The following is a 56,232-nucleotide window of genomic DNA, read 5'->3' as shown; positions in this document are numbered from 1 at the left end:
AAGTCGCGGAACAACTCAGGTCGCCGTCGGCGGCCTGCGCGGGTGCCGCGGGCAGCACGGCGAGCGCCGCTGCGAGCGGCGCTGCCGCGGCCAGCATGGACATGGTTCGGATGCGTCGTCGTACCATTTCGTACTCCTACTGTGTGCTGTTGGCACGGTGTTTCAGGGACGATCCAGCCGCCCCGGCGGAATGCGCTCCACCGCGGGCAGATTCACGATACGATCCCCGCCGCCGCAGCACCCGAAACCGACTGCGCCCCAATGCCTGACGTGCACCGACGCGCAACTGGGGAGATCAGACCGGTACACCGCCGTAGGTCCTGCGGTACTTGGCCTCCAGGAAAGACAGCACACCGAACGCGATCAGGCCCAGCGAGATCAGGATGAGAAGCCATGGACCGAAGGGTTTTCCGACGAAATCACGCAGCACCGCGTCGATACCCTTGGCTTCGGCCGGGTCGTAGTTCAGCGCGGCCACCACCGCGGCGAGGCCGATACTGACGACGATCGCGCCCCGCGCGAGGTAGCCGATGCGGCCGAGCCAGACCGCCGCCTCGCGCGAACCGCGCGTCATCCAGCCCATGCGCAGGTCGTCCACGAACTCGAGGGTCAGGCCGCGGGCCGTCTGCCAGATGCCGAACGCGATGATGGCGAGGCCGATCAGCAGCACGACCACCGTGCCGCCGTCCCAGCTCAGGATGCGGGCGGTGAGATCGCGGGCGATGGCGTCGCTGGGCTTGGGCGTGCGGCCGTGCACCACGTAGCGGAAGGTGCCCAAAAACGCCAAGGCGTAGACGATTCCGGAGACCACGGCATAGAACCGGTGGCCGCCGGAGTACGTCCGCCGCGCACCGGCGACCTGGGTGATCCGCCAGACGACGAGAGCGGCGAAGCCGAACACCAGAACCCACAGCAGCAGATACCCGAACGGTTTGGTCGCGATGGCGGCGAGTGCCCCACCGCCGTCCGGCTCGTGCTCGGCCGTGCCGATCGCCAGCATGAAGCCGATGAGGCCGATGGTGATGTAGGCGATGCCGCGCGCGATGAAACCGAAGCGGGCCGCCGTTTCCAACCCGCCCGAACTCGTGGACCGGCTGCGCCGCCCGTTGCCGGAACGCCGACCCCAGTTCGATCGGCCCCACCTGGACCGCCGGCCGCTGCGCACCGTGCCGACTCGATCGCGGCGCCGGTACCTGTTCGCACTTCGGAAGAAGCTCATGGTTACCTCATTTCTTCACCGCCCGTAATGCCCACTTCGGCACGATTGACACGGCGCACGAGATTTCTTCGGGCGCCGAGATCCCCTGCGGCCCGTGCGAAGTCGGCGTGCCTGGTCGAACGGGGTTGGTGCGCAATGGAGTCCGGGGAGCAACCGGCGGCGCGCCGACCCGACTGGGGATGGCAGCGCGTCACCGCGCGGGCCTGGTCCGAACCGATTGTGACGCAGGACATAAGGCCCCCGACCGTCCCAGGGGGAAAATTGGTCCGACGAATCGCTTACCGTTTAGGGCGTTATGAACTTTTTCGCGACAGTCGTGCACCTGGTCGCCAGGTTGCATGTGGATCTGGGCCGGTTGGCCGCGCAGCTGTGTCGCTGACGCGTGCGCACACCTCACCAGATCCCCTGATTTGTCTTGGATGGTTCCCTTGTCTTCACCTAGTTCGCGCAGCCGTACCCTGAATCCGGTGCGCTGGTCGTTCGGCGTCCAGATCCTGCTCGGCCTGCTGGTCGGTATCGCCGCGGGCTTCATCGCCCGCGCGACCGGCTCCGCCTGGCTCACCAGCACGCTGACCCAGGTCGGCAGCATCTTCGTGCAGCTGCTCAAGCTCGCGGTGCCGCCGCTGGTGTTCACCGCGGTGCTGGTGAGCGTGGCCGGCTTGCGGCACGTCACCAATGCCGCCCGGCTCGCCGGTCGCACCCTGCTGTGGTTCCTGGGGACCGCGCTGATCGCCGTCGCGGTCGGCATCGTGCTCGGCCTCGTCACCAATCCCGGTCGTGGCGTCGACCTTTCGCTGGTCGGTGCGAAGGAGCCCACCTCGAAGGGTGGCTGGACCGACTTCCTCACCGGCATCATCCCGACGAACGTCGTCGGGGCCTTCACCAACGGCAATGTGCTGCAACTGGTGTTCCTGGGCGCGGTGCTCGGCTTCGCCGCGCTGAAACTCGGCGACGCCGCCAAACCCTTTCTGACACTGGCCGAGTCGGTGCTGGAGCTGGTGCAGAAGGCGCTGTGGTGGGTGATCCGGCTCGCGCCGATCGGTACCGCGGGACTGATCGGTAAGGCGATCGCCAGCTACGGCTGGGACCTGCTGCGGCCGCTGGCCACGTTCACCGTCGCGGTGTACGCGGGCTGCCTCATCGTGCTCGTCGTGGTGTACCCGATCCTGCTGCGCACCGTCGGCGGCGTCAGCCCGGTGCGTTTCTACGCCAAGGCTTGGCCCGCACTGGAACTGGCGTTCGTGTCGCGTTCGTCGATCGGCACGATGCCGCTGACCCAGCGGATGGTCACCGAACGGCTCGGTGTGCCCAACGAATACGCGTCGTTCGCGGTGCCGTTCGGCGCGACCACGAAGATGGACGGCTGCGCGGCGGTGTACCCGGCGCTGGCGGCCATCTTCGTCGCGCAGATCACCGGGACGCAGCTCGACCTGCGCGACTATCTGCTGATCGCGTTCGTCTCCGTGGTCGGTTCCGCGGCGACCGCCGGTCTCACCGGTGCCATCGTGATGCTCACCCTCACCCTGTCCACGCTCGGTCTGCCGCTGGCCGGTGCGGGCTTGCTGCTCGCGATCGACCCGATTCTGGACATGATCCGGACCGCGACGAATGTGGCCGGGCAGATGGTGGTGCCGGTGCTGGTGGCGAAGCGGGAGGGCATCCTCGATCAAGAGGTCTTCGATCAGCCGTCGGTGTCGTTGACCGCGCCCGAGACGAAACCGGAGCCCGTGCCCGCGGCGGCCTGATTGAACGAAGTCGCGGCGGGTAGTTCGCAGCGACGACGAAAGGGGTTTCTCATGACACGTGCGAAAGATACCGACGACGACGAGCGCGACGAGCCGAAGGGTGGCCGTCCGGGGCCGAGCGACCAGGGTGGCGAGGGTGGGATGGCGACCCGGGAGGTCGCTCCGGACCTGGCCACGCCCGACGACACGCAGGAACCACCGGACTGATCGGTGCGCTTATCACCGGACTGCCCCAACAATTGACGGCTGAGCGCGGAATGGGTGCTCGGATAATATTGGGGCAGTCCGGAACTTTGTTCCGGTATTCGATCTAGTTCGGTCTCCGGGGGTGATCAATTCATGCGTAGGGCGGTTTATCGAATCGGGGTGGGAGCGGTTGTCGTGGCATCGTTGTTCGGTGGCGCGATGCCGGCCTCGGCCGACGCCGGTCCGGCCGCGACACAGGTCGGCGGTAATCCGACGACCTGGTCGGCGGAGTGCGCGGCAGGCCTGCTCGCCGGGCTCGTCGCGGCGCTGACCACCGGTTCTTCGGCGGCGGTCGGCTGCCCTAGCTGATCGGTTACCAGCTCGGAGGCATGCGCACTCGATCGGTCGCGACGACCGGCCGACGCTCGGGGGAGCGCGCAGTTCAGCACTACAGATAAAACGGGGGGCGGCTGTCATGCGGACATTCGTCCGAAATCACTTTTCGAACCATTCGGAGGGTTCGCATGAAACAGCACGGTATTGACAGCTTCTTCGTGGTCGGCGAGGGAGTGCTCGAATTCGACTGGCAGGGACGCCCGGTCACCCGGCAGCCGTTGACCATCGAGGAACTGCGCCGATTCCGCTTCTCCCGGCTCGGACCGGTCGGTGCGCCGACCGACGAGCCCACCAGGGCGGCGTTGGCCGCCGCGATCACCGCCCGAGTGCCCCAACCGGATTCGGCCGAGCCGCCGATCCCGGCCGGGTTCACCTACCTCGGCCAGTTCGTCGACCACGACCTCACCATGGACCGGACCTCGGCCCAGCTCGGCGAGGACGTCACCGTCGACGAGCTGATGCAAGGGCGTTCTCCCGCACTGGATTTGGACTCCGTGTACGGCCGAGGGCCCGCGGACCCGAACGATCGCGTCTGCTACACCGAGGACGGCGTGACACTGAAGGTCGGCACGACCTCCCCGGCGGACTTTCCGGACGACCGGGTGAAAGTGGAGCTGACGGGCTTCGACCTGCCGCGGTTCGGCGGCGCGGGCGGGACGGCCGCGGACCGGCGCCGCCCGCTGATCCCGGACAACCGCAACGACGAGAACCTCGCGGTCGCGCAGACGCACCTGGCGTTCATCCGCTTTCACAACCGGGTGGTCGAGGAACTGGCCCTCAAGGGTCTGGCCAGGCGACGGTTGTTCAGCGCGGCCCGTGAGCTGGTCGTCCGGCACTACCAGTGGATGCTGGTGCACGACTTCCTGCCGCGGATCGTGGACTCGGCGATCGTCGCCGACGTGTTCCGGCAGGGCAGGCGGTTCTTCGAGGCGCCGGGCGACGGGTATGCGGGACGCGGCCTGCGCCCGACCATGCCGATCGAGTTCTCCGTTGCGGCATACCGCATCGGCCACAGCATGATTCGCGACACTTACCAGTGGAATCGGGTCTTCAACAGCACGGGTCCCGGCGAGATCGCCAGCCTGCTGCAGTTGTTCACGTTCAGCGGCGTCAGCGGTAATTTCCAGGCCGGTTCGCAGATTCCCGATCTCGACAATCCCAATTCGGGCACCGTGGACACCCTGCCGACCAACTGGATCGCGGATTTCCGCAGGCTTTTCGACTTCACCGAGGCGAACCGCCCCGACCTCGCGGCGCCCGCCGAGAGCGGCGGCGGCAACGTGACGAAGCGGGTGGACACGCTGCTGGTGGACCCGCTGGTCAACCTGCCCGCGGGCACGTTCGGCGGCCGCGGCAGCACGGTCCCGAATATCCACCGCAACTTGGCCTTTCGCAATCTCACCCGCGCGCACATGGTTCGCCTCGCCAGCGGGCAGCAGATGGCCGAGTTCTTCGGTGTCGAACCGCTCAGCGCCGAGCAGATCCTGCACGGCAATCAGGGCGCCACACTCGATGCGCTCACCTACGACCAGCGCGCTGCTGTCCTCGCCGCTACACCGCTGTGGTTCTACCTGTTGCGCGAGGCGGAGTTCGGCAACGGCCTGCTCGGGCCGGTCGGCGGCCGGATCGTCGCGGAGGTGTTCCACCGTGCGATCGAGGGCAGCCGCACCTCGATCGTGCGCGATCCGGCCTGGCGCCCCAAGTACGGGCCGGACTCGAATACCTTCCGGATGACCGACCTGCTGCTGTTCGCCTTCGAGGGAAAGGCGGACCTGCTCAACCCACTTGGCGACTAGCGGCGTCGGTGGGGTGGTACGAGCGCGCGATCAGCGCCGAGCGCAGGTACCACAGGCCGGAGGGCTGCGACGGATCGAAGCCGGTCAGCTGACCGATGCGCTTGAGCCGGTAGTCGACGGTGTTGGTGTGCACGTGCAGGGCGCGGGCGGTGCGTTGGCGATTGAGGTTGTTGGCGATGTGCAGCTGCAGCGTCTCCAGCAACTCCGTGTGCTCGTCCAAGGGGGTGAGCACCGCGCCGAGGTATTCGCGGCCGGGACCCGGTCGGGTGAGCTGGTATTCGAGTGCGAGCTCATCGAATCGGTACAGGCCGGTGACGCAGTGCAACCGGTGCACCATGTCGAGCAGTTCGTGGGCTTGATCGACGGCGCCAGGAATCTGGTCGGGCACGGATTCGACCAGGGCGGCGGTGATGCCGACCTGCGCCGCTCGGGACAGGCCCGCGACGAGCTCGTCGAGCTCCTCGTCGCTGTGCTGGCCGGCGGGCAACAGGATGGTTCCGCCATCGATACTGAGCAGTGACAGTGCGTTGCCGCCGCAGCGGGCGGCCAGCTCGGCCTGGGTGCGGCGCAGCTTGCGGCGGGCGACGACCTGGGTGTCCAGGGCCGGGTTGTGCTCGTCGCGGTGGCGTGGAATCGACACGGCCAGCACCACATACGACTCGGCGATGGCGACGCCGCACTCGCGCGCCATGGTCGACGTCGGCCGCCCGCCGAGCAGCGCGGAGGTCAGCGTGTGCACCGCCGTGTGGTGCTCGCTGACGACGGCGCGTAGTTCCCGGAAGTAGGCGCGGGAGATGGCCGAGGTGAGCGTGTGCAGGATCTCGATGTTCGTTTTGGAGCTGTCGACGAAGGTGTCGAAGTCCCTGGCCGTCAGCTTCGAGACGACCAGGTCTACGCCCATCTTGAAGCCGGCGTGGATGGCGTCGTGGATCGCGTCGATCGGAACACCCTCGCGCGCCCAACCGGCGGCGGCCTCCTCGAGCCTCTCCACCTTTTCCGGGATGTTCTGCCCGTCCAGCATGCTGGCGGCGAGCTCCAGACACACGCGGGTGATGGTGGTGATGTCGCCGTAGATCGCCTCGCCGGGCAGCGTCCCGCAGGGCACGACGTTCTCGACGAAGTGGCCGACCATCTGCCGGGACAGGGCTCTGACGTCGCGTAAGGGGGTGGACATGGGTTGCCCGGAGATCGTCAGATTCGGCCGTAGCGGACTGTCGATAGCCATGACAACTCCTTTGTCAGCAATAGCTATGTAGCTGGTTCACACTAACTACGCGGTGGTGGTCGGAGAAGGTTACCGGCGAACTTGTGAGAAGACGCGGGCGTGGCGTCGCGGTCGCTGTGATCGGTCACAGCGGGGCGGGGTGGCGGCAGCTCGGCGGTGCCGCTAATATAAGTCAAAACTTATAGAAGGAGGACGCTATGCCCCTGCTCACCGATCCCGCCGGCATCGCCGGGCTCATGGTTCGCGAGGTCCGCAATGGATCTCGGGACGGCGCGCCGACCAAGATCGCTGTGGCGCGCCGCACCTACGCCACCGATCAGAACGACCTGTGGGACGCGTTGACCAACGCTGAACGGCTGCCGCGCTGGTTCCTGCCGATCAGTGGTGACCTGAAAGTCGGTGGCCATTACCAGCTGGAGGGCAATGCGGGGGGAGTGATCGAGGAGTGCGAGGCGCCGCGTCGGCTCGCCCTGACCTGGGAGATGGGCCCGCAGGTGTCGTGGGTGACGGTCGATCTCGCGCCCGGCGACGAAGGCACGGTGCTGGAATTGGCGCACGAGGCGCCGGTCGATCCCGAGTTCTGGGGGCAGTACGGTCCGGGTGCGGTCGGCGTCGGCTGGGATCTGGCGTTGATGGCGCTGGGTCTGCATCTGTCTAGCGGGGCGGCGGTGGACCCGGCCGAGGGCCTGGCCTTTCCGACGACTCCCGAAGGGATCACGTTCGTGCGGGCGGCAGGCTCGGACTGGGCGAACGCGGCCATCGAGGCAGGCGACGACCCCGCCGCCGCGCGCGAGGCCGCCGAGCGGACGATCACCTTCTACACCGTCGAGCCCGAGGACAACGCGCAGTCCTGATGACCTCTGCTCCCGAAAAAATCTTCGAGGCACTCGGCGACCCCGTGCGCCGCTTCATCCTCGAGCTCGTAGCCACCGGCGAACAGCCGGCGGGCACGGTTGTCGCTGCCGTGCAAGGGTTTACCCGGATCTCGCAGCCCGGCGTCTCACAGCATCTCAAGGTGCTGCGCGACGCCGGGCTGGTGCGCGTCCGCGCGGAAGGTACCCGCCGGGTCTATGCCTTGGACGCCGCCGGTGTCGAGGTGGCCCAGTTGTGGCTGTCGGCATTGACGGATCATCTGGCACAGTTCGCGCAGCCGCTCGACGCCCTCGCCACCGAGGTCGCCCGCGGTCGGCGTGCCCGTCGGGCGGCCGAACCCGGCCGGGACGTCACCGAGCGGGACGCTCGCCAGGCCTGATCAGGCGCTCGACTCGAGCTGGTAGGCGGCGGCTTGCAGGCCGAACAGCTGAGCGTAGGTCCCGTCCTTCGCCATGAGTTCGGTGTGCGTGCCTTCCTCCACAATCCGGCCGTGGTCCAGCACGATGATGCGGTCGGCGTGCCGAATGTTGGCCAGCCGGTGGGTGATGAGGATGGTGGTGCGGTTGGCCGCGCTGCGGCCGTTGCCGCGGCTGAGATGTTGCAGGGACTGGAAGACCGCGTGCTCGGCGCGGGCGTCCATGGCGGCGGTCGGCTCGTCGGCCACCAGGATGGGTGCGTCCCGGTAGAGCCCGCGGGCCACGCTGATCCGCTGCCACTGGCCGCCGGAGAGATCGCGGCCCTTGCTGAATTGCCGGGACAGAACCGTGTGCTCGCCGTAGGGCAGCTCGTCGATGACGACGTCCGCGCCGGATTCCCGTGCCGCCGAGGCGAGTACGAGGCCGTCCGGGTCGGTGCGTTCGATGCGGCCGATGCGGATGTTGTCCCGCGCGGTCATCGGCCAGCGGGCCGGATCCTGCATGACCATCGAGACCTGCCGGTAGATCGACTGCTCGTCGACGGTGGCCAGGTCGATTCCGTCCCAGCAGATCTGGCCTTGTGTCGGCAGGTACAGGCCGGTGATCAGTTTGGCCATGGTGCTCTTGCCGGAGCCGTTCTCGCCGACCAGCGCGATGATCTGGCCGCGGCGGATGGTCAGGTCGACCTCGTGCAGCGCGGGCTCCTGCTGCCCGGGATAGGTGAAAGACGCCGAGCGCAAACTGATCTCGTGCGGGTCGGCAGGGGCGTGGAGCTCCGCCGGTGGGCGGGTGCGCCGCTCGGTCTGGTCGAGCAGGTTGCCGTAGAACTCGAGGTAGAGGGTGTTCTCGTAAAGGCTGTTGACCCCGATCATGGTCTGCGACAACGCGGCCGACGCCATCCGCATCGCCACGACCGCGGTGCCCGCCATGGCCAGAGGTAGCTCGCCGAGGTAGAGCAGCAGGCCGAGCGCGCCGAAGGCGATGCCGGTGCCGATCCCGGCGATCGTGCGCCCCACCAAACGCACCCGTGCCCTGGCCAACTCGACCCGGCTGGTCTCCTCGGTGATCTGCTGACTGATCCGCCGGTACTCGGCGAGCAGCGCCGGGCCCGCCGTACACGCGCGCAGCTCGGCCGCGGTGTCCCGGTCCGACAACAGGTCGCTGGCGATGGCCGTCCGCAGATGTCTGGTCATGATGCGGATATAGGACTGGTAGGACAGCTTCGCGGCCCGCGCCGATGCCCACATCTCCGGGATGACGGCGAACAGCACCAGCGGCGCGAGCAACGGATGCAGCACCGCCGCCGTGCCCACCGCGGCGCAGACGTGGATGAGCGAACCGGCCACGCCGGTGATCGCGTCGACGCAGTGGGCGATGCTGCCCATGCCGCGTTGCAAGCCCTGGCGGATCAGGTCGGCGTATTCGCTGTCCTCGAAGGCGATCAGCTCGACCCGCGCGATCGCGGTGTGCGCCTCGTCCCGCGCTCGCTGTTCGACCCGGGGCTTCAGCAGCGCTTCGGCTGTGGCGGAGCCGCTTTCGAGCAGGGCGCGCGCCGCGAGTGCGGCCACCACCGAGCCGACCGCGGGCAATGCCGCCACCACGCGCTGCGCGGTAGGTCCCTGCGCGAGCAGCATGGTCAGCACGTCGGCGGTGGCGAGCAAGCCGACTGCGGTCGCGAATCCGCCTGCTATGGCCAGGAGTGCGGTGAGCAGAGTCAGACGCCAGGAGGCCTGCCAGGCCAAGCCGGTCACCACTCGTGCGCCTGCGGGTAGCGCCCGTAATGTCCGCCAGATCCCGGCCTCGGCGACCTGCTTGTCCACCGTCATCCAGGTCGGTGTGGTCATCTCGTCGATGCCGACGAGGGGTGGTGCGGTGGTTTCTGCGGCCATCGGGTCCCCTCCTGTGCCTGCCGGCGTACGTCTACAGGCTTGCGCCGATACCGCGGAAATGCACGGGATTATTTGTGGCGGAACGCCGCCTGGCCGAGATAGCGGCTGCCGCAGATGTATTCGCGCGAGTACCAGCCCGGGCCGGTCGTCGGCGGGTCGATCGGTGCCGAAAGGCGTTCTGCGCGAGGCGGTGTGCCCAGTCTGATGTCCAGGTCGAAGTCGTCGAGTTTCATGGTTCCTCCGCTGTCCGGCACAGTCTCGTGCCACCGCTCCAGGCTGGGGGCGTGGCGTGCCCGGACGACAGAGACCGCGTTCCCGACGATGCGGGAAAACGTCCCGGTCGGTCGCGGCAACCTCCTCTAGTTCCCGGGCCTGGCCGTGCCGCACGGTGGGAGTCGTGTAATCCACGCGGCGACGAACGAGCCGATGGGGAAAGGATGAGATGACCACTCCGGTAGACGAATTCGATCTCGATATTCGTCTCGGCGCGGTGCGGGCGGAGGTCCTGACCGACCCGATGGTGCTGCGGACCAACGAGTCCGTCTGCCCCACTGACGACTGTAGTAGTTACCCGATGTGCAAGACCACCGAACGGACTTGCTGAAAGAAGGATGAAATGTCCGCACCTGTTGATGATTTCGACCTCGACATCCGGATCGGCGCGGCGAGCAGGCTGCTCGATCCCGCCATGGCGGCGAGGACCTCGGATTTCGAAACGTGCAACGACTCGCACTGCGCGACCTGCGGGTCGGCCTGCAACACCGAGCATCCGCCGCGGTGCACCAGGTACTGCACGGTCTAGGCGACGAGATGTCCGCTCCGGTAGATGAATTCGATCTGGATATTCGGGTCGGCGAACCACCTGTGCAGTTCGAGGTGGGCATGGGGGTGACCCAGCTCGAGCCGTGCACCGAGGTGGGCTGCCCTACCGCGGCCACCGGCTGTTGCACGCATCGCGTATGCACCGGCAGCCGATATTGCTGATGTGCCGTTGCACCGACTTTCAGAAAGGACACCATCGTCAGTGAAGACGGACCATGCGTCGACGAGCGTCGACCGATGCCGGCGGCCATGGGGCAGCGTGCTGCCCGCCGACCTGGCCATGTCGGCGATCGCCGTTGCCGTGACAGTCGGGGAACGGCTGCGCGACGCGGAATCGGCGCAGCGGCCGAACAACGCCGGGCGTGCCGTGTTGTTCGGCCAGCTGGATCGGTTTCTGCCGGAACAAGATTGGCCAGCCAGCTCACATGCTTGCCTGGCGGCTGCCGCACGGACCGTCGAGCAAGCCGAGCACGGATATCTCGGCTTGTTCGGCGGACTGTGCGAGGTGGCGTTCGCGGCCGATTTTCTGTCCCGCAACGGGACCCGATATCAACGCCTGCTCGCTGAGCTGGACGAGGCGATCGCCGGGTCTGCGGCCGCGCTGGGCGAAACCGTGGCGCACAGACCGGCCGGACTGCCGTTCGCGGCATTCGACGCCATCGCCGGTTTGGCGGGAACCGGTGCTTACCTGTTGTGCCGCAGTGCGGAACCGCGAGCCGAAGCTGCGCTGCGTGCCGTGCTGACCGGGCTGGTCGCGCTCTGCGGCGAGAACAACGGACTGCCCAACTGGCACACCCCGTTCGAGGCGATGATTCCGAACACTCCGATGTCGCGTTCGTTTCCGACCGGTGTGCTCAACTGCGGTCTCGCACATGGGATTCCAGGGCCGCTGGCGGTGCTTGCGCTCGCCGAGGACGCGGGTGTTTCGGTGGCCGGACAACGGGAAGCGATCGCGCGGGTCGCGCGCTGGCTGGTCGCGCACCGATGCGACGACGAGTGGGGACCGAACTGGCCCACCGGCGTAGCACTGCCGGACGCGACCGGATCCACGCCGCCCGCGTACGGACCGACCCACAACGCCTGGTGCTACGGCAGTCCCGGCGTGGCGCGGGCACTGTGGCTGGCCGGGCTTGCGCTGGGGGACGACGCATTGACCGAGATCGCGGTGGCGACCATGGCCGCCGTGTTCCGCCGTCCGGCAGCTGATCGGCGCATCGACGCCTCGTCCGGCCTGTGCCACGGGGTGGCCGGCTTGCTCCAGATCACCCTGCGGTTCGCGCACGACACCGGCGACGCCGTATTCAGCACCGCCGCCGCGGCGCTGACCACCCAGCTGTTGGCGATGTTCGAACCGGAGCGCCGGTTCGGATACCGGGCGCTGGCCGAAAGTGGTCCGGCCACCGACGATCCCAGCCTGCTCGATGGTGCGGCGGGGGTGGCACTCGCCCTGCTTGCCGCGGCGACGGATGTCCCGCCGTCGTGGGATCGCACGTTGCTGCTGGCCTGAGGAAAGGAGACGGCGATGCCGCTGTATCGCCCGTTGGAGTGGCTGGTGGTGCGTGCGCCGCTGTTGCCCATCGAGGAGTATCTGGCGCTCGACGCGACAGCCGACTGGCCGACCGGCACCGCGCCGGGCAGCCTCGTTCCCGCGGATCCCCGCGTGCAACGGGCGCTGGCGGTGGGTGGCGGGGACCTGATGCGCGCCTTGGAACGGCCGGTCGCCGACGCTCGTGCCCGCAAACGACTGGCGGGCAAACTTCAGCGATACCTGATCAGGATGTCGAGCAGGCCGACACCGTTCGGGCTGTTCGCCGGCGTTGGCCTGGCGCGCTGGGGCGAGCGGACCGACCTCGCTGTCGCCGACGTGCCCGCGACCGTGCGCACCAGGCCGGACATGGGTTGGCTGCTCGACTTCGTGCACACGATGGAGCAGCGCGCGGAAATCCGGGCGCGGCTGCGGGTTTTCACGAATCCGGCCGCCTTCTTTCAGGCCGATCGGGTGTTCCTCAGTGAGCGCACACCGATCGGCGACGCCGCCGAGCCCGGCCGGGCGGTGTCGTTGCGGGCCACCACGCCGGTGCGGTTTGCGCTGGAGCGTGCACGAATCCCGTTGCCCTACAGTGACTTGGTCGATGAGCTGACCGATGCGCTCGGCGCGACGACCGAACAGGTGACACGGCTGCTCGACCAGCTGTGCGAGCAGACCCTGTTGCTGACCGACCTGCGGCCACCGCTCACCGTCGCCGACCCGGCCCGGTATGTGGTGCGGCGCTTGGCCGACATCCCCGCGGCCGCTGCCGACGCCGCTGCCGTCGGCGACCTCCTCGAACAGCTCGAGGCCTGGGACGAGCTGGACCACGATCAAGCCGCGGCCGGATATCCGAAACTGGTGGCGCAGGCCCAGGCGGTGCATGCGGTGCCGACACCCAAAGGTCCATTCCAGACGGACCTGGGCTTATCGCTGTCCGGCGGGCTCAGCAGCGCCGTCGCCGCCGAAGCCGCGCATGCCGCGGAATTGATGCTACGGCTCACGTCCTGGCCGACCGGCCTGGCGCATCTGGATCGCTACCGCGACTCGTTCGTCGAACGCTACGGGTCCGAGCGCGAGGTGGGCCTGCTGGAGCTGCTCGACCCGGAGATCGGGCTCGGCCCGCCCGGTCAGTTCGACAACACCACGGCGGACGACAGCCGACGGCAACTGCGTCAGCGTACGCTCACCGACCTGGCACTCGAGGCGATCAGGGACGGTAGGCAGGTGGTCGAGCTCGACGCGGTGACCATCGGCAAGCTCGCATTGCAGCCGATGGATAGTGCGAAAGCGCCCACTTCGCTGGACATTTCGTTGTTCGTCGTCGCCGCGTCGCCCGCGGCCGTGGATGCGGGCGACTTCCAGGTGGTGGTGGGGCCCAACATGGGAGCGGCCGCGGCAGGCCGCGTGCTGGGGCGCTTCGCCGACCTGCTCGGGTGGGAAGCCGATGCCGCACTGCGATCCGCAGCAGCCGCGGAGGCGGCCTGCCGACCCGGCAGGTTGTCCGCCGAGATCACCTATCTGCCGCGACCGGGCCGGTTGGCGAATGTGGCGATCCGGCCGCTGGCGCGGGAATGGGAGCTGGCCTTCGATACGACGCCCGGTGCGCAGGCCGATCGGGTGGTTCCGCTGTCCGAACTGGTCGTCGGCCTGCACGGAAACCGATTCGTGGTGCGGTGGCCGCGCACCGGGCAGGAGATCGTCGCCTGTGCGGGGCACATGCTCAACGCGCAGCTGGCTCCGGCGGTGGTGCGGTTCCTGGACGAGATCAACCGCAACGGTCGTGCCATGCCGACGACCTTCGACTGGGGGACGGCGGCCGGATTTCCTTTCCTGCCGAGGGTTCAGGTCGGCCGAGTGGTGCTGGCCCCGGCCCGATGGCGAGTGAACGCCGACGAACTGGCCACCGACCCGGCGGCTTTCGCTGTCACCTTCGCGGCCTGGCGGAAGCGGTGGGAGCCGCCGCGCCACGTCTTTCTGGCAATGGCGGACCACCGTCTGCTGCTCGATCTCGACTCGCCCGAACAGGTCGAGCAGATCCGCCTCGAAGCCCGCCGAATGCCCGGTGGCAGGCTCTCGTTGGACGAAGCGTTGCCCGCGCCGGATCAGGCGTGGCTGCCCGGCCCCGACGGGCATTACGTCAGCGAGATCGTTGTGCCCGTCGTGCTCGATGGGGTAGAAGCGGCTGCCGAGCCGGTTGGACTGCGGGCCAGCACTATTCGGCCGGCGGTCACCGAACGCCTGCGCCCGCCGGGCAGCAACTGGCTGTTCGCCAAGCTTTACCATGTGCCGACCTTCGAGGAGGACCTGCTCGCGGATCAGCTCCGTACGTTCTGCGCTCAAACGATGGCGGATGGGTCGGCCGACAGCTGGTTCTTTCTGCGCTATGCCGATCCGGACCCGCACCTGCGCATCCGCTGGCACGGTGACCCCGATCGGCTGGCCGACCGGCTGGCGCCTGCACTTCTGCGGTGGGGAAATGGTCTGGTGGCCAAGGGTTTCTGCCGTCGGCTGTGCCTCGACACCTACGACCAGGAGGTGGAGCGCTACGGCGGTCCGACCGGAATGGCGGTCGCTGAAGAGGTGTTCGCCGCCGACAGCGTCGCCGTGCTGGACCTGCTGCAGCTGATCGACCAGCGAACGGTCGAACTGGACCGCACGTTGCTCGGCATCTACACGGTGCACGATCTGGTCGCCGCGCTCGGCCTGGACGCGGCCGAGCAGGCGGATTTCTACCGGCTCGGTGTTCTCGATCGCCGCGCCACCTCTGCGGAGTACCGCAGCCGGCAGCCAGTTCTCAGGTCGCTACTCGGTGATCCGCAATGGCTGTCGGCCCAGCTGGGAGGGGACGCGATCACCGAGGTACTCGCTCGGCGCCGAATCCTGCTACGGGAGTGCGCATCACGCTTCGACGTACTCGCACAGTGCGGTGAACTGAGCCGCTCGCGCCTCGAACTCGCCCGCAGCTTCGTTCACATGCACTGCAATCGGTTGCTCGGTTGCGGACACCCGCCCGAGCAGCAGGTCCTCGGGCTCCTGTGGCGAACCAGCGAGAGTCTGCGCCATGCGCCCGTGCACAACAAGGCAGGTCAGCGTAGTTCCGCCGAATAATGTTGCGGCTCTGCGGCTTACAGGGGTACTCACCGCTGATCCGAGGTAGCGTGATGGCAGTCACAACTGCATAACAGAATCGGACACTGCTATGAACAAGTTGCTGTCGTGGCCCGCCATGCTCTGCTGGCTGACCGTGCTGCTGGAGGGCTACGACCTCGTCGTACTCGGGGCCGTCATTCCCACCCTCATCGATCAACATCACCTCGGATTCACCGCCGCCAGTGCGACTTTCGCCGCGACGATGTCGCTGATTGGTGTGGCCATCGGGGCCACCGGGTCGGGGCCGGTGACCGATCGCTACGGGCGCCGGTGGATGCTGCTCGGCTCGATCGCGTTGTTCTCGCTGTTCACCGCGGTGATACCGCTGGCCGGGTCGGTCGGCGTGTTCGCGACGTTCCGGCTGATCGCCGGGATCGGGCTCGGTGCGTGCATGCCGACCGCGCTGACCTTGATGGCCGAGCATATGCCCGCGTCCCGCCGGGCCTTCGCGAGCACGATCACCATGACCGGATACCACGTCGGAGCGGTATTCGCCGCGCTGCTCGCGCTCCAGCTCGTTCCTCACTGGGAGCCGCTGTTCTACTTGGGCGGCGTGGCGGGGTTCGTGCTGGTGCCGGTGGTCTGGATCAAGCTGCCGGAGTCCGAGGCGTTCCTCGCGGCCAAGGACGCGCCGGTCCGGGTGCGGCCCGCGGTGTTGCTGAAGCCGTTGTATCTGCGTGCGACGCTGGGGGTTTGGGTCGGTTCGTTCATGGGGCTGCTGCTTGTGTACGGGTTGAACACTTGGCTGCCGAAGTTGATGCGTGATGCGGGGTACAACATGTCGACCTCGTTGACGGTGTTGTTGATGTTGAACATCGGCGCGGTGATCGGCCTGCTGACGGCCGGGACACTGGCTGATCGGCGTGGGATCAAACCGACGGTGCTGGTGTGGTTCGGTGCGGCGGCGGTCTTCCTGGCACTGCTCAGTATCAAGATCGCGAGCACGGTGCTGCTCAACGGATTGGTACTGGTCACGGGCGTCTTCGTCTTCTCCGCGCAGGTTCTCATCTACGCCTACGTGACTCAGGCCTATCCGGCCGAAATTCGGGCTACCGCGTTGGGCCTCGCTTCAGGGGTAGGCCGCCTCGGCGCGATCTTCGGGCCAACGATCACCGGCTGGCTAATCGTCGTCGGTTCCGCAAACCCTTGGGGCTTCTACCTTTTCGCGGCGGTCGCCGCGATCGGTCTGCTGGCCATGGCCGCGGTCCCGCGTACCTCCATCGATGGCCTGGGCCCCAGCGAACCCGTCGAACAGGCTCGCTCGGCCGAACGCACGGTGTGACAGCGACCCGAGTCCAGCGGCATCGGCTATTGGCCTGCGGCTATGAGCTCGTGTTTGGCTGTCGGGTGTGAAGTCGAAGAAGATCCGGATCGGTGTCCACCTGCTCGCCTGGAGTGCCACGCTGGCCGGGGTCGCCGGGATCGGATTGCACTTCAACCGGTCGGGGTTGGAGTTGCTGGTCCTGGCGGCTTCGGGTGCGCCCTACCTGATGGCGTGCGCGCTCCTCGGTGCGCTGGCGTTCGCCGCCACGCGGTACTGGATCGGTGCGGCAGTCGCGGCCGTGGTGGTGGCCGGGGCGCTGTGGACGCAGGCTCCGCTCTATGTCGGTGGCTCGGGCGAGGGCGGCGAGCACAATGTGTCGGCGATGCAGGCGAATCTGCTGTTCGACGGGGCGGATCCGCGGACACTGGTGGACGAGGTGCGGGCACGGAACATCACCGTGCTCACGGTCAACGAACTCACCCCTGCGGCGGTCGAGGAGCTGGGCCGGGCCGGGCTCGATCAGGTACTGCCGCACCGATATCTGTCACCGGGACGAACCGCGACCGGGACCGGAATCTGGAGCAGCTACCCGCTGACCGACACCGTCGAGTACGACGGATTCGTGCTGAACCAGATCTCGGCCACGGCAACCATTCCGGACGTCGGCCCGGTCTCGGTGTTCGCCTTCCATCCGGTGCCACCGGTGTACGGCACGCAGGTGTGGGCCGATGAGCTGTCCCGGCTGCGCGAGATTCTCGAGCGGGCACCGGCGAACCGGCCGGCCATCGTCGGCGGGGACTTCAACGCGACCTTCGACCATGCGCAGTACCGCTCGATGTTGTCGGGCCGGTTCAGTGACGCCGCGGAACAGGCGGGTGCAGGCCACTTGGTCACCTACCCGACCGACAAGCGCTTCCCGCCGCTGGTCGGCATCGACCACATCCTGGTCGCAGGCGGTCGCGCGGTCGCGGTGCAGACCGTGGGGTTGCCCGGTGCGGACCATCGCGCTCTGGTCGCGCGGGTTCAACTGCGCGGAGCGTCGTCGAGTACCTGACCCTCGGGGCTGAATTCGCCCACCGGTTAGGCGGTGGCATTCAGCTCGCCACGCCGGACGACCACCACGCCGACCAGAATCAGTGCGCCGCCGAGCAATTGGATGAGCCGCGGCGCCTCGCCGAGCAACGCCCAGGCAAAGATCAGCGCGGCGAGCACCTCGAAGAGGGCAACGAACGAGGCGAGGCGGGAGCCGAGCAGGCGGGTCGCGGCGATGCCGGAGACGTAGGCTAGCGCGGCGGTCACCGTGCCGAGCGCGAGCACCGGCGGCCACCAGGCGATGGTGAAGCTCTGGAACACAACAGGATTCGTGGTCGCATGCAGCGGGACGATGCCGACCGCGCCCGCGGCCAGCAGGCCGAGTCCGCCGATGAGGAGCCCGCCCGCGGCCAGCACGGTGCCCGGCAGCGTGCCGTCGCCCTGCGCGGAGAGCACGAAGTAGCCCGCCGCGCCGACCATGGCGGCCAGCGCCCACGCCAGGCCGACCCAGCTGGTGGTCATGCCGGAACGCAGGTCGATGACCAGGAACAAGCCGGTGATCCCGAGCGCGGCACCGGCGACCGTCGCGGCGCCAGGGCGTTGGCGGTGCCGCAGCCACAGCCAGCCGACCACGGCGATCGGGGCGGTGTATTCGATGAGCAGCGCCACCCCGACTTCCAGGTGCGCGACGGCGTTGAAATACGCGAGCTGGGTACCGGCGACGGCCACCAGGCCGTACGCGGTGATCAGGAATGCGTTGCGGCGCAACAGGTGCCACTCGCCGTGCAGCTGCGCCACTGCGATCGGCAAGAGGACGGCGGCGGCCACCAGTACCCGGATCGCCACCACGGAGGCGGCGCTCCAGCCCGCGTTCATCAAGCCGCGGGCCAGCGGGCCGGAGAGTCCGAACGACGAGGCGGACAGCACCGCGAGGATCAGTCCGGATTTCAGCCGCTGAGCGGCCTTGTCATGAGTCATCGTAGCCATGGGTAATGACGGTATGAGGGCGCATGTAATATGTCAACATGACTTTTGCTCATGACACCGAGGCGGCGCTGGTGGCCGCGGTGGAGCTGGTGAACTCGGCGGAGGAGCCGGACACGCTGACCGAAATCGACCAGCTCGCCGAGTTTTTCGTCAAACACACCTACACCGGCGTGCACGCCGGCGACGCGGCGGAGCTCGCGCAGGTGCGGGCACTGCGTGCGCCGCTGCGCCGGATGCTCACCAGTGATCGCGATACCGCGACCCGGCTGGTGAACGAAACGCTCGCGGAGCATCGAGCGGTGCCGCAGCTCGTCCGGCACGGCGATGTCGATTACCACATTCACGCGGTGCCGTCGGAGGCGCCGCTGCCGGTGCGGATCGCGGTCGAGACCGCGATGGCGATGATCGACCTGATCCGCTCCGACGAGCTGAGTCGGCTGTCGGTCTGTGCGGACAGTACGTGCGAGGGTCTCGTGCTGGACCTGTCGCGCAACCGCTCACGGCGCTATTGCAGCACCACCTGCGGCAACCGCAATGCCGTCGCGGCGTACCGCGCGCGGAAGAAATGATTACGGGCGCACGGGAACGGACCGTCAGGATAGGCCGGTCGTATCGAAATCGGTAGTGTGCCGATCTCACATTGCACGATTTGCTGGACCGTCTTAATGTCGATTAGCACGCCAAGCTGGATGACCAGGGGGATCCCGGGCTGACGCTCGGGTCCGTAGTCGACCAAGGGCGGTATTCATTGACCGGCGATCGATCGATGTTTCGAACATGGTGGCGGGATCCGGTCGATTACCGTGCCCTGGTCGAGACGTTCGAATCGCACGGTGCGCTCGGTCGGTTCAAGTTCATGCTCGGTGCGGGCGGGCTGGTCATGCTGTTGATCGCGGTACTCGCGTCGGTGGCGCAGGGCGACGTCGCCGGGTGGGTCGGGCAGGTGCAAGGCGGCGTCGAGGCGACCGTCGCGGGGGCATGGACTTTGCGGTGGTGGTTTCTGCCGTGGCCACGCGAGCGCGAATCGCTCGCCTGGATCGTGCTTTTCGATCTCGACACCACCGCCAATGATTTGCTGGTGCACGATCGCGTCATCGGAGTATTGGGTGTCGTGCTGCTGACGGCGATGGGTGCGTATGTGACCGTATTCCATGGTCCGCGAATTCTGGCGCTGCACATCGGTTGGACATTGTTGACGAGCATTGTGCTCGCGGCACTGATGGTCAACGGGACACTGGCAGCTGCCGGGCATCCGGACAGCGGACACCGCAAAGAAGATCTCGCCCTCGGCCTCGCGGTCATCCTGGTCATGCTCGTCGTGGTCGGTGTGATGCTGCCGTTCGTGCAGTTCTGCCACTGGCTGCTGCGGGCCGACGCGCTGTCGGACCCGCTCACCGCGCTGCTGAACCGGCGTGGACTCGACGCCCACCTCTCGGCGCACCTCGTGCACTGCCGCGGCGGGTCGGCCTATGTCGCGACCCTGGACATGGACCGGTTCAAAGCCGTCAACGACACCTTCGGCCATCCGTTCGGCGACGAGGTGCTGACGCGGACCGCGCAACGGTTACGCGAAGTGGTCGATGCCGATGCCCTGCTCGCGCGCACTGGTGGCGAGGAGTTCGTGGTCGTCGGGTGCTTACGTGAGGACGCGGCCACCCTCGGTGAGCGGCTGCGCCGGGCGATCGAGACCATGCCGGACCTGCCGGTGCAGATCACCGCCAGCGTCGGCGTCGCGGTCCTCGACGGCGATCCGTACACCGCGAGTACGTTCCGTCGGCTGCTGCGAAGTTCCGACTCGGCGATGTACCGGGCGAAGCGCCGGGGTGGCAACGCCGTGGCGGTCGCCGGTCAGGACCAGTCGCCGAGCAGGCCGCGGCGCAAGGTCGCCGGGGTGCCCGAGATCCTGCCGACGATGACCTGTGATGACGTCGGCGTGTCCAGTGAGTCGCTGAGACCGCCTGTCTAGGAGGGCATTCCGTTCAGTCGATCAGCGCCATCAGTGCTATGAGGCTGTCGGTCACATAGTCTCGGTCGATCTCGGCGGGCTCGACGACCGTGTATTGCGCGAACCCGGTCATCAAGGCATGCACTGCGGGCGCCAGTCGGGCCACCTGCTCGGCGGTCGTCCGCTGGCCGTCGACCTGGTCGATCGGGTGATCGGTGAGCAGCTCCTTCAGCAGGTCGAGATTGCTGGGGACCTGCTCGTCCACGTCCGACATCAGCTGCGGGTCGCGAAGGGTGGCGGCCATCGCCTCCAGTTCGAACGCGAAGTATTCGCGGGCCCGGTTCTCCGCCGCGGCGTCGAGGACCGCGGCCGCGTAGCCGCGCAGCACCTCGGCGAGGGGCAGGTCGGGGTCGGTCAGTGGGCGGAAGGTGTCGTGATACTCCGCGACTATCCGGTGGATCGCGGCGAAGAGCAGCGCTTGTTTGCTGCCGAAGATCGAGTAGATCGCACCCGTGGTCAAGCCTGCGCGGTCGGCGATATCGCCGAGGCGGGCGGACTGGTAGCCGTGGGCGGCGATCTCGGTGATTGCCGCCGTGATCAGGGCTGCCCGGTTGTTCTCCCGGATCTCTGCACGTCGCATGAACTGATGATAATCTGATTATTGAAATAATCAGATTATCGAAAGAGGCACGATGTTCGAACTGGAGCGGCGCGGGCTGTTCGCGCTGGTGGCAGGGCTGGGTGCGGCAGTGGCGGCCGGTTGTGGGCGTGGCGAGGAGGAGTCGGTGCGGGTGGTTGACGAGGTGGCGCGGATCGTCGGTCCGGTCGAACGGATCGACGCGTTTCCGACGGTGGACGAGCTCAACAGGTTCATAGACGAGTTGGTCGCCGCCCACCCCGGCGTGGTCGCCGTCGAGGAGATCGGGCGGTCGCGCGGCGGAGATCCGATCCGCGAGGTCCAGGTGGGGTCGGGGGAGCGGCACCTGATTGTGCTCGGCAACCCGCATCCGAACGAGCCGATCGGAATGGCGACGATCCGGCATCTGCTCGGCAGGTTGGCTCGTGGTGAAGCGGACACGCTCGGCGCCACTTGGCATTTCGTGCCGTGCTTGGATCCGGATGGGACGCGGCTCAACGAGAAGTGGTTTGCCGGACCGCACACCCGGACCGCGGTGGGGCGTGAGTTCTACCGTCCGGCGGGGCCCGAGCAGCCGGAGTGGTGTTTTCCCATCACCTGGCGGGACAGGGAGGTCGGGGTGCCGATGCCGGAGACGCGGGCGCTGATGGCGCTGATCGATCGGACTCGGCCCGCGCTGATCGCGTCGCTGCACAATGGCGACTTCGGTGGTGGCTTCTACTATTGCTCCGGCGGGGACGCCGGTTACTGGTCGGCGCTGGTCCAATTGCTGGACGACGCGGAGGTGCCGCGGCATCAGGGGGAGCCGGACGCGCCCGGTGGGGCACGGTGGGCGGAAGGGGTTTACGAGCTGCCGACGTTCGCGAAGATGGCCGAAGCCTGGCTGGCGGTGGGGGTGGATCCGGTGGCGGGGATCGGCGGCGGAGGCAGCCTGGATTACGCGGCGCCCTACGGAACGGCGGTGCTGGTGTGTGAATTGCCGCTCTGGACAGATCCGCGGATCGACGACCAGACGCCGAGTGACCGGGCATGGAACGACGTAATGCGTTCCACCGCAACGGCGTACCGTGAGATTTCGGCGCTGGTGACCGGAGTGCTCGATGTATTGGGTGACCGATTGACCGGCCGCAGTCCGTTCGAACGTTCGCTGCGGAGTATGGCCTGGGGACTCGGCGAACTGGCCGCGGAGCGGGACGCGGCCGCCGATCAGGACCGCCTCGCAACTCGGGGCGAGATCTTCCTCGAGGAATACTTCTGGGTCGCAACGCAGCGCCTGCGCGCAGGGGGGATGCTGCTGCGGTTGCTCGACGAGGAGGCGCAGCGTGACCCGTCGCTGGCCGGCGAAAGAGCCAGGGTCGGTGCGATATTCGACGGTTGGAGTGCCGACGTCGAGCGCAACGCGCCGGGTGAGGCGGTGCCGCTGGAACGGTTGGTGGCGATTCAGGCGGGCGCCATCGTCACCGCGGCGACCCGGTTACGCGACGGGCTTCCGGTCTGACGCAATGGCCGGGGCGAGTGAGCAGCGTCATGGTGCCGGGTGCGGGGATGCGGCGTAAGTTCGTTAATTAGCGAAATGCCGAAGGGTGGTGAGTGTGCTCGACGAGTGCAAGGCGCTGGCGAACGAGACGCGGTTGCGCGTGCTGGAGTGGCTCAAGGAGCCGGACGTGCATTTCCCCGAGCGCGCGGACGAGACGGCCGAGCTGGGCGTGTGCGTCGGCCTCATCCAGCAGAAGGCGGGGACGTCGGCCTCGACCATGTCGGCGCACCTGGCGATTCTGCAGCGCGCCGGGTTTCTCAGCGCGACCCGGCGCGGGCAGTGGATCTACTACCGCCGCGACGACGCCCGCATCCGCGCCTTCACCGAACAACTGCACCGCGTTCTCTGACCTACGAAAGGCAACCTCCTATGTCGACTGCTCTGTCCATCCTCGACCTGGCGTCGATCGCGCCCGGCCAGTCCGCGCGCGACAGTTTCGACAACAGCGTCGCCTTGGCACGGGCTGCCGAACGGAGCGGTTATCGACGGGTCTGGTACGCCGAACACCACAACATGGGTTCGATCGCGTCCAGTGCCACGAGCGTGCTGATCGGATACGTCGCCGCGCACACCGACACCATCCGGCTCGGCTCCGGCGGCATCATGCTGCCCAACCACTCGCCGCTGGTGATCGCCGAACAGTTCGGCACGCTGGAGACGCTGTTCCCCGGGCGCATCGACCTCGGGCTCGGCCGCGCGCCGGGCAGTGATCAGAAGACCATGCTCGCGCTGCGCCGCAATCCGTCGTCGGCGGACTCGTTCCCACAGGATGTGCTCGAACTCCAGGGTTACCTGACGGGTCGGTCGCGGGTGCCCGGCGTGCAGGCGGTGCCCCGTGCGGAAGGGGTTGTGCCGCTGTACATCCTGGGTTCGTCGCTGTTCGGTGCGCAGCTTGCCGCGCAGCTGGGCCTGCCGTATGCCTTCGCGTCGCACTTCGCGCCGGACGCGTTGCATCAGGCGGTCGCCGTCTACCGCGACAGCTTCCGGCCGTCGGAGCAACTGGCCGAGCCGTATGTGATGGCCGGCGTCAATGTGTTCGCCGCGGACGACACCGACGATGCGGTGGCGCAGAAGACGATCGCCTACCGCGCCAGGGCGCGCATGATGATCAAGCGAGGTGCCGCGGACGTGCGCTACACCGACGAGGAGATCGACGCGTTCCTCGCCTCGCCCAACGGCCGCCAGCTGGCCTCGATGACCCAGTACACCGCCGTCGGCACACCCGGCGAAGTGCGCTCGTACCTCGACGATTTCGCCGCCTCGATCGAGGCCGACGAGCTGATCCTGACCCACCAGGCCACGCAGATCGCGGATCGGGTGCGCTCGGTCGAGCTGACCGGCGCCGCGATGGCCGCGGCGGCACCCGAGCGGGTTATCAGCTGATTCTGCGCGTTCCACCGCCACCGTGCGTTGGAATACCCTGTCCACCAAAGGATATGGTCGAGCGATGCGGACGGCGGAGGCATCTGCCTATGGTGCTCGTGTCTCCGGGAGCGGCGAGTAGGGGAGGGCGCGATGACTACGCACGTAGGTTTCGCCGGACGGACATATGTGGTCACCGGCTCGGCTTCGGGTATCGGCGCCGCGACTGCCGCGCTGCTTCGAGAGCGTGGCGCGAAGGTCATCGGCTGTGATCTCACCGATGCCGAGATTCAGGCCGACCTTTCCTCCCCCGCCGGGCGGCGGGCGCTGGTCGACCAAGTGCAGGAGCACGGTCGGATCGATGCGGTCCTGGCCATCGCCGGAGGCGGCAAAACCGGTCTGCTGGAGACGAACTACTTCGGTGCGGTAGCGACGCTGCAGGGACTTCGGCCGCTGCTGGCGCAGAGCCCCGCACCCCGCGCGCTAGCTGTCTCCTCGACGGCATCGCTGGCGCCGGCCGATGAACGCATTGTGCAGGCGTGCCTCGACGGCGACGAGGCCGCGGCTGTCGGCTATCTCGCAGCCGATCCCTCGGCCGGTGGTGCAACCGGCGGCTACGGGATCGCCAAACGCGCGTTGAATCGATGGGTGCGCAGGGTCGCCCCGACCGCGGAGTGGGCCGGTGCCGGCATCGCCCTCAACGTCGTTGCCCCTGGTGTGGTCGACACACCCGCTGCCGCCTACATCCTCACCGACGAAAACGTTCGCAAAGCTGTGGAAACCGCTGCGCCGCAACCGTTCGGCGGTTTCCCCGGTCGGCCCGAATGGGTCGCCGAGCTCATCTGCTGGCTGACGAGCGCGGACAATTGCTTCGTGACCGGTCAGATCATCTTCGCCGACGGAGGATCGGAAGCGGTGGCGCTCGGCGACCGTCATTGGCGGTGAGGTGACAGGAGCGATGCAGCAGGCGACGTCACGCAGGGGCACCGAGGGGTGGGTGCTCGAGGACGCGGGGCTTGTACTCGACCAGCTGGATGCGGCCGTCGAAGGTGCGGTGCTCGATCATCTCGAGGGCAACGTCGGGATAGCCGTCGTAGATGCGTTCCGCGCCGGTGGCACCGGTGATGACCGGGAACATCACGACCCGGAAGCGATCGACGAGTCCGGCTCGAAGCAGGGACCGGCACAGGCTCAGGCTGCCGATCGTGCTCAGGAGCCCCGAGCCACTCGATTTCATCGCGCGGACCGCCTCGATGGCGTCGTCGCGGACGAGTGTGGCGTTGGCCCAGGTCAGTGGCTCCTCGAGTGAGGATGAGAACACCACCTTGGCCGCCTGCGTGAGCTCGTCGACGGACGCCTCCTCTTCTGGCCTGAACTCGTCTTGGCCATCCGGGACCTCGCCGGCGGCGAAGCCCGACATCAGGCGGTAGGTGTTCGCTCCCATCAGGTAGGTGGCCTTGGGCTGCTCGCCGAGCCATGCGAGGTACTCCGGGCCCTCGAGGCCCCAGAACCCGGGCCACCCCTCTCCCGACGCGTAGCCGTCGAGGGACGTGATGAAGTCGACGAGAAGCTCTGGCATGGCGGTGTCCTTTCCTAGGGTGTCATGAGCTTTGACCGGCCGGGAGCCACAAACTCATCGGTAGGACACGAATAGCTGACTGAATTGGCTGGGCCCTGTTGTGGCCCCAACCAATTCGACGTTACTGCTGACGTTGGCGCTTCCGGGCAGCTTCGGCGGAGCCCTGGATGGCGACGAGCACGAGGACGACGATGAACACCACTATCTCGAGGGTGTTCCAGCCGAACAGTTCTGACGTCGGTGCGGCCTCCGCGATCGCGGCAGGTGGTTTTGCCGCGACGGGCGATCGTGGTGCTGCGGTGGCTGATTCGGGGGTCGCCACGGGTGCGGAGACGGGCAGCACGAATGGTGGATTCGGTATCGGGATCGGGGAGGGGATGAGTAGCGGCAGGGAAGGTGTGGGCGGGGGAGTGACGGTGGACAGTGTGAGGAGGCAGGTCACCACCGCGCTGCCTGCCATCGCACTGCCGACGACCCCACTGCCGAGTGCGGATCCGCTCGAGCCGGAGGCGGGCGGGAGCAGTGCTGACCCGGCCGACCCGACCGCCCACCAGGGTGGGGCCAGGATTCCAGGTCCGATCAGGCCGGAGCCTGCGGCGGATCCGAGGAACAACAGCGCGGCGCCCGCCGCGCTACCGACACACGCGGTGAGCATGCTGCCGGTGTCGACGCCGAGCGCCGCGTTTCCGGCAGCCGCAGGTGTTGCGGTGTCCGCGTCGCCCGGGGTGTCGGCGGCACCGTTGATTCGAAATGCTCCGGCGGCGGCAGGTGTCGGCGGAGGTTCGAGTGCGAGTGGGCCTCCATCGGCGGTTCCGATCGAGACACCTTGCAGAACAGAGCTTCCGGTGGAGGCATCTGCCGGGGTCGAGCTTCCGGTCGAGTTGTCTGCCGGGGTCGAGCTTCCGGTCGGGATGTCTGGTTGGGCTGTGCCGCCCGCCGGGACGTCTGCCTGTGGAGTGTTTGCGTTCGGGGCACCGCCGTCGGGGACGCCAGGCTGAGCGGCTCCGCCACTGCCGAAGCGTTGCTGCGCTACGTCACCGGCGGGGACGCCCGGCTGGACGACGCCACCGGTCGGGAATTCTGGTTGAGCTGCGGCCCCCAGGGAGCCCACCGGCGGCGCGCCACCAGCCGGTGCGTCCGGCTGCGCCGTACCACCGGTCGAGAAGTCTGGCTGAGCCGCGGCCCCCGGGACGCCTACTGGTGGTGCGCCACCAGCAGATGTGTCCGGCTGGGCTGCAGCACCGGCCGAGAAACCTTGTTGCGCCAGCCATCCTGCGGTCACGTCGGCGACAGGCGGCGGGTCGGGGATGTCGTCGGCGGCGGACCGGCCACCGAAAAGCAGTGCCGCGGGCACGAACGCGCTCACGACGACGAAACCCCTTGCGCCTCTGGTTATCCGCGGCGCGATGCCCGCCGACTGTGGACGGCTCATTCGGCGGTGGTGATCGGGCTGTCGCTGCTGGGCTCGTACTGGGACTGGGCGTAGCGGAACGCGTCGGTCGGCACGCCGAGCACGCCGGAGAACGGCCGCTCGAGGTCGTGGATGGCCAGCAGTGCGGAGCCGATGATGACGCCGAGCAGCGCCGTCATCGCCACGCTGCGCCGGGTGACCAGCATGCCGGTCAGTACCGGGTTCAGCAGCACCAGTACCGCGCCGAAACACAGTGCGATGTAGAGGAATTGAGGGAGGTTACGGACCACGTCGATGGCGCGATCATGGCGGGCCTGGGTCACCCGGTCGATGCCGGTCAGCGCCCGGGTGCGGGCCTCGACGACGGTCGGATCCTCCGACTGGACCGCTATGACAGCGGCGCGCAGCGAGTTGAGCGTCTTCTCGGTGTTGGGGCTGAGCCGTCGCTCGCGCTCCATGAGCGGCCACTCCTCGGTGAGGACCTGATCGGTGTACGCGATGACCTTGTCGTGGATCCGGTCCCGGTCCGCGGCGGGCAGCGCGTGGATGGCCAGGTGGGTGTCGACGAGACCCTTCGACTCGGTGATCGTGTGGTTGTAGGCGTTCTGGTTCTGGTTCCAGCAGGCCACGAAGACGAAGGCGAGCACCGCGGTGAAGATGGTCTTGGCCAGATCGAGCGCGAGGTGGCTGGACGACTCGTCGCTGTTTTGTCGCCAAGATTTGGGACGTATCCGATCCCCGACAACCAATACCGCCACCGCGATCATCGCGGCACAGATAGCGACGAGCAATTCCTGAGCCATCCCACTCCACTTTCCCGGGCAAAGTTCGGTACAACTGATTTCCGAGTGCATGGTTGAGCGGCCGAGGCTACCCCGGCATGGGCATATTAGAACAGCAACCGTCGAAGATTAGCCCTGGTAGACCGCCGAGAGTTGGCGAAGTTACCGAAGTGTGATCATGGAACTAATGGCTGAGCGAATTAACAGCAAATACATGTCCGTCGGCTCGCCATTTCGAGGAAGCACCCGCTTCCAGGCGATCCATAGGCGGCGCAGATCAATCCGAACCGTGAGGTAGCCGTCGGCCTGGGCGGTTTCGTTCATGGTCGACGAGATAAGGGGCTGCTCTTAGTCGCTGTCGCCGATGGTTCGCGCGAGGAAGGGTCCGCACTCGGCGACGAGCGCGGTCGTGTTGTCGGTGCCGCCGCTGCGAAGGGCGTTGTCCACCAAGGCTTCCGCGACGTGGGCGGCTGACTCCCCCTCGGCGAGTAGCGCTTTGATCGCGGCCATGTCGAGGCGCTTGTGCACACCATCGGTGCTCAGCAGCAGCCTGCCGGTACTGGAGCCGGTCCCCGCGTGACCGATGTCGGCGGGCCGGACAGTGCGGACCGAGGTGAGGACCACGTGATCCAGTCGAGGTGCCGGACCGTAACCGCGGGTGCGCCAGAATTCGCCGACGGTGTGATCGGTGGTGATCTGGTGCAGCACCCGTCCGTTCCAGCGATAGGCGCGGCAGTCACCGACCCAGGCGACTTCGCACGGCCCGTCCGGTTGTCCCGCGGACGGTAGTACGGCGATGACGAGGACGCTGTCGGCCTCGGATTGCGGGAACTGCCGCAGTAATTCGCGTTGGGCCGCAAGGATTCCGGCGAACGCCCCGGTGCGTGCACCGACGTGCGCGGCGACGTCCGCCGCGGTGCGCGCCGCCCGAGCCGCGGGCAAATGATCACCGACACCGTCGGCGACGACGAATGCCGTCTTCCCGGTGATCGGATCGATCACGGTGGCCGCGGCGTCGGCGTTGAGGGTGCGGGAACCGCGCCTGCTCAACGACTCCCACGCGGTACCGCTGAGTCGCACGACTTCGGGATCGGGGCCGTCCGTGACAGGTGCCGAGCACATGCCTGACCTCCTCGGACTGCACCCTTGCCGCGTGCCGGTCGGCACTCTTCCAGTAAAGCGCGCTAATCCGTGCAGTCGGCAACAGTTTGCCGTGCAGTTCCTGTGAAGCCCATTACAGTTTGGTCTCTGGGCGCGACGCCGACAACGGAACGGCGAGTTGGGCTTTGACCCTTTCGTAGGTCGGCAGTGTCTCGTAGCGGTGCACGGACTTGTCCCTGACGAACAGCTCATTCGAGATCCGGCGGTAGTCGGCGAGGTCCTCGGTGATCATGACCACGACGTAATCCCACTGTCCCACAACGGAATAACACTGCTGCACGGCCGGTTCGGCGAGCATGCGCTCACAGAACGCCAGGTAGTGGTCGGCGTCGTCTTCGGCCAGTTCGACGAGCACGACGGTGGTCAAACCCATGCCCACCGTGCGCGGATCGATCACGGCGACCTGCGCGGTGATCACCCCGCCGGTGCGCAGCCGGGTGAGTCTGCGCTGGACCGCGCTGGGGGAGAGGCCGACTCGTTCACCGAGCTCGTGCAGCGGCCGCGCCGCATCGACCTGCACCAGCTCGAGCAGTCGGTGATCGATATCGTCCAACGGCAGCACACTCACGCAATAAATTTGCGTGAGAGTGGGAAAATTGTCAATCGCGTCCGGCGGCGTTCCTTCTAGGGTTCAGCTCATGGAAGATGTGGTGGATATCGACGTGCTGCGGCAGCGGGCAGGCATCAAATGGGCGCGCGCGGGGGCGGATGTGCTGCCCGCGTGGATCGCGGACATGGACTTCGCGGTGCCGGATCCGGTGCGCGCGGCGCTGCGGCAGGCGGTGGACGGCGATCTCGGTTACCCCGCGTGGGACGAACGCCCCGATCGAAATCCGTTGCAGGAAGCCTTCGCAGACCGCATGCGTGAGCAGTACGACTTCCGGATCGATCCGGACGACGTGTACGTCTTCACCGAGCTCATCCAGGTGCTGCAGATCGTGCTGCAACTCATGACCAGGCCGGGCGACGCGATCGCCGTGCACACCCCTGCGTACCCGCCGTTCCTGCAAACCATCGAGCTCATGGGGCGACGCCTGGTGCCCATCCCGATGGTGGAGCAGACCGACGGCTGGACCTTCGATATCGACCGGATGGCCGAGGAGATCCGCAGCAACAACTGCCGCGCCTTGATTCTGGTGAACCCGAACAACCCGACGGGCCACGTGTTCGATCGCGAAGAACTCACGGCCATCGCCGAGATCGCCGCCCGCAACGACCTTTTGGTGATCGCCGACGAAATCCACTCCGAGCTCGTACACGAGCGGCACCGACACACCCCGTTCGCCTCGCTCGGACCGGAAATCGCCGCGCGCACAGTCACACTCAACTCCGCGAGTAAAGCCTTCAATCTGGCCGGACTGCGGTGCTGCGTCGCCCACGTCGGCGACGGCCGGGTCCGCGCCGCCTTGGACGCGCAACCGCCGCAGCTGTATGGGCAGGTGAGCGCGCTGAGCGTGCTGGCGACCTGCACCGCATGGCGCGACGGTGCCGCGTGGCTGGCCGCGACGCGCGAGCTGCTGACCGCGAACCGCGACCTCGTCGCCGAGACGTTGCGACCCGAGATCCGTTTCCATCGCCCCGACGCGGGCTACCTGGCCTGGCTCGACTGTCGGGCGCTCGAACTCGACCGAGACCCTGCGGAATTCTTCCTCGAGCACGCGAAGGTCAAACTCCTGTCCGGCCCGGACTTCGGTCCCGGTGGTGCTGGTTTCGCGCGCCTGAACTTCGCGACCTACCGCCCGGTCCTCGCGGATATGCTCGGCCGGATGAACGACGCGGTGCACAAGCACCTCAATCGCTGACGGAAGACGTATGGGCACAGAGCAATTCGGTGATTCGATAGATCGGTTGGATCAGTGAGTGTATGGACCGCACTGGTGTCGTTCGCCGTCGTCGCGGGGTTCCTGACCCTGGTCCCCGGCCTGGACACCGCCCTCGTCCTGCGCTCCGCGATCGTCCGCGGCACGCGCACTGCGTTCGCGACCGCGCTGGGGGTGGGCAGCGGACTGCTGGTGTGGGGCATCGCGACGACGTGCGGCTTGTCGGTCTTGCTGACCACCTCGCAATGGGCGTACACGGTGCTGCGCATCGCCGGTGCGATCTATCTGATCTGGCTGGGCCTCACCAGCTTGGTCGCGCTGCTGCGCTCCGGCGACCTCGATGCCGGTCAGGTCGACGACCGCGCCGTCGCGAGCGGTCTGCTGCGGGCCTGGGCGCGCGGTGCGACGTCGAACCTGCTCAACCCCAAGGTGGGCGTGTTCTACATCGCGATGCTGCCGCAGTTCATCCCGTCGCACGCGCCGCACCTGTTGATGGGCACGGCACTCACCCTGATCCACTTCGTCGAGGGAGTGCTGTGGTCCGCGGTGCTGATCTGCGGCGTCCGGTTCACCAAGTCGTGGCTCGATCGGCCCTCGGTCAAGCGCGGGATGGAGGGCCTCACCGGCTCGGTGCTGGTCGCCCTCGGAGTGAAATTGGCGCTCGACACCCCTTGATCCGTTACCTCCGTGCGACTTACGGCGTTGCGATCACCGTGATGCTGACCCCTGCGGCCGTGCCGATCGGCACCGTACGCTGTGTCGCCCGGCCCAGCGCGGGTACGCCGCGGTGGGAGGGATGGGAAACCGGAGTCCGGACAGGTGGTAGGAAAGGGTACGTGTCCACAACTGTCGAAGGATCGGTCCCCAACAGCAGCTCTCGCGCGGTCGATGAGGTGGTAGACCTGGTCAGCGCGCTGATCCGGTTCGATACCTCGAACACCGGCGACCTGGCCACCACCAAGGGCGAGCGCGAGTGCGCGCAGTGGGTGGCGGAGAAACTGCACCAGGCCGGGTATACGACCGAGTATGTGGAGTCGGGCGCGCCCGGGCGCGGGAATGTGTTCGCGCGGCTGCCCGGCGCGGACTCCAGCCGGGGCGCGCTGATGATGCACGGGCACCTGGACGTGGTGCCCGCCGAGGCGGCCGACTGGAGCGTGCACCCGTTCTCCGGCGCGGTGCGCGACGGCTACGTGTGGGGCCGCGGCGCCATCGACATGAAGGACATGGTCGGGATGATGCTGGCGATCGCCCGGCAGTTCAAGCTCGAGGGCACGGTGCCGCCACGCGATATCGTGTTCGCCTTCCTCGCGGACGAGGAGAACGGCGGCAAGTGGGGCTCGCAGTGGCTGGTGGACAACCGGCCCGACCTGTTCGAGGGGATCACCGAGGCCGTCGGGGAGGTCGGCGGCTTCTCGCTGACGGTGCCGCGCCCGGACGGCACCGAACGCAGGCTGTATCTGGTGGAGACCGCAGAGAAGGGTCTCGGCTGGATGCGGTTGCGCGCCAAGGCCCGTGCGGGACACGGCTCGTTCCTACACGAGGACAACGCGGTCACCATCCTGGCCGCCGCGGTAGCGCGGTTGGGCAAACACACCTTCCCCGTGGTGATGTCGGATTCGGTGAGCGAGTTCCTGGCCGCTGTCGCCGAGGAGACCGGACTGCAGTTCGATCCGGACAGCCCCGACATCGAGGGCCAGCTGGCGAAGCTCGGCACCATCTCCCGCATTATCGGTGCGACGCTGCGTGATACGGCGAACCCGACCATGTTGCAGGCCGGGTACAAGGCGAACGTGATCCCGCAGACCGCGGAGGCGGTCGTCGACTGCCGGGTGGTGCCCGGCAGGCAGGCGGCGTTCGAGCGGGAGGTGGACGAGCTCATCGGCCCGGACGTCGAACGGGAGTGGATCACCAAACTCGACTCCTACGAAACAACTTTCGACGGCCACCTGGTGGACGCGATGAACGACGCGATCCTCGCCCACGACCCGCAGGGCCGTACCGTGCCCTACATGCTCTCGGGCGGCACCGACGCGAAGGCGTTCGCCCGCTTGGGCATTCGCTGCTTCGGCTTCGCGCCGCTGCAGCTGCCGCCGGAACTGGACTTCACCGCGCTGTTCCACGGCGTCGACGAACGAGTTCCGGTGGAGGCGCTCGAATTCGGCACCCGGGTGCTGGAACACTTTTTGCTGAACAGCTGACGAAAGGACAACCCGTGCCCGATTACTCCTACAATCCCTACGACGCGCTCCCGCAGCTGCCGTCGTTCACGCTGACCTCCGACGACGTCACCGACGGTCAGCCGCTCGGCAACGATCAGGTCAGCGGCGTCTTCGGCGCGGGCGGCAAGGACATCTCGCCGCAGCTGTCCTGGTCCGGATTCCCCGAGGAGACAAAGAGTTTCGCGGTCACCGTCTACGACCCGGACGCGCCGACCGCGGCAGGGTTCTGGCACTGGGCGGTGGCCGACATCCCGGTCGGCGTGACCTCGCTGCCGACCGGCGCGGGCAGCGGCGAGGAGGGTGGTGCGCTGCCGACCGGGGCGATCACCTTGCGCAACGACGGCGGGTTCGCCGGCTTCGTCGGCGCGGGACCGCCGCCCGGACACGGCTACCACCGCTACTTCATCGTGGTGCACGCGGTGGACGTGGAGAGCCTCGGCATCGACGAGTCCGCGACGCCCGCGTACCTCGGCTTCAACCTCTTCTCGCACGCCATCGCGCGCGCCACGATAGTGGGCACCTACGAGCAGAAGTAAACGCTGAACGACTGTGGCCCTGAGCGAATGCTCAGGGCCACAGTCGTTATCCGTGCGTCGTCGGCTACTTGACGTTGACGACCTTGTCCGAGGGCTCCTTCGCGTAGAGCGCCTCGATCTCGGCCGCGTACTTGGTGGCGATCGGGGAGCGCTTGAGCGACATCTTCGGGGTCAGCTCGTCGCCGCCCGGCTCCCAGATCCCGCCGATAATGGTGAACCGCTTGATCTGCTCCACCCGGGAGAGCTTCACGTTGCCCGCCTGCACCGCGGCCAGCACCTCGTCGACGATCTCCTTGCGGGTCGCGAGCGTCGCCACATCGGCGTCGGTGGCGTCGAATTCCTTGGCGCGCAAGGCCGCAACGTCCGGGTCGAGCACGATCAGCGCGGCGATGTACGGCTTGGCGTCACCGATCGCGACGACCTGGCCGACCAGCGAGGACACCGCCTTCACCGCGTTCTCGACATTGCTCGGCGCGATGTTCTTGCCCGCCTCGTTGATGATCAGTTCCTTCTTGCGGTCCACGATGCGCAGGTAGCCGTCGGGGTCGAGGGTGCCGACGTCGCCGGTGTGCAGCCAGCCGTCGTCATCGATCGCCTCCGCCGTCTGCTCCGGCATGTTGCGGTAGCCGCGGGTCACGATGGGCCCGCGCACCAGGACCTCACCGTCGGTATCCAGTCGCAGCTCCAGACCGTCGACCGGGCGGCCGACCGAGCCGGGGCGCGGCTTGTCCTTCTCGGTGAAGGTGCCGACGCCGGTGGTCTCCGACATGCCCCACACCTCGCTCATCGGGAAGCCGAGGCCGATGAAGTATTCGAGCGTCTCCGGCGGGATCGGCGCGGCGCCGGAGGCCGGCACGTTCAGCGCGTCCAGGCCCATGGCGTGCCGCAGCTTCGACAGCACCAGCGCCTCGGCGACTTTGTGCTGCACGGCGAGGACGGGGCCGCGGCTGCGACCCGCGAGATCCGCTCGGGCCGCGGCCTTTCCGGTCTCGATGGCCCAGTTGGCGAGCGCCTTCTTCACCCCGCTCGGCTCGGCGGCGAGCTTGCCCTCGATACCAACCTTGATCTTCTGCCACACCCGCGGCACACCGAAGAAGGTGGTCGGACGGGCGTCGGGCAGGGCGGCGGCGACCTCGCGCGGGTCCGGCACGGTGGTCACCTGGACGCCGGTGATCAGGTTGATGGCGTGGCAGGAGATGCGGTCGGCGACGTGCGCGGCGGGCAGGTACGACACCGAACGGTCGTCCAGGCCGACCGGCAGCGGGCCGTTGACCAGGGCGATGATCTGCGCGATCACGTTGCGGTGGGAGACCTCGACGCCCTTGGACGGGCCGGTGGTGCCCGAGGTGTAGATCAGAGTGGCCAGGTCATCCGGCTTCACCGCCCGCCAGGCCGCGTCGAAATCGAAGTCGGCGGCGGGGTTCGCCTCGACCTCGGCGAGGGTGCTGGTGCCGGCCGCCGGGCCGTCGACCAGGATGATGTGCGCGAGTTCGACGCCCGCGCCGGTGACCTTGTCCAGGAAAACCTGTTCGGTCACGACCACTTTGTTCGCCGCATTGGTGAACAAATGGGTGATCTGCTCGGACGAACTCGTGTTGTAGATCGAGAACGGGGTGGCGCCCAGGTGCAGCGCCGCGGTGTCGACCAGATTGAATTCGGGCCGGTTGGTCAGCATGATCCCGACGGTGTCGCCGGGCCCGACACCGAGTCCGGCCAGACCCGCCGCGATGGATTGCACCCGTTCGCCGTACTCCCGCCAGGTGATCTGCTGTGTTCCGCCGACCGTCCGCAACGCCACCTGCTCGGGTCGCAACGTCCGGGTCTCCTGGAACGCCTCCGGAACCGTGTAGACCGTTTTGCCCGATTTGTGCGCATAGCCGATGTCTGTCTTCATATCCCTGTTCCCGATATTCATGCCATGAATCGCGCCTCGCGGCGTCCACACGCGGGCGATTCGAGACCCGATCCTGACACAATGAAATGACGCCTCAGTCAGTTTCTCACGGGTCGGCGCACCAGGAGTGGCGCGGCTCACTTATCGTAGCCAGATCGTCGGCGTAGCAGCTGGTAAATCCGCTAGGTACCGGACATGCGCTCAGGCCATGCGCGGCGGAGCCTGGCTGACGAAGCCCTGGGCTCGGTCGGCCGACCACCGTCGCTTGACCTGCTGCCAGACCCGTGCGCGGACGCCGCGCAGGCTCGGGGCGGTCGGACGATCGTCGTCCTCCCACACGGTGACCGTGTCGAAGTCCGTCTCGCGCAACATGATCGCCGCCGCCCGTGCCGGCTCTGGTCGAGCGCGCCGACGAGCGGCCCAGCGGTCCGAAAATTTCGGCTTGCGCAGCCTCGGTGCCCGAAAGGCGTAGCCGACCAGCGGCATGCTCTGTGACTGCCGGTCCGACGATTCGGTGTCGGACGCGGTCAGTTCTTCGGGGATCAGGTGGCCACGCTTGATCCGCTTGGCCTCCAGGTACTGCCGCACGTCTTCGTTGGGCGGCGAGATGAGCAGCGGCTGCACCTCCACTCGGACCCCGACGTACCGCAGCGGCCGGATCTTTTCCGGGTTGTTGGTGAGCAAGCGCACCGACTCGAGGTCCAGGCGCAGCAGTGCCACGATGGCGAGCAGGTAATCCCGGCTGTCGGGCGCCAGGTCGAGTGCTCGATAGGCGGAGAAGGTGTCGACGCCGGTGTGTTCCTGGACATTCTTGCCGCGAGCTTTGGCCACCAGCCCGGCGCCTCGCCCTTCTTGCTCGAGATAGATCAGGACGCCGCTGCCCTCGGTCTGGATCAGGTCGAGCGATAGGTCGAGTTGTGCGGCGCAGTCGCAATCCTCCGACCCCAGCACGTCGCCGTAGACGCATCGGGAGTGGATGCGGACCAGGCATCCGTCAGCGATGTCACCGGCCACCAGGACGAAGCCGTATTCGGCCCCGCCGGGTAGGTCGTCGACCCGAACCTTCAGCTGGCGGCCCTTGCGGGTCAGTCGATGGACGGTGTCGGTGCGAAACTGCGATCCCGTGGTCAAGGTTTCTCCAAGTGTCTGTCGGAGGACTTCTCGGATGTCGTGGCGCGGGGGAATTGTGCGGCTGATGCAGGGCACATCCACGGTGACAGGGGTACGTTCCACATTGATTCTTACTCCGATTCGATCGTGTCCGCCGCACATTTCAACGGTCCGAACCGCGACGTTCCAGGTGACCGAATGGCGTCCGGTATGTGCGTTCCGGCGCGACATCGGTTGGCTCGTAAGACTTCTGGAGAACGCGGCGAAGCTACCGGGTGGCAAGCATGCCGAGACGGGATGTGTTCTAGATCACATATGCTCTACCAGGTGCGTGCCCAACGCTGCGGGACGGTAAGGGGCGGTTAATGATTCACCATGTCTCAATCAGCGTTTGTCCAGCAATTCTGTACGGTGCTGCTCCTCGGCGATTCGGATGATGCGATCGATCTCGTCGACGAGCTCGTTGTCGCGGTGCAGCAGGAACCCGGACCGAGCGGCCACCATGGCCGCTGTCGCCCAGACGAAGTCTGCCTCGGTGGCGGGCAGGTTCGAGGTGGCGAGCCGGTAAGCCAACGCGGCGGAGAACACAGCGCGCACGGCAGGGCTGTCTTCCAATTCGACCTGGAATCGCGGGACGTGCACATCCACCGTGTCGGAATGCACAGTGGCCTGGAAATTCTCGATCACGCACACCGAGCGGGAGCCGAGCAGCCGAAGTTGCGTGATCGCCTCGTCGACGTTCAGCTGGTGGGTCTGCTGCGCGATGCGTTGGAGTTCGGCCGGCGAACCCACGAGATAGTCGATGACGCTGAGGAACTGGTGTAAGCGCGCCGGAGCTTCCTCCGGCGGTGCCGGGTGCAGAACGACCACCGGGCGATCGGGCAGCGTCCGCACGATCTCCAGCAGCAGTTCGACGATGCTGCCGGGTTGCTCGAAGGTAAGCAGTACGACGCGGGTGGCGGCGAAGGTGGCGCGCGCTGCCGCGGAGTTCAGGTCGTCCGCACCGAGCCGGATCGCGTCTGTCTTACTGACCAGGCTCGTGACACCGTCGTTGGTCACGAGGACGCAGACGACCGGCGTCGGCGTGTTCGGAACAATTCGTACCAGTTCGGTATCGACGTTCTCCGACCGCAGGTATTCGATGATGCGGCGACCCTCGACATCGTCGCCGACTGCCGCGATCAATCGGACATCCAGGCCGAGACGCGCGGTCGCCACCGCGCGATACAGTCCTTTGCCGCCTGGTCGAAACTCGTGCTTCGCGCGCGTCGAGGTGTGTGAGGTGGGGGACAGCGGTATGTGGTCGGTTCGAAACACCAGATCCATGACCGCGTCGCCGATCACCGTGACCACGGGACCTGCTGTGTGCCGGTCGATTCGGGGTCTGTGAAACGCCATCGGCGCGGCGGTATGGACCGCCCCGGCCGTGAGTGCCTTGGCGAGTTCGGTGAAGGCGTGGCGTTCCGGGGTGGTGCGCAGCGATCGTTCGGTCGGCGTCGGCGGTACGTCGGCCGCCCCGACTGCCGCATGCAAGGCCTGCCACTGCTCGACGAGGTAGCTGCGACGTTTGCCGAGCTCGTTGTCGTAGAGTTGGTCGACATCGAGCTCTTGCGCCGACGCACTGTCGAGTAGACGGAGGGTCAGTTCCGCGTCGACGATGATCCGGTCGGTGGCGGGCAACTGTTGCGCCAGCTCTCGGACAACAGAGATCAAGGCCTCCGGCACGTCGCCGCCGAGTTGCCGGTGGCGACGCTGCACCGCAGGCAGCGCGAACAGTGTGCCTGCGTCGATCACGGTGGTCCGCAACCGTTTCGGTGTCAGACCTTGGTGTTTGGAGAGTTGCTGGAGTGCGCTGCGCACGGCGACGACATCCGACTCATGGACGGCCATCGTGGGCCTCCTCCGTCTCGGTTCTCAGCTCCCGGCCGCAGGCGAACCGCTGGTAACCAAACGGTACGTACGGCTGCAATTACCGTCAATGGCATGTCAATCGCCCCTAACTGATGTCAATTGACGTTCGATATTGGCAACTGCCACACTGAACTTGGCGATCGGTCGCCGCACCAGCTGACTGGGAGGTCCCTGGTGATGAAAGTGATTCTGTTGATTCGGCACACCCGCCGGCGTAGTCGGCGCGAGCCCGCCTGCGGCGCGACCGAGTTGGATCCGAACTCCTCGATCGGCTAGGCGGGCCACCTCGTTCGCCTGATTCCGGCTGCTTCGTGCACCAAGGTGCTGGTCCGCATCCATCCGGGCAGGCGGATTCGGTGACGTCATTTCTCGCAGCGATCGTTGTGATGAGCAACGCGCGCACACGGGTTCGATGACCAGCAGCGTCACCCGGCATGGTCGCTGCGCATGGCGGGCGTAGAGTCCGCAGACATCCGAGCGGGTCCGCGGCAGCGCTGGGCCGAACTCGAAAGCGCAGTGCCGCGCGCACTGACCGTGCGGCACCGGCGGATGCTCGACAGGAGACATTCGTGACCATCTACATCACCCACTGGTCGATGACCAGCGACCCGGAGCAATCGATACAGGTTCTCGCCCTGCGGAGGCAGGCATGATCATTCAGACGGCGAACTGGATCGGCAGCACCGTGACCCCGGAATCGGCGTACCGCGCTGTGGCGGACAAGGACTCATGGCGCCTGAGCTGGCTGCCGGACCGTGCGCTCACTCCGGCCCAAGCGCGGGCGGGCATGGAGCTCGACGAACTTCTCAGCGATCCGGATGCGGTGCACGATCGGATGGCACAGGCCCGGGTTGCCGCGTGCGCCGATCATCTCGGCATCCTCCGCGAGCACGCGGTGATCTTGCTGGCCAAGCGAATGGCAGCGCGACTTCGTCGTGATCAAACTGTGCCGCACGACCATTCGGGCGTGTTGTGGGGTCATCGGTGAGGCCCCTGGTCCGGGGATGACGGACGGGAGCAATCCCGCGTACGGCAACCATTCTGGAATGCAGTGGAGGCATCTTCGAGACCCACTCTCCATAGCCTTGAAGCCGGTCGTCATCCCCTGCCGTTCACGATAGGAGGTTTAGGGAGGCGGCGGACCGTCAACTATCGATGGACATCGGCAATTGACCATTGAGAACGGCAAGTGCCACACTGAAATTGGCGATTCGATCGCCCCGCCAGGTACGCGGGAGGGCCTGGTGACGAGCGTGATTCTTCGAACACAGCACCTTCGGCCGAGATTCGACGCACCCCGAAAAGCGGTCGTCATGTCCCGGCGCGGTCTCCTCCACCTCCAGGAGCGAGGCCGTTCGGCGCCACGCGGACTGTCGCGCGCCGACCAACGGGGGACCACCGTGCAGCACCCCAGTCTCCGACTGCACACCGGATGCACGACAGGAGGACGTCGTGACCATTGACGTGACGGCCTGGTCGATGACCAGTGACAGGACACCCGAATCCGCCCATCGGGCAGCGGATTCGAGCATGGAGGTGTGGCAGCTGAGCTGGCTGCCGGACCGGCAATTGACCCGTGACCAGGCACGAGCGGGCATGGAACTCGACGAACTGCTCGGCGACCCGAAGGCGGTGGACGATCCGGCGGCGATGGTTCGGATGACCAACTACGCCAGCGCACTGGGCGTCACGCTGACCGAGGCGGTGGTGCTGCTGGCTCGGCGGATGGCGGCGCGGTTGGCGCCGCCGGCGGAACCGGCGCCGGGCGAGCGGTCCGTGCGACCGCATCAGCACGGGCATGCCATCGATCCGCCGTTCGTCCGCGGCTAGCAGGCGCCGAGCTCAGGCGTTGGCCGCGTACTCCGCACCGATCGCTTCCGCGATGTTCTGATACCCGTTGTCGCGCAAGCGTTGTGCCAGCCCGCGGTGAATCTTGCGCGTCCAGAACGGCCCGCCGTAGATGAACCCGGTGTAACCCTGCAGCAGCGTGGCGCCCGCCCGGATGCGTTCCCACGCTTGGTCGGCGGTCTCGATCCCGCCGACGGAGATGAGCACGAGCCGGTCGCCGACGCGGCGGTAGAGGCGGCGCAGCACGTCGAGCGAGCGGTCGGCGACGGGGGCGCCGGACAGTCCGCCCGCGCCCATGGCGGCGACCTCGGCGGCGGGCGTGCGCAGGCCGTCGCGGCGGATGGTGGTGTTGGTGGCGACGATGCCGGCCAGGCCGAGTTCCACGGCCAGGTCGGCGACGGCGTCGATGTCCTCGTCGGACAGGTCGGGGGCGATCTTCACCAGGACCGGCACCTGGACGCTGTCGAGCACGGCCTGTAGCAGCGGGCGCAGCGACTCCACTGCCTGCAGGTCGCGCAATCCAGGAGTGTTGGGGGAGCTGACATTGACGACGACGAAGTCGGCGAGCGGGCCGAGCAGTGCCGCGCTGATCGCGTAATCGTCTGCGGCGTCGGCGGGTTCGACGATTTTGGTCTTGCCGATGTTCGCGCCGATGGGCACGTCGCCGCGGCGGCGGCGCAGGTGCTCGGCGGCGGCCGCGGCACCGAAGTTGTTGAAGCCCATACGGTTGATCAGCGCGTGGTCGGCAGGCAGCCGGAACAGTCGAGGCGCGGGATTGCCGGGCTGCGCCTGGGCGGTGACGGTGCCGATCTCGGCGAAGCCGAAACCCAGTGGTGCCCAAGCGTCTACCCCGTCGGCGTTCTTGTCGAAGCCGGCGGCCAGGCCGACCGGCGCCGGGAAGTCGACGCCGAACGCGGTGTTGCGCAGGATCGGATCGTCGCCGGCGAAGACGGTGGTCATCAGCCAGCGCGTGGGCGCGAAACGCGCGGCCAGACGCATGACGCCGAAGACCAAGTGGTGGATGCGTTCCGGCGGAACCAGGAACATCAGGCGTAATAACAGGGCGTACATCAGCTCACATTCCCGGTTCCGGCAGGGGTAGTGCGGTTTTTCGGCGGCGCAGCAGCACCCGGCGGCTACCGTCGGTATAGGCCCGCACGCGGGACAGTTCCCAGCCGCCGAACTCGGCCTGGATGGCCAGCCGCATGGACGCGGTCACCCTGGTCACCTCGGGTGGCAGCCGCAGCGGCACGTATTCGTAGTCGTCGCTGGTGGTTTCCCAGCCTGCGGGCAGTGCGCTGCGCCGCGCTCGCTGCTCGCGTGGTGAAGCGGGTTCGTCCTCCGCGCGCGTTGCCCGAGTCATCATTGGCCTCTCTTCCGATCGTCCGCGCGGATCCGCTGCAGACCGCCGTCGGCCGCGGATCCCACGAACATGTCACCGGTGCGCTGATCGATGGTCACCGAATTCGGTTGCCGCACCGTGGGGTAGCGGCCGACCTCTGTCGGAATACCTGTCGACAGATCGAATCCGACGACTTCGTTGCTCTGCGTGCACGTCACCCACACGGTGTCGGACCGCTGATCGTAGGCAAGCGCGTAAGGCGAAGAGTTTACCGGGAACCGCTGGCGCAGGAGGAGAGGTCCGGCGCTGAAGACCAATAGTTCGCCGCCCTCGGTGTCGGTGACGATGATCCTGCCGAACCGGTCGGCGATCATGGTGGTGGCGCCGTCGCCTGCGCGCAGAGCCAAGCCGAGGTTCTTTTTGCCCAGTTCGATCTCGGTGACCGAGGTCTGGCGGCGGTCCAGCACGGCGACGTGGTCCTCGGTGACGGCGAGCGCGTCGGCGGAGGCCAGGCCGTCGACGGTCCGGACGAGCTTGCCTTCGGGGTCGAGGGTGCGGACCTTGCCGTCCGCGGTGCCGACGAGCAGGGTGCCGTCGTCGCGGCGCTGGACCGATCTGGCGTCGCCGTCCACCGGGAGTTCGGTGACGGTGGCGGTGGCGACGTCGACGCGGATGATGCGATCGGGCGCGGGGATCAGCAGTTCGCCCGGTTTGCCCTGGGCGAGGCTCGCGCCGTGCGCGGGCAGTGACACGGTGCGCGGTGTGCCGTTGGGAGTCGCGGGGTCGAAGAGGATGAGCGTGCTGGTTGTTTCGCCGGCCTCCAGCGCGGCGATCTGACCGGTGCTCGCATCGGCGAGTAGCGCGCCGACGGGGTTGGGGAGTCCGACCACTTCGCCGGCCGGACGTGCTGTCGCGGCGGGTGAGACCGCGGCAACGGCCGGCTCTCGGGTGGGGAGGTTGTCACTGTTCGAGCCGGAAGAGCATCCGGCCAGCAGCGCGAGTGTCGTCACGCCGACGAGAGCGGTGGTGACGCGGGAGACTCCCGGGCGTGTCGCCGATCGAACGCCGCCGTTACGGTCGCGGAGCGTAATCACAGAGGTGTCCGCGAACGCCGCCAATCCAACCCAGCCGCGAGGGCGCATCCACCGAACTCCTTCTACCGACGATTCATCGCAACTCCATCATCTGACCATGATGGCGCACCATCGCGGCGTACCGGGGTGGCGGCTGGGGGAGAATGTCGGTGATGCGGGTTACGGTTGAGCTGAAACAGTGTCCAAATCAGGGAGATCCGGTTGATAGCCGACCATACGTCTGGATTTGCCATCGATGACGTAACCGTTGGTCCGTTCGCGCACGGGTTCGGGACCACCGGCGACGGCAGGCCGTACGCGTTTCGCACGGTCCGATCCACCTTGACGCTGGAGATCTACCGGGCCGACCTGGTCAGCGCGGTGCCTGGTCCGGAGGACATCGTCGCGGTCGCCGAGGCCCGGGTCACCGACATCGACCTCGACGACGAACGCAGTGTCGTCGCGTTGGTCCGCGACATGATTCCCGACGCGGTGCCGGTGGACGCGGTCCCGGATCGCGAAGTGACCACCGTGCGCGCGTTGCTGGGACGCATCAGTTCCGTAATTGATGGTATGTAGATGGTGATGCCATACACATATCTCGCCCGCACCGCGCTGACCGCGACCGGCCTGCTGCTGGCGGCCGCCGCCGCGGCATGCAGCACCGGACCGGACGAGGCGGCCGTCGACGCCGCGCGTTCGTCGGCCAACGCGTCGCTGTCCGCGTCCATCACCACGTCCTCCATCGCCGCGCACCCGCCGCTGCCGACGGCCACTCAGCTGGACGCGCAGATCAAACGCGCGCTGGATCCGGGGCTGCCGGACAGCGAACGCACCGACCTCATCGAGGACGGTGACGCGTTCAAGACGGCGATCCCCGACATGTACAAGGCGCTGCAGGACAACCCGCGGGCCGTCTACGGCGTCACCGATCCGGTGTTCGACAACCACGACGGCACGCTCACCGCGACCATGCGCCTGGACAAGGACGGCAGCGGGACCGCGGTGCGCACCACCGTGGTGCATTTCGTGCTGCTCGACGGCAAGTGGAAGATCTCGCGGACCGACCTGTGCGGGATTCTGCGTTCCGCGGACTATCGCACGCCGGCCTGCGGCTGACTGTGTCGGATTTGCGGACTTCGCGCCCTCGCGGCTCGCAGGACGATTCGATGCTGCACTCCGGGCTGCTGGGCTGGGGTCGGTTCGTTTATCGCCACCGGTTTCTCGTGCTCGGCGTGTTCGCGCTGGCGGTGCTTGCGTCCGGGTGGTTCGGTCGCGATCTCACGGACCGGTTGACGCAGGAGGGCTGGTTCGACGAGTCGAGCGAGTCGGTGGCGGCCTCCAAGATCGCGGACGCGACGTTCGGGCGCGACACCGACAGCGATCTCATCCTGCTGTACACCGCGCCGGAGGGGACCACCGTCGACGATCCGGCCGTGCGGTCCGCGGTGACTGGTGCGTTGAGCGGCTTGCTGACGCGGTTTCCCGACAACATCTTGAAGATCGACAGCTATTGGGACAGTCCGTTCGCGGCGAACGCCACCGATGCCACGCGCACCCACGCGTTCGCCAGCGTCGGGCTGCGGGGTGAGGGCACGGCCACCGTCGAGAACTACACCGCGATCAAGGATCACCTGGGTGCGGGCGAGGAAGGCGGCGGACCCGGCGGCACCACGGTGCAGTTGGCCGGTTTGCAGCCGGTGCTGGCGGGGCTGAACACCGGTATGCAGAATGACATCCACCGGGCGGAGATCATCGCGCTGCCGTTGGTGGCGATTCTGCTGTACTTCGTATTCGGCGGGGTGATCGGTGCGTTGCTGCCGGTGTTGATCGGCGGCATGACGATCATGGGCACCGCGGGCATCATGCGGACGCTCACCGGGGTCATCGATGTGAACGTATTCGCCAGCACCGTCATGACTTTGGTGAGTCTCGGGTTGGCGATCGACTACGGGTTGTTCACCGTGACGCGGTTCCGGGAGGAACTTGCCGCAGGGCGCAGTGTGGAAGACGCCACTGCGCGCACCGTCGCGACGGCGGGGCGCACGGTGCTGTTCTCGGCGGCGATCATCGCGGTGAGTCTCGGTGCGCTGTTCATCTTTCCGAACGGGGTGCTGCGTTCGGTGCCCTACGGCGGTATCAGCTCGGTGCTGCTGGCCGCGCTGCTGTCGGTGACCGCGCTGCCCGCGGCGCTGAGCCTCGCGGGGCGGCGGATCGATCTGCTCGGCTGGAAACGGTTCTCCCGCAGTAAGACCGAGGCGCAGATCGACGCGGGGTTCTTCTCGCGACTCGCGCAGTGGTCGATGCGGCGGCCGTGGGCGGTGGCGGTGCCGATCGTGCTCGCGCTGCTCGCACTGAGTATTCCGTTCCGCAACATCGAGTTCGGTGGGATCAGTGAGAAATATCTCGGTGCGGATAATCCGGCCAGGGTGGCGCAGGAGCGGTTCGACGAGCTGTTTCCGAGTTTTCGCACCGAACCGCTGAAACTCGTTGTGCTGGGGGCTGATTCGCAACAGCTCAGCGATATTCGGTTCGAAGCGAGTCGGATCCCCGGGCTCACCGGGCGGTTCGAGCCGTCGGTGGCCACCAAAGACGGCATCAACGTGCTGCAGGCGGGGTTGGCGGACAAGCAGGATTCCGATCGGGTGATCTCGGCGTTGCGGGCGATTCCGGAACCGCCCGGCGTGGACGTGATGGTGGCCGGGGTGCCCGCGTTGGAACGCGACAGTATCAACGGGCTGCTCGAGGGGTTGCCGCTGCTGGTGGCGATTCTGGCGGTGGCGGCGCTGACGTTGATGTATGTGGCGTTTCGGTCGATTGTGTTGGCGGTCAAGGCTGTTGCGATGAGCGCGTTGAGTCTGGTGTCGACGTTGGGGGTGCTCACCTGGGTGTTCGTCGAGGGGCACGGGGCCGAGTTCTTCCACTTCACGCTGGGGCCGTTGATGTTCGCGGTGCTCGCGTTGATCGTGACCGTGGTGTTCGGGTTGTCCACCGACTATGAGGTTTTCCTGCTGTCGCGGGTGGCGGAGGCAAGGGCCGGCGGTGCCGAACCCACTGAGGCGATTCGCTATGGCATTGCCCACACCGGCGGGGTGATCACCTCCGCCGCAGCCATTCTCATCGTCGTCACCGGTGCGTTCGGCTTCTCCGACCTGGTGTTGATGAAGTACATCGCCTACGGGATGATCGCCGCTCTGATCTTGGACGCCACGGTCATCCGGATGTTGCTGACTCCTGCGGTGTTGAAGCTGATCTGGCGATGAGGGGTCCAGTTCGGTCCCGGCTCGCGGGTGCCAACCAGGTCGCGTTGTTGCTGCTGGAGCTGGGAGTTGTTGCCGCAGCGGCGGTGTGGGGCTTTACCATGCCCGGCAGTGTGCTGGTTCGCGTAGTCACCGGACTCATGGCTCCCACCCTGTTCATCCTCATGTGGGCGCTGTTCGGCGCAGGCGCGAACCCCCGCTTCCCGCTCACCGGGAGGTGGCGCCTTGCCCTCGAACTGATTTGGTTCGGGAGTGGTGCGTTGGCTTGGACGAGCGCAACGACCCCACTCGTCGGGGTGACGTTCTTTGCCCTCTGGGTCATCAACGCTGTGTTGCGAGTCCGCTTGCAGGGCAGCTTGATACCCGGCGGCTGAGCCATGCCACGCCGCCCATTCCGGGCGACCGAGAAATCGGAGCGACTGATCGCAGCTCGATCCGCTACTCTCCCGCCATGGCAGAGTGGGTGACGCGTCAGGCCGAGCCTGCGGACGTCGAACCGATCGCGGAGTTGCGTGCCGTGGCGCTGCGGCCGGATCTCGAGCGCCTCGGTCGCTACGACGAGCATCGGGTGCGGCAGCGGCTACGCGACGGGTTCGCCCCGGAGCACACCCTGGTGATCGAAGTCGGCGGGGGCTTCGCGGGCTGCATCGCACTCAGACCGGCCGACGACGGACACTGGCTCGAGCACTTCTACCTGGAGCCGGGACTGCAGCGCCGGGGGATCGGCGCGGACGTCCTGAGCACGATCCTGGCCCGCTGCGACCGAGAGGCCGCCGTTGTCCGGGTGAACGTATTGCAGGGCAGCCCGGCCAAGCGACTTTACGATCGGCACGGGTTCACCGTCACCACCGAAACCCTCGTGGACGTCTTCATGCTGCGCCCGCCAGCCGGCACTGCGCACAACTGAGCCTGCACGCCTTGGTACGTGGTGGCGGCGAAACCCGCCTATGCCCGCCACGTGCGCCATTCGCCGGGGAGATGATCTGTGATCGGCGTGCCCGGAGCGTCGGGGCGTGTGACGGCTGGCTCGGGATGGCTGGGCGGTAACGGCTGGTGTGGCGCAGCCGGGCGGTGCGGCCGGCGTGGCCGGACGGCTGGCAGTACGGGTGCCGCAGGGAGTCAGCGGCGGACGGGAAGGACCAGTTGGGCGCCGGTGACGGGGTGGTTCAGGACCTCGACGGGGTGTTGGTAGACGCGGCTGAGGAGTTCGGTGGTGAGGACCTGGCGGGGTGGGCCGTCGGCGGCGATGCGGCCGGATTCGAGGACTGCCACGCGGTCGGCGTAGGCGGCGGCGATGCCGAGGTCGTGCAGGACGACCACGACGGCGGTGCCGGTTTCGGCGCGGCTGGTGGCCAGGCGGAGGACGGCTTCCTGGTGGCCGAGGTCGAGGGCGGCGGTGGGTTCGTCGAGGAGCAGGGTGCCGGTGTCCTGGGCGAGGACGCGAGCCAGCGCGACGCGGGCGCGTTCACCGCCGGACAGGGTCGGAAAGGACCGGGCGGCAAGGTGTTCCACGTCGGCGGCGGCCATGGCGGCGGCGATCCGCTCCTCGTCGAGTTCGCGTCGTTCGGTGCGTAACCACGGTGCGCGGCCCATCGCGACGACCTCCCGCGCGGTGAACGGGAAACCGACAGTATGGGTTTGGGGGAGCACCGCCCGACGACGCGCCATGTCCAACGGCGACCAGTGCGTCAGCGCGTGCCCCTCGAGCTCGACCGTCCCCTCGCTCGGCGTTAACTCCCCGGCCAGCGCGGCAAGCAGCGTGGACTTGCCCGCACCGTTGGGCCCAACCAGCGCGACCACTTCACCGGCGGCAACATCGAAGTCGACCGCTTCGAGCACCCGCCGCTGCGCACTCTTGTCCCCCCGCCGATCCACACTCACTCCCCGCGCCCGCAAGGTGACCGCCCCCTTCTCCGGCGTGGCAGGCAACTCATGTGTCCTCGCGAACACTTGCCGAACCCCACTCACGCGCCACCTCCGAATCGCCGGGGCGCCAAACTCATTCGTATCGAGGCGCACCGCGTGACCATCGCACACGCGACCGCGCGCATCATGCCCACCCACCGGCGCGAGCCCGCGTGCGGCGCAGCAACCAGAAGAAGAACGGCCCACCGATGAGCGAGGTGAGCATGCCGAGCGGCAGGTCGGCGTTGCGGACCAGGGAGCGGGCGGCGACGTCGGCGGCGAGTAGGACGACGGCACCGAGGATGGCGCTCAACGGGATCAGCACGCGGTGGGCGGGGCCGACGAGCATACGCACCAGGTGCGGGACGATGAGGCCGACGAACAACACGATGCCGGTGAACGCGACGCCCGCGGTGGCGAGGATGGCGACGACCAGAATGACGTTGCGGCGCAGGCGTTCCACGTCGACGCCGAGGTGGCGGGCGGCGGGTTCGCCGAGCGCAAGCAGGTCGAGCCGTGGCGCGATGAGAATCGCGGCGGTGACACCGATGGCGGTGAGGATCGAGACGACGTAAACCGAATCCCACGTCGCGCCGTTCAGGGAACCCAACTGCCAGAACACGATCTGGTCGCGCGCGGCGGGCGTGGCGACGAACAGCAGGAATGCGATCAACCCGCCCGCGAAGGCGTTGATCGCGACGCCGGTGAGCACGAGGGTGACCACCTCGGTGCGCCCGTTGGACCGCGCCAGCAGATACACCAGCAGCGTGGTGGCCAGCCCGGCGACGAACGCGGCGGCGGCCACCGACCACGCCGCGACGAACGCGCCACCGATCACGATCATGGTGCCCGCGCCGACCGCGGCACCGGCGGAGACCCCGATAACACCAGGCTCGGCAAGCGGATTCGCGAACACACCCTGCAACAACCCGCCTGCGGTGGCCAGCGCCGCACCGACCAGCATCGCCATCAGCACCCGGGGGAACCGCACCTCCCACAGCGTCACCTCACCGGCAGGATGCGCGGGCATCGGCCCCCAGTCCAACCCGATCCGGTGCAACACGCTGCCCGCGACCTCGGCAGGCGTGGTCGGAACCTGCCCGATCGCCGCCGAGGCCAGCGCGAGCACGATCAGTCCGACGATCGCGACCGCGAATACCACCGTCGTACGGGAACGTCCGCGCGACTTCGGTGCATCGGGTGTCACCTGCGGTTCGGTCTCGGTGGTTGCCGTTCCGGTCATGCGGGCCGAGCGCCATAGACGGCCTCGCTGAGGGCGGCGATCACCCGGCCGGTGTTGGGGCCGAAGCTCAGCACGACCGAGTCGGACATGTCGACGACGCGCTTGTTGCGACCGGCGGGGGTCTGCGCGATGCCGGGCACCTTCTGCAAACCGTCCACGCCGCCAACGGATTTCAAGCCATCCGACATCACCAGCAGCAGGTCGGGCGCCGCGGCGATCATCGCCTCGCTGGTGATCGTGACGAACGGTTCGGCCAGCGCCGCGCCCGCGTCCTCGGCGCCGAGCGCGGCAATGAGCGAGTCCGCGCCGGACCCGGGCCCGGCGAGCATGGTGATGGCCGTGCTGCGCAGGTAGAGGAACGCGATGGACAGCGGCGGATCCTGCTTGGGCACCGCGGCGGTGGCGGCGGCGATCTCGTCGCGGGTGCGCTGGCCGAGTGCCTTGCCGCGGTCGGGCACGCCGAGCGCGGCGGCGACGGCCTCGATCTGCGGGACCACGCCGTCCATGGTGCGCTCGGGATCGAAGAAGACGACGGTGACACCGGCCGCACGCAACTGCTCGCGCAGCGGCGGCGTGACCGAGACGGTGTCGGTCAGGAAGATCGAAGGACGTTGCGCCAGTAGGCCTTCCACATTGAGCGAACCGTTGCCGCCCGCCACGTTGGGTACGTCATGGATGGCGGGGAAGGCGACGGTGCTGCGGCCGATCAGCTTCGAGCCCATGCCGAGCGCGTAGACGATCTGCGAGAGAGTGCCGTAGCGATCGACGGCGACGATGCGGCTGCTGTCGGTGACGGTGACATCGGCGCCGTCGAACGAGCGCACGGTGACCGGCAGCGTCGGCGTGGGTTCCGGACCGATCGGCACCGGGTCGAGGCTGTTCAGCGTCGCGGTGGCCGGACCGCGCTGTCCGGTGCTCGTCGCGCCGCTGTCGTTGCCACACGCGGCCGAGGCCGCGACCAGGGTCAGCGCGAGCACGGCGAGCACACAGCGCGACCAGCCGGTTCGGACACCGGCGGTCCGCTGCGTTCGGACGGACGGATTTCCGGACGTCACACTCATGAAGGTAAGCCTAAGACGTGCCGCGCGGCAGGACGCATCGGGTCGGCGCCGATCATCCGCGGGATCAGCGCGATGTCTGCAAGGCAGGTGCCGAGTCCCTCACTCCGTGCGCGCACTGACATCGTCCAGTGCGGCCGCGATGGCCCGCGGCAGTTCGAGGGTCTCGGCGGCGAGCACACCGGTGAGCTGCCCGATATCGCGGGCACCGACGATCATGCTCGCGACGCCGGGCCGGTCCCGGATCCAGGCCAGCGCGACGGCCAACGGTGAAGTGCCTAAACCATCAGCGGCCGTGACCAAGGCGTCGACCACGCGGGTCGCGCGCTCGTCCAGACTGCTGCGGATATCGGCCGCGGTCGCCTCGTCCGCGCCGCGCGAATCCGCCGGAACCCCGTCGCGGTACTTGCCGGTGAGAATGCCACCGGCGAGCGGCGCCGAGGCCACCACGCCGACTCCGTGGTGCAGCGCGGCGGGCACGAAATCGGGTTCCGCGTCGCGGGCCAGCAGCGAGTACGGGGTCTGCGCGACGCTGATCGGGGCGATGGCGGCCAAACTCGCCAGCTGCCAGGCATTGAATCCGCGCACTCCCGCATAGCGGACCTTCCCGGTGCGCACCGCCTGGTCGAGGGTGGCCGCGACCTCGTCCAGTGGGGTGCGTGGATCCCACACCGCCACGTTCCAGATGTCGAGATGATCGGTGCCGAACTCGAGCAGCGTCCGGTCGAGCTGACGCAGCAGCGCGCGCCGGGAGTTGTCGATGATGGTGCGGGTGGTCGCGTCCGGCACGGCTGGTCCGGCAGGAGCAGGCGTGACCCGCGGTGCGATACCCGCGCAGCCGCTGAGCACCAGATCGTCGCGGGAGACGAGATCGCCGAGCAACTCGGCCAGGATCCGTTGCGCGCCGCCACCGGCGTACGCGGGGGAGGTGTCGACGAGCGTGCCGCCCGCTTCGACGAATGCCACCAACTGCACCGATGCCTCGTCGGCATCCGTATGCGAACCCCAGGTATGGGTCGCAAGCCCTATCCGGGACACCCGTAGGCCGCTGCGGCCGACCGTCCGCTGTTCCATCACCGTGTCCGCGCAATCGTCACGGCGCCAAGCCTAGAGCGTGCGTGCGCGTCCGGGCGCCTACCCGCACAGTGGCTCGCGCGTCGCGGGACGGGTGAGGGACGGGCGAACCACCGTGCGGGAACGCCGGTTACCGACCCGGCTGCCGAATTCGCTTCCGGCGGGCAGCGGCGACGATGCCTGGGTGGCAGGTCAGAGATGCCTGTGAACCCGCTCTGCGAGGGCGGTGCGGGCATGCCGCCGCGTCCGCGACACTGTACTGTCGCTGCGGGATTGCGCCGGAGCTCACTCGCGTGCGACCCATCTGATGACCAATTGCCCAGGCGGAACAGTTCTTTCGGGCAAGAACACATGGAGGCGGCATGAGACACCAGGAGAGTGCGTGACGGGCGAATCGATGACCTGGGTGCAGGCGCTCGTGCTCGGCCTGGTGCAGGGATTGACGGAGTTCTTGCCGATCTCGTCGTCGGCGCATCTGCGGATCGTGTCGGGGGTGTTCTTCGGCGACGACGCGGGCGCCTCGTTCACCGCCGTCACCCAGCTCGGCACCGAAGCCGCCGTGCTGGTGTATTTCGCCAAGGACATCTGGCGGATCCTGCAGGCCTGGTTCAGCACGGTGCTGCGCAAGCTCACGGTGCGGGAAACGGTTCCGATCACCGATCAGGTGACGACGCGTCTTCCGGTCGTGACGGCGGGGCAGGCCGACCGCTACTTCGAGGACGAGCGGCAGCGCGAGCTGGACTACCGGATCGGCTGGTATGTGATCATCGCCACCATCCCGATCGGCGTGCTCGGATTCTTGTTCAAGGACGTGATCCGTACCGCGGCGCGCAATCTGTGGCTGATCTCGTTCATGCTCATCGCGTTCGCGCTGGTGATCGCGGCGGCCGAGTATTACGGGCGCAAGGCGCGTCCGCTGGAGAAGCTCACCACTCGCGACGGCTTGGTGATGGGTTTCGCCCAGTGCCTCGCGCTGATTCCCGGTGTTTCGCGGTCGGGCGCCACGTCGTCGGCCGGTCTGTTCCTCGGGCTGACTCGTGAAGCGTCCGTACGGTTCTCGTTCCTGCTGGCGATTCCCGCGGTGACCGCCTCGGGGCTGTTCAGTATTCCGGATGCGTTCAAACCCGCTGGTGAGGGGCTCAATGCGAGCGGAGCGCAGCTGATCGTGGCGACGTTGCTCGCGTTCGTGGTCGGGTATGCGTCGGTGGCGTGGTTGCTGAAGTTCGTCGCCAAGCATTCGCTGGACTGGTTTGTCGGCTACCGAATCGTGCTGGGTCTGACCGTTATGGGCCTGCTGGCCACAGGTGTCGTGTCGGCCACGTGATCACCTCTGGTGGAGCCGCCGGTGTCGCCGACCCGGCTCGGTCCGACCCTTGTGGGACTGCCGGCGCCCGGTGGCTCGTCGGCGACATGACTAGGCTGACCGTATGACGGTGATTCTGCTCCGCCACGGAGTCTCCACGTCGAACACCGCCCGCACGCTGGCCGGTCGCAGCACCGGCGTCGAGCTCACCGAGCACGGCGAGGAGCAAGCCAGGGCCGTCGCCGACCGGCTCGCCGGGCTGCCGATCGAACGCATAGTGCACTCTCCGCTGTTGCGCTGTCAGCGAACGGTGGCGCCGCTCGCGGAGAAATTCGGGCTGGAACCGGTGTTCGACGATCGGCTGATCGAGGTCGATTACGGCGAATGGACGGGTCGCCCGATCGCCGAACTGCTCGCCGAACCGCTGTGGAAAGTGGTGCAGCGGCACGCGTCCGGGGCGGTGTTTCCGGGCGGTGAGGGTCTGGCGCAGGTACAGAGCCGGGCGGTCGCCGCGCTGCGCGAGCACGATCGGGCGCTGGCCGAGCAGCACGGGCACGACGCGCTCTGGGTGGCCTGCACCCACGGTGACGTCATCAAATCGGTACTTGCCGACGCATTGGGTATTCACTTGGACGGGTTCCAGCGCATCGTGGTGGAACCCGCGTCGATCAGTGTTGTCCGCTATACCGCCACCGCGCCCTACGTGTGGCGGCTCAACGACACCGGTACCGATTTGTCCGCGCTGTCGAATCAGCAACGCCCCGTTCCGGATTCCCGTTCCGACAAGCCCGACGCCGAGGTCGATACCTCCGGTCCCGTTCCCGGCGGCGAGCTAGGCGGTACCGGGAGTGCGGATAATGGGAATGCGGAGCGCTGAGATTCCTTGTACACGGATAGTTGGCGTTGTATCCCAGCGCCGTGGGTAGTCGATCAGGGTCACGTATCAGGAGGTGCATGTGTCACGCGCAATCCATGTATTTCGCACCCCCGATCGTTTCGTCGCCGGGACCGTCGGTGAGCCGGGCGATCGCGCGTTCTATCTGCAGGCCGTTCAGGAACCGCGGGTCGTCAGCGTGCTGCTGGAGAAGCAGCAGGTAAAGGTGCTCGCCGACCGAATGGGTCTGCTGTTGGACGAGGTGGCCCGTCGCTTCGGCGCCGAGGTGCCGCCGCAGGCCGAGGACATCGGCGATACCGCGCCGCTGGTGACGCCGGTGGACGCGGAGTTCCGGGTCGGCACCATGGGGCTCGGCTGGGACGCCGATGCGAACGCGGTGGTGGTGGAGTTGCTGGCGATCACCGAGACCGAGGTCGACGAGTCGGTGGTGCTCGACGACACCGAGGAGGGGCCGGACGCGGTGCGCGTGTTCCTCACCCCGATTCAGGCGCGCGAGTTCGCGCTGCGGTCCACCAGGGTGATCGCGGCGGGCCGCCCGCCGTGCCCGCTGTGCGGGGAGCCGCTGTCGTCGCGTGGGCACATGTGCGTGCGCACCAACGGGTACAAGCGCGGCGACATCTTCGGTGCCGCCGAGCTAGAGGAGTGATCGGTGACGCGGGCCGGGGAACGGTTCCACAGCGGCGAGCTGACGGTGATCGGGCGGATCAGCACCGCCAGTAACGTGACCGTGGTCTGCGACATCCTCGATGACGGTGAGCCGCCGATCCGGGTGGTCTACAAGCCGGTGCGCGGCGAGCGACCGCTGTGGGACTTTCCCGACGGCACCCTCGCGGGCCGGGAGGTGGCGTCGTATCGGATCTCCGCCGCGCTCGGCTGGGGTGTGATTCCGGAGACGATTCTGCGCGACGGGCCGTACGGGATCGGCATGGTGCAGCGGTGGGTCGACGGGGTGGACAACCACACCGAGCAGGGTGACCGGCTCGACCTGGTCGACCTGTGCCCGCCCGGGGCGGTTCCCGAGGGCTTTCGTGAGGTGCTGCGCGCTCAGGACCCCGCGGGCAACGAGGTGTCGCTGATCCACGCCGATGATCCGCGGTTGCAGCGGATGGCGGTGCTGGATGTGTTGCTGAACAACGCGGACCGCAAAGGCGGGCACGCATTGGAGGGGACGGACGGGCAGGTGTACGGGGTCGACCACGGCATCTGTTTGCACAGTGAGCACAAATTGCGCACGGTGCTGTGGGGGTGGGCGGGGCAACCGCTCAGTGACGCGCTCGTCGAGGACATCACCGCGTTCGCCAAGGAGCTGCCTGGTGCGGTCGCGGACGAGCTCGCCGGGCATATCACCGATGTCGAGATCGAGGCGCTGATCGATCGCACTCAGGAGCTCGTCGATGATCCGGTGATGCCGACTCCCCGGACGTCGCGGCCGATTCCGTGGCCGGCGTTCTGAAACTGGTTGGGCCCGAGTCGGTTCGGGAATGGCAGTGGGTGCGAAGGTGCACTGTGTGCTGAACAGTCGACCCGAGCGATGGCCGCGCTCTGATGGCCGGCACGATCACTGAATCTCGCCATGGCTCCTGTGCGTTGCGCGTTCGGCGGCGGCGAGGCGTTCGTTGGTGCCGCGTGCCGAGCGCAGTCGATTCGGCACTGCGGGCAGGACTGCACGAGGTGCCGAGCGGAGGTGGCTCGGCGTGGAATTCCTCGTTGCTCTCCTACCGCCGGGACGATATCGTCGGCGGTCGACTCGGTGGCGCGCGGTGCCGCACCGAGGCCGGGAGTGGATCTGCCCACAGCATCGGGAGCGCCTCGGCCGACAGCAGATTCTGCGAGAGCGAAACTCTTGACATCCCATGATTTGCTGGAAAACGCAGGTCGGGAGCGGCTGGTCAGCGGCTTGCAAGGGCCGCTGGACCGGGGCGGGGAGCGATGCTCTCGACCACACCTTTACCCTCGAATCATGCAGTCCTGGTCCGATACAGCCCTACCCACCATCCCCGGAGCAGGGCCACCGTTGCGGTTGTACGACACCGCCGACCGTCAGGTGCGGCCGGTGACACCCGGTGCCACCGCCACCATGTACGTCTGCGGGATCACCCCTTACGACGCCACCCATCTCGGTCACGCCGCCACCTACTTGACCTTCGATCTGGTCAACCGGCTCTGGCGAGACGCGGGCCACGAGGTGCACTACGTGCAGAACGTGACCGACGTCGACGACCCGCTGTTCGAACGGGCCGAACGCGACGGCATCGACTGGCGCGATCTGGGCACCCGCGAGATCGAACTGTTCCGCGAGGACATGTCCGCGCTGCGCATCGTGCCGCCGCGCGAGTACGTCGGCGCGATCGAATCCGTCGACGAGGTCGTCGAATTCGTGCAGAAGCTGCTGGCCTCCGGCGCGGCCTACACCGTCGACGACGCCGAGTTCCCCGACATCTACTTCCGCGCCGACGCCACCGAGCAGTTCGGCTACGAATCCGGCTACGACCGCGCCACCATGGAGCGCCTGTTCGCCGAACGCGGTGGCGACCCGGACCGTCCCGGCAAGCGCGACACCATCGACGCGCTGCTCTGGCGCGCCGAGCGTCCCGGTGAACCGTCCTGGCCCGCCCCGTTCGGCGCGGGCCGCCCCGGCTGGCACATCGAGTGTTCGGCCATCGCGCTCAACCGCATCGGCGCCGAGTTCGACATCCAGGGTGGTGGCAGCGACCTCATCTACCCGCACCACGAGTACTCCGCCGCGCACGCCGAGTCGCTCATCGCAGGCCGCCGCTTCGCCCGCCACTATGTGCA

The 56,232-nt window shown here is 67.5% G+C and carries 56 protein-coding genes (2 of these 56 only partly in view); 34 read left to right on the top strand and 22 right to left on the bottom strand.

Going from position 1 to position 56,232, the window contains the following annotated elements:
- Both DMB37_RS01860 and DMB37_RS01855 read right to left on the bottom strand, forming a co-directional pair.
- Nucleotides 1–127, bottom strand: partial view of a hypothetical protein gene (locus DMB37_RS01860; protein ID WP_135231145.1) — the beginning only. The gene continues 413 nt to the left of window position 1, outside the view; 127 of the gene's 540 nt are visible here — the first part of the coding sequence; the start codon lies at nt 125–127; its stop codon lies off the left edge, out of view.
- Nucleotides 128–295: 168 nt separating this feature from the next.
- The gene (locus DMB37_RS01855) at nt 296–1,219 is read right to left on the bottom strand and encodes a DUF1206 domain-containing protein (RefSeq protein ID WP_240772201.1); all 924 of its coding nucleotides are present in this window, start codon (nt 1,217–1,219) and stop codon (nt 296–298) included.
- 419 nt (nt 1,220–1,638) lie between these two features.
- On the opposite strand from DMB37_RS01855, the gene DMB37_RS01850 reads away from it, so the two are divergent.
- The 4 genes from DMB37_RS01850 to DMB37_RS01845 all read left to right on the top strand — a co-directional run bounded on the left by DMB37_RS01850 (nt 1,639) and on the right by DMB37_RS01845 (nt 5,342).
- Nucleotides 1,639–2,964, top strand: coding sequence for a dicarboxylate/amino acid:cation symporter (locus tag DMB37_RS01850; RefSeq protein WP_135231144.1), 1,326 nt, complete (start codon nt 1,639–1,641; stop codon nt 2,962–2,964).
- A 51-nt stretch (nt 2,965–3,015) separates the two neighbouring features.
- The gene (locus DMB37_RS40360; RefSeq protein WP_167768679.1) at nt 3,016–3,171 is read left to right on the top strand and encodes a hypothetical protein; all 156 of its coding nucleotides are present in this window, start codon (nt 3,016–3,018) and stop codon (nt 3,169–3,171) included.
- Between the two features lie 174 nt (nt 3,172–3,345).
- Nucleotides 3,346–3,519, top strand: a complete 174-nt coding sequence (locus DMB37_RS40355; RefSeq protein WP_167768678.1) for a hypothetical protein — start codon at nt 3,346–3,348, stop codon at nt 3,517–3,519.
- Nucleotides 3,520–3,674: 155 nt separating this feature from the next.
- On the top strand, nt 3,675–5,342 hold the full coding sequence (locus DMB37_RS01845; protein ID WP_135231143.1) for a heme peroxidase family protein: 1,668 nt from the start codon (nt 3,675–3,677) through the stop codon (nt 5,340–5,342).
- Here DMB37_RS01845 and DMB37_RS01840 read toward each other — a convergent pair.
- Nucleotides 5,323–6,567 carry a CdaR family transcriptional regulator gene (locus DMB37_RS01840; protein ID WP_135231142.1) on the bottom strand — a complete coding sequence of 415 codons (1,245 nt, stop codon included), beginning with the start codon at nt 6,565–6,567 and terminating at the stop codon, nt 5,323–5,325. The two genes, DMB37_RS01845 and DMB37_RS01840, sit on opposite strands and share 20 nt — an antisense overlap.
- A gap of 197 nt (nt 6,568–6,764) precedes the next feature.
- Here DMB37_RS01840 and DMB37_RS01835 point away from each other — a divergent pair, with 197 nt between their 5' ends.
- The gene (locus DMB37_RS01835; protein WP_135231141.1) at nt 6,765–7,421 is read left to right on the top strand and encodes an SRPBCC family protein; all 657 of its coding nucleotides are present in this window, start codon (nt 6,765–6,767) and stop codon (nt 7,419–7,421) included.
- A complete protein-coding gene (locus DMB37_RS01830) occupies nt 7,421–7,819 on the top strand; it encodes a helix-turn-helix transcriptional regulator (RefSeq protein WP_135231140.1) in 399 nt (132 codons plus the stop codon). Before DMB37_RS01835 ends, DMB37_RS01830 begins: the two co-directional genes overlap by 1 nt.
- On the opposite strand, the gene DMB37_RS01825 is transcribed toward DMB37_RS01830, so the two are convergent.
- Both DMB37_RS01825 and DMB37_RS40350 read right to left on the bottom strand, forming a co-directional pair.
- Nucleotides 7,820–9,745 carry an ABC transporter ATP-binding protein gene (locus tag DMB37_RS01825; protein ID WP_135231139.1) on the bottom strand — a complete coding sequence of 642 codons (1,926 nt, stop codon included), beginning with the start codon at nt 9,743–9,745 and terminating at the stop codon, nt 7,820–7,822.
- A gap of 68 nt (nt 9,746–9,813) precedes the next feature.
- Nucleotides 9,814–9,978: a hypothetical protein gene (locus DMB37_RS40350; protein WP_167768677.1), complete on the bottom strand. Its 165-nt coding sequence runs from the start codon at nt 9,976–9,978 to the stop codon at nt 9,814–9,816.
- A gap of 209 nt (nt 9,979–10,187) precedes the next feature.
- Between DMB37_RS40350 and DMB37_RS40345 the strand changes: the two genes are divergently transcribed.
- The 6 genes from DMB37_RS40345 to DMB37_RS01800 all read left to right on the top strand — a co-directional run bounded on the left by DMB37_RS40345 (nt 10,188) and on the right by DMB37_RS01800 (nt 17,566).
- A complete protein-coding gene (locus DMB37_RS40345; protein ID WP_167768676.1) occupies nt 10,188–10,349 on the top strand; it encodes a hypothetical protein in 162 nt (53 codons plus the stop codon).
- Between the two features lie 12 nt (nt 10,350–10,361).
- Nucleotides 10,362–10,547: a hypothetical protein gene (locus tag DMB37_RS01820; RefSeq protein WP_135231138.1), complete on the top strand. Its 186-nt coding sequence runs from the start codon at nt 10,362–10,364 to the stop codon at nt 10,545–10,547.
- 222 nt (nt 10,548–10,769) lie between these two features.
- A complete protein-coding gene (locus DMB37_RS01815; protein WP_135231137.1) occupies nt 10,770–12,074 on the top strand; it encodes a lanthionine synthetase C family protein in 1,305 nt (434 codons plus the stop codon).
- A gap of 15 nt (nt 12,075–12,089) precedes the next feature.
- On the top strand, nt 12,090–15,206 hold the full coding sequence (locus DMB37_RS01810) for a lantibiotic dehydratase (RefSeq protein ID WP_135231136.1): 3,117 nt from the start codon (nt 12,090–12,092) through the stop codon (nt 15,204–15,206).
- Nucleotides 15,207–15,297: 91 nt separating this feature from the next.
- Nucleotides 15,298–16,530: an aromatic acid/H+ symport family MFS transporter gene (locus DMB37_RS01805; RefSeq protein ID WP_135231135.1), complete on the top strand. Its 1,233-nt coding sequence runs from the start codon at nt 15,298–15,300 to the stop codon at nt 16,528–16,530.
- Nucleotides 16,531–16,597: 67 nt separating this feature from the next.
- Nucleotides 16,598–17,566, top strand: coding sequence for an endonuclease/exonuclease/phosphatase family protein (locus DMB37_RS01800; protein ID WP_240772200.1), 969 nt, complete (start codon nt 16,598–16,600; stop codon nt 17,564–17,566).
- Between the two features lie 26 nt (nt 17,567–17,592).
- Here DMB37_RS01800 and DMB37_RS01795 read toward each other — a convergent pair whose 3' ends face one another.
- On the bottom strand, nt 17,593–18,531 hold the full coding sequence (locus DMB37_RS01795) for a DMT family transporter (RefSeq protein WP_135231134.1): 939 nt from the start codon (nt 18,529–18,531) through the stop codon (nt 17,593–17,595).
- Between the two features lie 38 nt (nt 18,532–18,569).
- Here DMB37_RS01795 and DMB37_RS01790 point away from each other — a divergent pair, with 38 nt between their 5' ends.
- Together DMB37_RS01790 and DMB37_RS01785 are read left to right on the top strand one after the other, a co-directional pair.
- Nucleotides 18,570–19,100, top strand: a complete 531-nt coding sequence (locus tag DMB37_RS01790; protein WP_135231133.1) for a CGNR zinc finger domain-containing protein — start codon at nt 18,570–18,572, stop codon at nt 19,098–19,100.
- A 197-nt stretch (nt 19,101–19,297) separates the two neighbouring features.
- Nucleotides 19,298–20,497, top strand: coding sequence for a diguanylate cyclase (locus DMB37_RS01785; RefSeq protein WP_240772199.1), 1,200 nt, complete (start codon nt 19,298–19,300; stop codon nt 20,495–20,497).
- 13 nt (nt 20,498–20,510) lie between these two features.
- Here the strand turns inward: DMB37_RS01785 and DMB37_RS01780 are convergent, their stop codons facing one another.
- A complete protein-coding gene (locus DMB37_RS01780) occupies nt 20,511–21,116 on the bottom strand; it encodes a TetR/AcrR family transcriptional regulator (protein ID WP_135231131.1) in 606 nt (201 codons plus the stop codon).
- A 52-nt stretch (nt 21,117–21,168) separates the two neighbouring features.
- Between DMB37_RS01780 and DMB37_RS01775 the strand changes: the two genes are divergently transcribed.
- From DMB37_RS01775 to DMB37_RS01760, 4 genes are all read left to right on the top strand, one after another.
- Nucleotides 21,169–22,611: a M14 family zinc carboxypeptidase gene (locus DMB37_RS01775; protein WP_135231130.1), complete on the top strand. Its 1,443-nt coding sequence runs from the start codon at nt 21,169–21,171 to the stop codon at nt 22,609–22,611.
- 88 nt (nt 22,612–22,699) lie between these two features.
- Nucleotides 22,700–22,999, top strand: coding sequence for a helix-turn-helix transcriptional regulator (locus DMB37_RS01770; protein ID WP_107660500.1), 300 nt, complete (start codon nt 22,700–22,702; stop codon nt 22,997–22,999).
- A gap of 20 nt (nt 23,000–23,019) precedes the next feature.
- Nucleotides 23,020–24,033: an LLM class flavin-dependent oxidoreductase gene (locus DMB37_RS01765; protein ID WP_135231129.1), complete on the top strand. Its 1,014-nt coding sequence runs from the start codon at nt 23,020–23,022 to the stop codon at nt 24,031–24,033.
- 132 nt (nt 24,034–24,165) lie between these two features.
- Complete coding sequence (locus DMB37_RS01760; RefSeq protein WP_240772198.1) at nt 24,166–24,957, top strand: SDR family oxidoreductase; 792 nt, start codon at nt 24,166–24,168, stop codon at nt 24,955–24,957.
- A gap of 28 nt (nt 24,958–24,985) precedes the next feature.
- On the opposite strand, the gene DMB37_RS01755 is transcribed toward DMB37_RS01760, so the two are convergent.
- The 5 genes from DMB37_RS01755 to DMB37_RS01735 form a co-directional block, all read right to left on the bottom strand.
- Complete coding sequence (locus DMB37_RS01755) at nt 24,986–25,591, bottom strand: dihydrofolate reductase family protein (RefSeq protein ID WP_135231128.1); 606 nt, start codon at nt 25,589–25,591, stop codon at nt 24,986–24,988.
- 121 nt (nt 25,592–25,712) lie between these two features.
- Nucleotides 25,713–27,023, bottom strand: a complete 1,311-nt coding sequence (locus DMB37_RS01750) for a hypothetical protein (protein ID WP_135231127.1) — start codon at nt 27,021–27,023, stop codon at nt 25,713–25,715.
- A complete protein-coding gene (locus DMB37_RS01745; RefSeq protein ID WP_135231126.1) occupies nt 27,020–27,805 on the bottom strand; it encodes a DUF4239 domain-containing protein in 786 nt (261 codons plus the stop codon). The genes DMB37_RS01750 and DMB37_RS01745 overlap by 4 nt, the downstream gene beginning before the upstream one ends.
- Nucleotides 27,806–28,132: 327 nt before the next feature.
- On the bottom strand, nt 28,133–28,906 hold the full coding sequence (locus DMB37_RS01740; protein WP_135231125.1) for a PP2C family serine/threonine-protein phosphatase: 774 nt from the start codon (nt 28,904–28,906) through the stop codon (nt 28,133–28,135).
- A gap of 112 nt (nt 28,907–29,018) precedes the next feature.
- The gene (locus tag DMB37_RS01735) at nt 29,019–29,513 is read right to left on the bottom strand and encodes an Lrp/AsnC family transcriptional regulator (RefSeq protein ID WP_240772197.1); all 495 of its coding nucleotides are present in this window, start codon (nt 29,511–29,513) and stop codon (nt 29,019–29,021) included.
- Nucleotides 29,514–29,583: 70 nt separating this feature from the next.
- Between DMB37_RS01735 and DMB37_RS01730 the strand changes: the two genes are divergently transcribed.
- From DMB37_RS01730 to DMB37_RS01715, 4 genes are all read left to right on the top strand, one after another.
- The gene (locus DMB37_RS01730; protein ID WP_135231124.1) at nt 29,584–30,747 is read left to right on the top strand and encodes a MalY/PatB family protein; all 1,164 of its coding nucleotides are present in this window, start codon (nt 29,584–29,586) and stop codon (nt 30,745–30,747) included.
- 54 nt (nt 30,748–30,801) lie between these two features.
- Entirely contained in the window at nt 30,802–31,440 is a 639-nt protein-coding gene (locus DMB37_RS01725) for a LysE family translocator (protein ID WP_135231123.1), read from the top strand.
- A gap of 161 nt (nt 31,441–31,601) precedes the next feature.
- Nucleotides 31,602–32,963 carry a M20/M25/M40 family metallo-hydrolase gene (locus tag DMB37_RS01720; protein ID WP_135231122.1) on the top strand — a complete coding sequence of 454 codons (1,362 nt, stop codon included), beginning with the start codon at nt 31,602–31,604 and terminating at the stop codon, nt 32,961–32,963.
- A gap of 14 nt (nt 32,964–32,977) precedes the next feature.
- Nucleotides 32,978–33,520 (top strand): YbhB/YbcL family Raf kinase inhibitor-like protein, encoded by a 543-nt coding sequence (locus tag DMB37_RS01715; RefSeq protein WP_135231121.1) that lies wholly within the window; start codon nt 32,978–32,980, stop codon nt 33,518–33,520.
- Between the two features lie 64 nt (nt 33,521–33,584).
- Here DMB37_RS01715 and DMB37_RS01710 read toward each other — a convergent pair whose 3' ends face one another.
- From DMB37_RS01710 to DMB37_RS01700, 3 genes are all read right to left on the bottom strand, one after another.
- The gene (locus DMB37_RS01710) at nt 33,585–35,414 is read right to left on the bottom strand and encodes a long-chain fatty acid--CoA ligase (protein WP_135231120.1); all 1,830 of its coding nucleotides are present in this window, start codon (nt 35,412–35,414) and stop codon (nt 33,585–33,587) included.
- A gap of 201 nt (nt 35,415–35,615) precedes the next feature.
- Nucleotides 35,616–36,545 (bottom strand): GTP cyclohydrolase II, encoded by a 930-nt coding sequence (locus DMB37_RS01705; protein ID WP_240772196.1) that lies wholly within the window; start codon nt 36,543–36,545, stop codon nt 35,616–35,618.
- A gap of 363 nt (nt 36,546–36,908) precedes the next feature.
- Entirely contained in the window at nt 36,909–38,414 is a 1,506-nt protein-coding gene (locus DMB37_RS01700) for a carbohydrate kinase family protein (protein ID WP_135231119.1), read from the bottom strand.
- Between the two features lie 670 nt (nt 38,415–39,084).
- On the opposite strand from DMB37_RS01700, the gene DMB37_RS01695 reads away from it, so the two are divergent.
- Nucleotides 39,085–39,423, top strand: coding sequence for a hypothetical protein (locus DMB37_RS01695; protein WP_135231118.1), 339 nt, complete (start codon nt 39,085–39,087; stop codon nt 39,421–39,423).
- Nucleotides 39,424–39,887: 464 nt separating this feature from the next.
- Nucleotides 39,888–40,265 (top strand): hypothetical protein, encoded by a 378-nt coding sequence (locus DMB37_RS01690; protein WP_135231117.1) that lies wholly within the window; start codon nt 39,888–39,890, stop codon nt 40,263–40,265.
- Nucleotides 40,266–40,277: 12 nt separating this feature from the next.
- On the opposite strand, the gene DMB37_RS01685 is transcribed toward DMB37_RS01690, so the two are convergent.
- Genes DMB37_RS01685 through DMB37_RS01675 form a run of 3 tightly spaced genes read right to left on the bottom strand, consistent with a single transcriptional unit; the run spans nt 40,278 to nt 42,635 of the window.
- Complete coding sequence (locus DMB37_RS01685; RefSeq protein ID WP_135231116.1) at nt 40,278–41,354, bottom strand: quinone-dependent dihydroorotate dehydrogenase; 1,077 nt, start codon at nt 41,352–41,354, stop codon at nt 40,278–40,280.
- A 4-nt stretch (nt 41,355–41,358) separates the two neighbouring features.
- Nucleotides 41,359–41,646, bottom strand: coding sequence for a DUF5703 family protein (locus DMB37_RS01680; RefSeq protein ID WP_135237279.1), 288 nt, complete (start codon nt 41,644–41,646; stop codon nt 41,359–41,361).
- Nucleotides 41,646–42,635: a hypothetical protein gene (locus tag DMB37_RS01675; RefSeq protein WP_206055155.1), complete on the bottom strand. Its 990-nt coding sequence runs from the start codon at nt 42,633–42,635 to the stop codon at nt 41,646–41,648. Before DMB37_RS01675 ends, DMB37_RS01680 begins: the two co-directional genes overlap by 1 nt.
- 285 nt (nt 42,636–42,920) lie before the next feature.
- Between DMB37_RS01675 and DMB37_RS01670 the strand changes: the two genes are divergently transcribed.
- From DMB37_RS01670 to DMB37_RS01650, 5 genes are all read left to right on the top strand, one after another.
- On the top strand, nt 42,921–43,277 hold the full coding sequence (locus tag DMB37_RS01670; protein WP_135231115.1) for a hypothetical protein: 357 nt from the start codon (nt 42,921–42,923) through the stop codon (nt 43,275–43,277).
- The gene (locus DMB37_RS01665) at nt 43,278–43,817 is read left to right on the top strand and encodes a hypothetical protein (RefSeq protein WP_135231114.1); all 540 of its coding nucleotides are present in this window, start codon (nt 43,278–43,280) and stop codon (nt 43,815–43,817) included. It abuts the gene before it with no gap.
- A 50-nt stretch (nt 43,818–43,867) separates the two neighbouring features.
- Entirely contained in the window at nt 43,868–45,961 is a 2,094-nt protein-coding gene (locus DMB37_RS01660; protein WP_135231113.1) for an MMPL family transporter, read from the top strand.
- Nucleotides 45,958–46,332: a YrdB family protein gene (locus DMB37_RS01655; protein ID WP_135231112.1), complete on the top strand. Its 375-nt coding sequence runs from the start codon at nt 45,958–45,960 to the stop codon at nt 46,330–46,332. Before DMB37_RS01660 ends, DMB37_RS01655 begins: the two co-directional genes overlap by 4 nt.
- A 77-nt stretch (nt 46,333–46,409) precedes the next feature.
- Nucleotides 46,410–46,865 carry a GNAT family N-acetyltransferase gene (locus DMB37_RS01650; protein WP_135231111.1) on the top strand — a complete coding sequence of 152 codons (456 nt, stop codon included), beginning with the start codon at nt 46,410–46,412 and terminating at the stop codon, nt 46,863–46,865.
- A 212-nt stretch (nt 46,866–47,077) separates the two neighbouring features.
- Here the strand turns inward: DMB37_RS01650 and DMB37_RS01645 are convergent, their stop codons facing one another.
- The 4 genes from DMB37_RS01645 to DMB37_RS01630 all read right to left on the bottom strand — a co-directional run bounded on the left by DMB37_RS01645 (nt 47,078) and on the right by DMB37_RS01630 (nt 51,238).
- Nucleotides 47,078–47,926, bottom strand: a complete 849-nt coding sequence (locus DMB37_RS01645) for a heme ABC transporter ATP-binding protein (protein ID WP_135231110.1) — start codon at nt 47,924–47,926, stop codon at nt 47,078–47,080.
- A gap of 82 nt (nt 47,927–48,008) precedes the next feature.
- A complete protein-coding gene (locus DMB37_RS01640) occupies nt 48,009–49,106 on the bottom strand; it encodes an iron ABC transporter permease (protein WP_240772195.1) in 1,098 nt (365 codons plus the stop codon).
- Entirely contained in the window at nt 49,103–50,167 is a 1,065-nt protein-coding gene (locus tag DMB37_RS01635; RefSeq protein WP_135231109.1) for a hemin ABC transporter substrate-binding protein, read from the bottom strand. Before DMB37_RS01635 ends, DMB37_RS01640 begins: the two co-directional genes overlap by 4 nt.
- Nucleotides 50,168–50,266: 99 nt before the next feature.
- Nucleotides 50,267–51,238 carry an aldo/keto reductase gene (locus tag DMB37_RS01630; protein ID WP_135231108.1) on the bottom strand — a complete coding sequence of 324 codons (972 nt, stop codon included), beginning with the start codon at nt 51,236–51,238 and terminating at the stop codon, nt 50,267–50,269.
- A 397-nt stretch (nt 51,239–51,635) separates the two neighbouring features.
- Here DMB37_RS01630 and DMB37_RS01625 point away from each other — a divergent pair, with 397 nt between their 5' ends.
- From DMB37_RS01625 to mshC, 5 genes are all read left to right on the top strand, one after another.
- On the top strand, nt 51,636–52,562 hold the full coding sequence (locus DMB37_RS01625) for an undecaprenyl-diphosphate phosphatase (RefSeq protein WP_135237276.1): 927 nt from the start codon (nt 51,636–51,638) through the stop codon (nt 52,560–52,562).
- 103 nt (nt 52,563–52,665) lie between these two features.
- Nucleotides 52,666–53,418, top strand: a complete 753-nt coding sequence (locus DMB37_RS01620; protein ID WP_135231107.1) for a histidine phosphatase family protein — start codon at nt 52,666–52,668, stop codon at nt 53,416–53,418.
- A 79-nt stretch (nt 53,419–53,497) separates the two neighbouring features.
- Complete coding sequence (locus DMB37_RS01615; protein ID WP_107656761.1) at nt 53,498–54,082, top strand: DUF3090 domain-containing protein; 585 nt, start codon at nt 53,498–53,500, stop codon at nt 54,080–54,082.
- A 3-nt stretch (nt 54,083–54,085) separates the two neighbouring features.
- Nucleotides 54,086–54,889 (top strand): SCO1664 family protein, encoded by an 804-nt coding sequence (locus DMB37_RS01610; protein WP_135231106.1) that lies wholly within the window; start codon nt 54,086–54,088, stop codon nt 54,887–54,889.
- Nucleotides 54,890–55,396: 507 nt separating this feature from the next.
- Nucleotides 55,397–56,232: the 5' portion of a cysteine--1-D-myo-inosityl 2-amino-2-deoxy-alpha-D-glucopyranoside ligase gene (gene mshC, locus DMB37_RS01605; protein WP_135231105.1), read on the top strand. Its footprint extends 403 nt past the window's final position; 836 of the gene's 1,239 nt are visible here — the first part of the coding sequence; its start codon is at nt 55,397–55,399; its stop codon lies off the right edge, out of view.

This window comes from Nocardia sp. CS682 (genome assembly GCF_004634405.1).
GTDB lineage: Bacteria > Actinomycetota > Actinomycetes > Mycobacteriales > Mycobacteriaceae > Nocardia > Nocardia ninae.
Note: the sequence above shows the minus strand (reverse complement) of the source record. Positions and strands in the feature narration are given on the sequence as shown.

What these genes read in the sequence shown, in the direction of transcription:
- DMB37_RS01710 (WP_135231120.1), bottom strand. Translation starts at nt 35,414, where the DNA reads ATGAAGACAGACATCGGCTATGCGCACAAATCGGGCAAAACGGTCTAC.
- DMB37_RS01630 (WP_135231108.1), bottom strand. Translation starts at nt 51,238, where the DNA reads ATGGAACAGCGGACGGTCGGCCGCAGCGGCCTACGGGTGTCCCGGATA.
- DMB37_RS01775 (WP_135231130.1), top strand. Translation starts at nt 21,169, where the DNA reads ATGTTCGAACTGGAGCGGCGCGGGCTGTTCGCGCTGGTGGCAGGGCTG.
- DMB37_RS01855 (WP_240772201.1), bottom strand. Translation starts at nt 1,219, where the DNA reads ATGAGCTTCTTCCGAAGTGCGAACAGGTACCGGCGCCGCGATCGAGTC.
- DMB37_RS01820 (WP_135231138.1), top strand. Translation starts at nt 10,362, where the DNA reads ATGTCCGCACCTGTTGATGATTTCGACCTCGACATCCGGATCGGCGCG.
- DMB37_RS01635 (WP_135231109.1), bottom strand. Translation starts at nt 50,167, where the DNA reads ATGAGTGTGACGTCCGGAAATCCGTCCGTCCGAACGCAGCGGACCGCC.
- DMB37_RS01790 (WP_135231133.1), top strand. Translation starts at nt 18,570, where the DNA reads ATGACTTTTGCTCATGACACCGAGGCGGCGCTGGTGGCCGCGGTGGAG.
- DMB37_RS40350 (WP_167768677.1), bottom strand. Translation starts at nt 9,978, where the DNA reads ATGAAACTCGACGACTTCGACCTGGACATCAGACTGGGCACACCGCCT.
- DMB37_RS01795 (WP_135231134.1), bottom strand. Translation starts at nt 18,531, where the DNA reads ATGGCTACGATGACTCATGACAAGGCCGCTCAGCGGCTGAAATCCGGA.
- DMB37_RS01740 (WP_135231125.1), bottom strand. Translation starts at nt 28,906, where the DNA reads ATGTGCTCGGCACCTGTCACGGACGGCCCCGATCCCGAAGTCGTGCGA.
- DMB37_RS01835 (WP_135231141.1), top strand. Translation starts at nt 6,765, where the DNA reads ATGCCCCTGCTCACCGATCCCGCCGGCATCGCCGGGCTCATGGTTCGC.
- DMB37_RS01750 (WP_135231127.1), bottom strand. Translation starts at nt 27,023, where the DNA reads ATGAGCCGTCCACAGTCGGCGGGCATCGCGCCGCGGATAACCAGAGGC.
- DMB37_RS01785 (WP_240772199.1), top strand. Translation starts at nt 19,298, where the DNA reads ATGTTTCGAACATGGTGGCGGGATCCGGTCGATTACCGTGCCCTGGTC.
- DMB37_RS01680 (WP_135237279.1), bottom strand. Translation starts at nt 41,646, where the DNA reads ATGACTCGGGCAACGCGCGCGGAGGACGAACCCGCTTCACCACGCGAG.
- DMB37_RS01760 (WP_240772198.1), top strand. Translation starts at nt 24,166, where the DNA reads ATGACTACGCACGTAGGTTTCGCCGGACGGACATATGTGGTCACCGGC.
- DMB37_RS01640 (WP_240772195.1), bottom strand. Translation starts at nt 49,106, where the DNA reads ATGACCGGAACGGCAACCACCGAGACCGAACCGCAGGTGACACCCGAT.
- DMB37_RS01755 (WP_135231128.1), bottom strand. Translation starts at nt 25,591, where the DNA reads ATGCCAGAGCTTCTCGTCGACTTCATCACGTCCCTCGACGGCTACGCG.
- DMB37_RS40360 (WP_167768679.1), top strand. Translation starts at nt 3,016, where the DNA reads ATGACACGTGCGAAAGATACCGACGACGACGAGCGCGACGAGCCGAAG.
- DMB37_RS01845 (WP_135231143.1), top strand. Translation starts at nt 3,675, where the DNA reads ATGAAACAGCACGGTATTGACAGCTTCTTCGTGGTCGGCGAGGGAGTG.
- DMB37_RS01625 (WP_135237276.1), top strand. Translation starts at nt 51,636, where the DNA reads ATGACCTGGGTGCAGGCGCTCGTGCTCGGCCTGGTGCAGGGATTGACG.
- DMB37_RS01665 (WP_135231114.1), top strand. Translation starts at nt 43,278, where the DNA reads ATGGTGATGCCATACACATATCTCGCCCGCACCGCGCTGACCGCGACC.
- DMB37_RS01805 (WP_135231135.1), top strand. Translation starts at nt 15,298, where the DNA reads ATGAACAAGTTGCTGTCGTGGCCCGCCATGCTCTGCTGGCTGACCGTG.
- DMB37_RS01780 (WP_135231131.1), bottom strand. Translation starts at nt 21,116, where the DNA reads ATGCGACGTGCAGAGATCCGGGAGAACAACCGGGCAGCCCTGATCACG.
- DMB37_RS01850 (WP_135231144.1), top strand. Translation starts at nt 1,639, where the DNA reads ATGGTTCCCTTGTCTTCACCTAGTTCGCGCAGCCGTACCCTGAATCCG.
- DMB37_RS01695 (WP_135231118.1), top strand. Translation starts at nt 39,085, where the DNA reads ATGATCATTCAGACGGCGAACTGGATCGGCAGCACCGTGACCCCGGAA.
- DMB37_RS01650 (WP_135231111.1), top strand. Translation starts at nt 46,410, where the DNA reads ATGGCAGAGTGGGTGACGCGTCAGGCCGAGCCTGCGGACGTCGAACCG.
- DMB37_RS01655 (WP_135231112.1), top strand. Translation starts at nt 45,958, where the DNA reads ATGAGGGGTCCAGTTCGGTCCCGGCTCGCGGGTGCCAACCAGGTCGCG.
- DMB37_RS01730 (WP_135231124.1), top strand. Translation starts at nt 29,584, where the DNA reads ATGGAAGATGTGGTGGATATCGACGTGCTGCGGCAGCGGGCAGGCATC.
- DMB37_RS40345 (WP_167768676.1), top strand. Translation starts at nt 10,188, where the DNA reads ATGACCACTCCGGTAGACGAATTCGATCTCGATATTCGTCTCGGCGCG.
- DMB37_RS01660 (WP_135231113.1), top strand. Translation starts at nt 43,868, where the DNA reads ATGCTGCACTCCGGGCTGCTGGGCTGGGGTCGGTTCGTTTATCGCCAC.
- DMB37_RS01765 (WP_135231129.1), top strand. Translation starts at nt 23,020, where the DNA reads ATGTCGACTGCTCTGTCCATCCTCGACCTGGCGTCGATCGCGCCCGGC.
- DMB37_RS01830 (WP_135231140.1), top strand. Translation starts at nt 7,421, where the DNA reads ATGACCTCTGCTCCCGAAAAAATCTTCGAGGCACTCGGCGACCCCGTG.
- DMB37_RS01810 (WP_135231136.1), top strand. Translation starts at nt 12,090, where the DNA reads ATGCCGCTGTATCGCCCGTTGGAGTGGCTGGTGGTGCGTGCGCCGCTG.
- DMB37_RS01825 (WP_135231139.1), bottom strand. Translation starts at nt 9,745, where the DNA reads ATGGCCGCAGAAACCACCGCACCACCCCTCGTCGGCATCGACGAGATG.
- DMB37_RS01745 (WP_135231126.1), bottom strand. Translation starts at nt 27,805, where the DNA reads ATGGCTCAGGAATTGCTCGTCGCTATCTGTGCCGCGATGATCGCGGTG.
- DMB37_RS01685 (WP_135231116.1), bottom strand. Translation starts at nt 41,354, where the DNA reads ATGTACGCCCTGTTATTACGCCTGATGTTCCTGGTTCCGCCGGAACGC.
- DMB37_RS01840 (WP_135231142.1), bottom strand. Translation starts at nt 6,567, where the DNA reads ATGGCTATCGACAGTCCGCTACGGCCGAATCTGACGATCTCCGGGCAA.
- DMB37_RS01620 (WP_135231107.1), top strand. Translation starts at nt 52,666, where the DNA reads ATGACGGTGATTCTGCTCCGCCACGGAGTCTCCACGTCGAACACCGCC.
- DMB37_RS01700 (WP_135231119.1), bottom strand. Translation starts at nt 38,414, where the DNA reads ATGGCCGTCCATGAGTCGGATGTCGTCGCCGTGCGCAGCGCACTCCAG.